Source organism: Pseudomonas sp. SWRI68 (genome assembly GCF_014269165.1).
GTDB lineage: Bacteria > Pseudomonadota > Gammaproteobacteria > Pseudomonadales > Pseudomonadaceae > Aquipseudomonas > Aquipseudomonas capeferrum.
Genome location: NZ_JABWRU010000005.1, coordinates 1 through 57243, shown reverse-complemented (window position 1 = coordinate 57243; position 57243 = coordinate 1). Strand labels below are relative to the sequence as shown.

Genomic DNA, 57243 nt, shown 5'->3' with positions numbered 1-57243 from the left:
TGTCAGCACCTGGCTGACCAGCAGCCCGCCCACCATCACCAGGCCCAGCGGCTGGCGCAGTTCGGCACCGGAGCCGGTTGCGAGCATCAGCGGCACCGCACCGAACAACGCGGCCAGGGTGGTCATCAGGATCGGCCGGAAGCGCAGCAACGCGGCCTGGTAGATGGCGTCCTGCGGGGTCATGCCCTGATGGCGTTCGGCTTCAAGGGCAAAGTCGATCATCATGATCGCGTTCTTCTTGACGATGCCGATCAGCAGGATGATGCCGATGATGGCGATCATGCCCAGGTCGTTGCCACTGATGAGCAATGCCAGCAACGCGCCGACCGCCGCCGAGGGCAAGGTCGAAAGGATGGTGACCGGGTGGACGTAGCTCTCGTAGAGCACACCCAGCACGATGTACATGGTCACCACGGCGGCGAGAATCAGCAGCAAGGTGCTCGACAGCGAGGCCTGGAAGGCTTCTGCGGCGCCCTGGAAGCGGGTTTGCACGCCAATCGGCATGCCGATCTCCTGCTGCACCTGCTCGATGACCTTCACCGCCTCGCCCAGCGACGCGCCATGTGCCAGGTTGAACGACATCATCACCGCCGGGAACTGGCCGATGTGCGAAATCGCCAACTGCGCCTGGCGCTGCTCGATACGCGCCAGCGCCGACAACCGCACCTGGCCGCCATCGGTGGCCTTGACGTGGATCGACTCCAGCGCCTGCGGGCCGATGCTGGCGGCGGCTTGCGACTGCAGCACCACGCGGTACTGGCTGGCCTGGGTGTAGATGGTCGAGATCTGCCGCTGGCCGAAGGCGTCGTACAAGGCGTTGGTGATCTGCGCAACCGTGATGCCAAGGCGGCTGGCCATGTCGCGGTCGATCACCAGGTACACCTGCAGGCCCTTGTCCTGCAGGTCGCTGGCCACGTCGGCAAGCTCCGGGCGCTGTTGCAGCGCCTGCACCAGCTTGCCGCTCCACTGCGCCAGCAGGTCGGCGTCAGGCGAGGACAGGCTGAACTGGTACTGGGTGCGGCTGACCCGATCCTCGATGCTCAAGTCCTGCACCGGCTGCATGAACAGGCGGATGCCCACCAGCTTGTCGAGCTGCGGCTGCAGGCGGCTGATGACTTCGCCGGCGGTGACGTCACGTTCACCGTGCGGCTTGAGGTTGATCAGCAAACGCCCACTGTTGAGCGTGGCGTTGTCGCCATCCACGCCAATGTAGGACGACAGGCTCTGCACGGCCGGGTCCTGCAGGATTACCTTGCTCAGCGATTGCTGGCGCTCGCTCATGGCGGCGAACGAGGTCGATTGCGGCGCTTCGGAAATACCCTGGATCACGCCGGTGTCCTGCACCGGGAAGAAGCCCTTGGGCACCGCCATGTAGAGCACCACGGTAAGTGCAAGGCTGGCCACCGCCACCAGCAGGGTCAGCGGCTGATGCCTGAGCACCCACTGCAGGCCGCGGCCGTAGTGCTCGATGAGCCAGTCGATCCAGGCGCCACTGGCGCGGTAGAAACGGCCCTGCTCTTCTTCCTTGGGCTCGCGCTTGAGCAAGCGCGCGCACATCATCGGCGTGAGGGTCAGCGACACGACCAGGGAAATCAGGATCGCCACCGCCAGGGTGATCGCGAACTCGCGGAACAGCCGGCCGACCACATCGGCCATGAACAGCAGCGGGATCAGTACCGCGATCAGCGAGAAGGTCAGCGATATCAGGGTGAAGCCGATCTGCCGGGCGCCCTTGAGCGCGGCCTGCATGGGGGTTTCGCCCTCCTCGATGTGCCGGGAGATGTTCTCCAGCATGACGATGGCATCGTCCACCACGAAACCGGTGGCGATGGTCAGGGCCATGAGGGTCAGGTTGTTCACCGAAAAACCGGCCAGGTACATCACGCCAAAGGTGCCGATCAGCGACAGCGGTACGGCAATCGACGGGATCAGGGTGGCACTGAAACGGCGCAGGAACACGAAGGTGACCATGACCACCAGGACGATGGCGATCAGCAACTCGTGCTGCACGTCCTTGACCGCAGCGCGGATGGTCTGGGTACGGTCGGTGAGCACCGACACGTCGAGGCCGGCCGGCAGGTTGTCGGTGATCGAAGGCAGCAGTTCCTTGATCCGGTCGACCACTTCGATGACGTTGGCCCCCGGCTGGCGCTGAATGTTCAGCAACACGGCCTGGTTTTCGTTGGCCCAGGCGGCGAGGCGCTCGTTTTCGGCACCGTCGACGATCTCGGCCACATCCTTCAGGCGCAGCGGCGCACCGTTGTTGTAGGCCAGGATCAGGTTGGCGTATTCCGCCGGGGAACGCAGCTGGTCGTTGGCATCGAGCATCGACACCCGGGTCGGGCCGTCGAAGTTGCCTTTGGGCTGGTTGACGTTGGAGGCGCCGATCAACGTACGCACGTCATCGAGGTTGAGGCCATTGGCAGCCAGGGCATCGACGTTGACCTTGATGCGCACCGCCTGGCGTTGGCCACCGGCGATACTGACCATGCCCACGCCACTGATCTGGGCGAGCTTTTGCGCCACCCGGGTATCGACCAGGTCGTTGAGCTTGGGCAGCGGCATGGTCTTGGAGGAAATGGCCAAGGTCAGCACCGGGGTGTCGGCCGGGTTGACCTTGTTGTACACCGGCGGTGCGGGCAGGTCGCTGGGCAGCAGGTTGCTGGCCGCATTAATCGCTGCCTGCACCTGTTGCTCGGCGACATCCATGTTCATGTCGAGGCTGAAGCGCAGGGTCAGCACCGAAGCACCGCCGGAGCTGGTCGAGGCCATCTGGGTCAGGCCCGGCATCTGCCCGAACTGGCGTTCAAGCGGCGCGGTGACCGCACTGGTCATGACTTGCGGGCTGGCGCCGGGGTACAGGGTCATGACCCGGATGGTCGGGTAATCGACCTGAGGCAGGGCCGAAACCGGCAACAACGTGTAGGCAATCAGGCCGGCCAGGACGATGGCCAGCATGCTCAGCGTGGTGGCGACCGGCCGCAGGATGAACAGGCGCGAGAGGTTCATGCGCCCGCCTTGCCTGCTTCAGCAGCCTGGGCGGCGCCCTTGGCGTCCTGGCCTTGCAGGTGCTGACCGGGGGCGGTCGGCACTTGCGAGCTGTCTTCGACCACGTCCACCTTGGTGCCCTCTCGCAGCCGGTCGGTGCCTTCCAGCACCAGGCGGTCGCCGGCAGCCAGGCCTTCGAGAATCACGCTGTTTTCACCATCGCTGGCACCGACCTTGAGCTTGCGCACGTTGACGGTGTTCTCGGCGTTGATCACATAGGCGAAGGTGCCGTCGTTACCGAACTGGATGGCCGCCGCAGGGGCCATTACCACCTGCTTGAGGGTGTCGGCCAGCAGGCGCACGTTGACGAACTGGTTGGGGAACAGGGCCAGGTCCTTGTTCTCGAACCGGCCCTTGAACTTGAGGGTGCCGGTGGTGGTGTCGATCTGGTTATCGATACTGCCCAGTACACCGCTGGACTGCAGCTTGCTGTCGCTGCGGTCCCAGGCTTCGACCGGCAGGCTGGCGCCGCTGCGATAACGTTCCAGTACGGTGCTCAGCTCAGTTTCCGGCAGGGTGAACACGACGTTGATCGGCTCGGTCTGGGTGATGACGACCAGCGCCGTGGTGTCGTTGGCGGCTACCAGGTTGCCCAGGTCGAGCTGACGCAGCCCTACACGGCCATTGATCGGCGCACGGATCTGGGTGAAATCGAGGTTCAGGCGCGCGTCGTTGACCTGCGCCTGGTTGGTCTTGACCAGGCCCTGGAACTGCGCGACCTGGGCTTCGGCGGTGTCGAGGGTCTGTTTGGCGATGCTGTCTTCGGCATACAGGCCTCGGTAGCGCGCGACGTCTACCTGGGCGTTCTTCAACTGAGCCTGGTTCTGCGCCAGGGTGCCTTCGGCCTGCTGCAAGGCGATGCGGTAGCTGCGCGGGTCGATCTCGGCGAGCAGGTCGCCGGCCTTGACCTGCTGGCCTTCCTTGAAGTGGATCTTGACCAGCTCACCGCCCACCCGGCTGCGCACGTTGACGGTGTTGGTCGCGGTGACCGTGCCCAAGGCTTTGTAATAGAGCGGGAAGTCGCCAACCCGTGCCGGCTCGACGCGTACCGGCACCGGGTCGCTGGATGCGCCGAACCCTGGGCGCCCGCCCTTGCCCATGCGCCCGCTGCCGGCCTCTGTGTGGGCCGGTGTTGCGGGCCACAGCCACCAGGCCAGCAAGGCCACCAGCAGCAGGATCAGCAGGCCGACGAGCCAGCGACGGGAGGAAAGGGATTTGGACGCTTGCATGGGTTGAACGAACCTTGTTCGGAATAACGATGTGGGGAGGGTGAACGATAAGCACTGGCATCGTTTTAGCAAAGGCCCTTTACCAGAGGTTTACCTTTGGCTGACGTTGCCAAAACGCTGAACTTTAAACGAAAACGGCCCGGAAATCGTTCCGGGCCGTTACAGGGTGTTGCTTGGAGCGGTGGGCGTGGCAGGAGTTCCGTTACCGGTACCGGCCCCGCCAGAAGCCCTTACTTCAGGACAGCCAGCGCTGCCTCGTAGTTAGGCTCTTCAGCGATTTCAGCTACCAGCTCGCTGTGCAGCACCTTGTCGTTCTCGTCCAGTACCACTACCGCACGCGCAGCCAGGCCGGCCAGCGGGCCGTCAGCAATCGCCACACCGTAGTTCTCGAGGAACTCGGCGCCGCGCAGGGTCGACAGGTTTTTCACGTTCTCCAGGCCTTCGGCACCGCAGAAGCGCGCCTGGGCGAACGGCAGGTCGGCGGAAATGCACAGCACCACGGTGTTGGCCACGTCATTGGCCTGGGCATTGAACTTGCGCACAGAGGTGGCGCAGGTTGGGGTATCGACGCTCGGGAAGATGTTCAGCACCTTGCGCTTGCCGGCGTAGTTCTGCAGCGACTGGTCGGCCAGGCCTTCACCCACCAGCGAGAAGGCTGGGGCCTGAGCACCGGCCTGCGGCAGGTTGCCCTTGACCTGAACCGGGTTGCCTTTGAGAGTCACTTGAGCCATGAACGAAATCCTTATGCGGGGTTTGAAAAGGACACTGAGTTAAGCATGAAGGCGGCCGGGTGCCTATGGGTGAAGTTAAAATTGTTCTATTGCCAGACAATTATTGTGGACAAAAAAAATGCCCAGATCACGACAAGCGACCTGGGCACTGCTTGCAGCGGTGGTGAATCAGCTCAGCAAGCCGTAAACCACCGAAGTCAGCGCAACCACGCCGATTGTCACGACGAACACATTGGACATCGCGCCGCTGTACTTGCGCATCGACGGTACACGGCGAATGGCGTACATCGGCATCAGGAACAGCAACACCGCGATGATCGGGCCGCCCAGCGATTCGATCATGCCCAGAATGCTCGGGTTGAGGGTGGCGACAATCCAGCAGACCACCAGCATCAGCGCAGCGACCACGCGGTCCAGGGTTTTTGCACCCGGGCGCGCACCGGCCTTGACGATGATGCCCTTGAGGCCTTCGCTGGCGCCGATGTAGTGGCCCAGGAACGACTTGGCGATGGCAATGAAGGCGATCAGTGGTGCGGCAAAGGCGATGGTCGGGTTGCTGAAGTGGTTGGCCAGGTACGACAGGATCGACAGGTTCTGCGCCTTGGCCTCAGCCAGTTGGGCACTGCTGAGGGTCAGCACGCAACTGAAGACGAAGAACAGCACCATGGCCACCATCAGCAGGTGGGCGCGGGCGAGGATCTGGCCGCTGCGCTCATCGGCATGCTCGCCGTAGCGGCGCTTCTGGTCGACGGCGAAGGCCGAGATGATCGGTGAGTGGTTGAACGAGAACACCATCACCGGAATCGCCAGCCACACGGTGTGCAGGAAGGCGGAGCCCGAGGGCAGTTGCGTGGCGCTGTCGAGGATACCCCCGGTCCAGTGCGGGACCAGGTACAGGCCCAGCAACGCCAAGGCAACGATGAACGGGTAGACCAGCAGGCTCATGACCTTGACCGTAGCCTGCTCACCGCAACGCACAATGGCCAGCAGGCCGAGGATCAGCACGAACGACAGCAGCGCCCGTGGCGGCGGCGTCATGTGCAACTGGTGCTCCATGAAGCTGGTAACGGTGTTGGTCAGCGCCACGCTATAGATAAGCAGGATCGGGAAGATGGCGAAGAAGTACAGCACGGTGATCAGCGCACCGGCCTTGATGCCGAAATGTTCCTCGACCACTTGCGTGATATCGCCGCCCGTGCGCCCGGAAAGGACAAAACGGGTCAGCCCGCGGTGGGCGAAGTAGGTCATCGGGAAGGCCAGTACGGCCAGGATCAGCAACGGCCAGAAGCCGCCCAAGCCGGCATTGATGGGCAGGAACAAGGTGCCTGCACCGATGGCGGTGCCAAACAGGCCCAGCATCCAGGTGGTGTCTTGACGTGCCCAGCTGCCCAAGGCTGCCGGGGTCGATTCTTCATAGCGCCGTTCGACGCTTGGGGCCTGCTCATTCATTCCGGGTGTAGCTCCACTCGCAAGACTGCAACAGGCTGAGAGTGGCGAAACAGACGTATCGCACCCCTCAACCGAAAAAGAGGGCGCGATTGTGCACTGAAAGGTTGCACTTGCGAAGCCCCGTCCGAGGGACGGTTGCACTTGTCATGACAACAAGGTGAAACCAAGGGGGCCGCTTTGCGGCCCCCCTGTCACATTACTGCTGAACGGCGGCGAACGCCTCGGCCACCCGTTGCAGGTTGGCCGGCCGCAGGCCAGACATGCACACCCGGCCACTGTCGATCAGGTACACGCCGAACTCGTCACGCAGGCGACGCACCTGCTCGACGCTGAAACCGGTGTAGCTGAACATGCCGCGCTGGCGCAGGAAGAACTGGAAGTCCTGCCCCGGCAGCAGCGTGCCCAGGGCATCGACCAGTGCCTGACGCATGTCGAGGATACGCTTGCGCATCACTTCGACCTCCGCCGCCCACTGGGCATTGAGCGCGGCATCGCCGAGCACACCGGCAACCAGCTGAGCACCGAAGTTGGGTGGGCTGGAGTAGTTGCGGCGCACGGTAGCCTTCAACTGGCCGAGTACGCTCTGGGCAGTGGCGTCGTCGTCGCAGACCACCGACAGGCCCCCTACTCGCTCGCCGTACAGCGAGAAGATTTTCGAGAACGAGTTGCTGACCAGGCACGGCACGCCGGCACGGGCCATTTCGCGGATGGCGAAGGCATCTTCGACCAGCCCCTCACCGAAGCCCTGGTAGGCGATATCGAGGAACGGGATCAGCTGACGCGCCTTGACCACTTCCACCACTTGCTGCCACTGGTTCTGGTCCAGGTCGGCACCAGTCGGGTTGTGGCAGCACGGGTGCAGCAGCACGACGCTGTTGGCCGGCAAGGTCTGCAGCGCTTGCAGCATGCCAGCGAAGTCGACGCCACGGCTGGTCTGGTCGAAGTACGGGTAGCTATTCACCTTGAAACCGGCGCCTTCGAAGATGGCGCGGTGGTTATCCCAGGTCGGGTTGCTGACCCAGACTTCGGACTGCGGGAAATAACGCTTGAGGAAGTCGGCACCGACTTTCAGTGCGCCAGAACCGCCCACGGTCTGCACGGTGGCCACTCGGCCGCCGGTCACCGCCGGGTGATCGGCACCGAACAGCAGGGCCTGAATGGCCTGGCGGTAGCTGGCCAGGCCTTCCATCGGCAGGTAGAGCGAGGCTTCGTGAGCCTGGCCGGCGATGCGTTTCTCGACCGCATCCACCGCTGCCAACTGCGGCACCACGCCGGCTTCATCGTAGTACAGGCCGATACTCAGGTTGACCTTGTCGGCACGGGGATCGGCCTTGAAGGTTTCCATCAGCGAGAGGATCGGGTCGCCGGCATAGGCATCGACATGTTTGAACACAGCGTGCAGCTCCTTGGATCAGGACAGTTCGGAAAGGCTGCCCTGAGGATACCCGGAGTCGCTGCTGAGTAACATCACCTATTGTGCAGGTTGTCTATGCAAGATTGCACAGCCGCCGATCTGCGCCGACAGCCTGGCTCAGCCCAGCAGCGCCTTGAGGCCATGCAGCTCCTGCTCGGTCAGCGCCACGCCCTCCTCCTCGGCCACTTCACGCTCGCGGTAGCGGCGCTCGCCCGGCATGCGCGTCAACCCCACCGCCTGCATCTGCTCCACCAGTTCGCGGCTGCGCTGGGCAAAACGCTCGCCTTCGGCCTTGCTCGGGTCGATGACGATGATCAACTGCCCGGTCCATGGCGTTTTCGCCCCTGGGTGCCCGGACCAGTCGAACTCCCAGGAAAAGTGCCCGCCGGTCAGCGCTGCGGCCAACAACTCGACCATCATCGACAGCGCCGAACCCTTGTGCTCGCCAAACGGCAACAAGGCGCCGCCTTCGAGAATGGCCTTGGGGTCGGTGGTCGGCTGGCCATTGGCGTCCACGCCCATGCCCTCGGGCAACTGCTGGCCAGCCCTGGCGGCGATCTGCACATCACCGTGGGCCATGGCGCTGGTGGCCATGTCGAAGACGATCGGGTCGTGTTCGGCACAGGGCGCGGCAAAAGCGATGGGGTTGGTGCCGAACAGCGGCTTGCGGGCGCCATGCGGCACCACGCAGGTCATGCTGTTGACCACGCTGAGCGCCACCAGGCCCTCGTCGGCGAACGGCTCGACATCCGGCCACAGTGCGGCGAAATGGTGCGAGTTGTGGATGGCCAGCACGGCGATACCGGCGCTGCGGGCCTTTTCCAGTAACAGCGCACGGGCCGCTGCCAGTGCCGGCTGGGCGAAGCCGCCGGCGGCATCGACACGCACATAACCGGAGGCCACGTCGGTCACCTTCGGGGTGGCACGGCCATTGACCCAGCCGCTGGCCAGGGTCGAAACATAGCCCGGAATACGGAACACCCCGTGGCTGTGGGCGCCATCGCGCTGGGCGCTGGCGCAGTTGTGGGCAAGCACCTGGGCCACTGTCTCGCTGCAGCCATGACGCTGAAAAATCGCCTGCAAGAGGGTCTGCAGCTCGGTAAAAGGCACGCGTACGACAGTGCCGGTGGAAGGTGCGGACATCTGAAGCTCCTTGTTGGAATTGGAATGGCTACAGCGTTGCAACGACAAAAACTTTCCTGCATGTGACAGCTATCTGTCAAATGTTGACTTGATGACAGAAAACATTCATTTTCTATCGCAAGCCTCACCCCGGAGATGCAGCATGAGCCAACCGATCAAGCAACGCCTGGAAAACAGCCTGCAAGGGGCCGCCGCCTCAGGCCGCACGATCGCCAGCTACATGCTCGCCAACCTGCACGAACTGCCGTTCCAGACCTCGGCAAGCATTGCTGCCAAGCTCGGCGTCAGCGAATCCAGTGTCGGCCGTTTCTGCCGCTCGTTAGGTTATGCCCACCTCAAGGCGCTCAAGCAAGACCTGCAGAACGACCTGGGCGATGGCCCATGGCTGGTGGGTGACCGCCTGCAAGACTACCGCCAGAACCACGATGCCAGCGACACCGCCGGCAGCCTGGAGCTGGAAATCGCCGCCCTGGTCCGAGTGCACGAGTACCGCCAGAGCGAGCCCTGGCACCGCGCCGCGCAACGTCTGGCGAGCAAGCAGCGGGTATTCGTCGCGGGCTTTCAGACCGAGCGCGGCGTCGCCATGTGCATGAGCCACCTGCTGCAGTACCTGCGCGATGGCGTGCAACTGGTCGACCTCAGCGCCGGGCATTTCGGCGACGTGCTGCTGGGCCGCGCCGAAGACAGCGCACTGGTGGTGTTCGAGGCCCGCCGCTATTCACGTCACGCCCTGCAGCTGTGCCAGAAGGCGCGCGCAGCCGGCATTGCGGTCACCCTGGTGACCGACACCTTCTGTGACTGGGCCGATGCCAACGCCGACGAGGTGTTCCGCATCCCCACCGAGTTCAATCTGTTCTGGGAATCCACCGCGACCATGCTGTCGTGGGTGCACCTGATGGTCAACGAGGTCTGCAAGAAGCTCGGGCCGGATGTTGAAAAACGCTTGGAAGCGACTGCCGCTCTACATAACGAATTCGTCGGCTACACCTCGTGGCCGTCGGCAAAACAACAATAGCAAGAGTGCAAGAGGTGCGAGATGAACAAGACCATGGCTATGGTGGGTGCGTGTGCCCTGCTGCTGACGGGCGCCGCCAGTGCCGAAACCCTGCGCTTCGCCACCGAGGGCGCGTACCCGCCCTTCAACTATGTCGACGCCGATAACCAACTGCACGGCTTCGACATCGACATCACCCACGCCCTGTGCGAACAGATGAAAGTCGAGTGCACGCTGGTGGCCCAGGATTGGGAAGGCATCATCCCGGCCCTGATGGCACGTAAGTACGACGCCGTGGTCGCGTCGATGATCGACACCGAAGAGCGCCGCAAGAAAATCGCCTTCACCGATCATTACTACCGCACCCCGCTGACCGTGGCCGTGGCCAAGGACAGCGAGATCAGCGACGCTCAGAACAATTTCGTCGGCTACACCGTCGGCGCGCAGTCCTCTTCGACCCAGGCCATCTATGCCGAAGACGTCTATGGCAAGGCCGGTGCCGATGTGAAGCTGTACCCGACCATGGACGAAGCCAACGCCGACCTGGCCGCGGGCCGCCTGGACGGGGTGATCGCCGACAAGTTCCCCCTGCACGAGTGGATGAACAAGAACGGCCAGGACTGCTGCAAGATCCTCGGCGACGTAGCCGACACCAAGGCCGACGCCGCCATTGCCGTGCGCAAGGATGACGAGGCGCTGCGCCAGCGCCTGAACACCGCGCTGCAACAGATCGTGGCCAACGGCACCTACCAGAAGATCGCCAGCAAGTACTTCGCTTTCGATATCTACAACTGATCTGTAGGAGCGGCCTTGCGTCGCGAAAGGGCTGCGTAGCGGCCCCGGGATTTATGCAACGGCACAGATTGCCGGGGACGTTTTGCGGCCCCGGGATTTATGCAACGGCACAGATTGCCGGGGACGTTATGCGACCCCGGGATTTATGCAACGGCACAGATTGCCGGGGCCGCTACGCGGCCCTTTCGCGACGCAAGGCCGCTCCTACAGCGACCGCATTACCCGTCCAAGGGGTTTGTCATGCTCGATCAATTGTCCTTGCTGTCTTTCGCCAGCGGAGGCTGGGGCCAGGCGTTGCTGGCCGGTGCCCTGGTAACCGTCTCGCTGGCCCTCGCCTGCCTGCCCATCGGCCTGCCCCTGGGGCTGGCCGTGGCCCTCGCGGCGCGCTCGCGCAAGCGCCTGCCCCGGGCCTGGGCCACGACCTTCTCGACCGTGTTCCGCGGCCTGCCCGAACTGCTGACCTTGCTGATCATCTATTACGGCTGCCAGATCGCAGCGCAAAAGCTGCTGGCCGCCATGGGCTACCAGGGCGAGTTCCAAATCAACACCTTCCTGGCCGCGATGATCGCGTTCAGCCTGGTGTTTGCCGCGTTCTCCAGCGAGATCTGGCTGGCCGCCTTCAAGACCCTGCCCAAAGGGCAGCTTGAGGCCTGCTCGGCATTGGGCCTGAGCAAACGCACAGGCTTCTTCAAGGTGGTGCTGCCGCAACTGACACGCATCGCCCTGCCCGGCCTGTCCAACAACTGGCTGTCGTTGCTCAAGGACACCTCACTGGTGTCGACCATCTCGCTGGTCGACCTGATGCGCCAGACCAACCTGGCGGTGAGCGTGACCAAGGAACCGATGTTCTTCTATGGCGTTGCCTGCCTGGGCTACCTGCTGTTTTCGGCAGTCTCGGGCCGGGTCTTTGCCTTCATCGAGCGGCGTAGCAGCCGCCACCTGCAAGGAGCCCGGGCATGAACGTCGAACAATGGCTGGCGGTAGTCCTCGACCCCGACCTGCTGGAACGCTACGGCCCCCGCTTCGTCGATGGCCTGCTGGTAACGGCCAAGCTGGTGGCGATTTCGTTCACCCTGGGTGCTGTGCTCGGCCTGTTGCTGGCACTGGCACGCCTGTCGCGCAGCCAACTGCTGCAACGCATGGCCGCCGGTTACGTGTACTTCTTCCGCGGCTCGCCGCTGCTGGCTCAGTTGTTCCTGCTTTATTACGGCCTCGGTTCGCTCAAGGGGTTCTGGCAAGACGTCGGCCTGTGGTGGTTCTTCCGCGAGGCCTGGTTCTGCACCTTGCTGGCGTTCACCCTGAACACCGCCGCCTACCAGGCCGAGATCTTCCGCGGCAGCCTGATGGCCGTCGCCCCTGGGCAGTACGAAGCTGCGCGGGCGCTGAACCTGAAACGCTCGACCACCTTCTTCAAGGTGATCCTGCCGCAGTCGTTGCTGGTGGCCATCGGCCCACTGGGCAATGAATTGATACTGATGATCAAGGCCAGCGCCATTGCCTCGCTGGTAACCATCTACGACCTGATGGGCGTGACCAAACTGGCGTTCTCGCGCAGCTTCGACTTCCAGATCTACCTGTGGGCTGCTGTGCTCTACCTGGTGATCGTCGAGCTGGTGCGGCGCCTCCTGAAACACCTGGAAGCCCGCCTGGGCCGCCACCTGAACTGACCGAAGGATACCTACCATGCATTGCCAGACCCTCGTCCTCGGCGCCGGCATTGTCGGCGTCAGCACCGCGCTGCACCTGCAGGCGCGTGGGCGCCAGGTGATTCTGATCGACCGTGACGAACCCGGCAGCGGTACCAGCCATGGCAACGCCGGGCTGATCGAGCGCTCCAGCGTCATCCCGTATGCCTTCCCGCGCCAAGCCGGTGCGCTGCTGCGCTACGGCCTGAACCGCCAGCCTGACGTGCGCTACAGCCTCCTGCACTTGCCCAAGGCCGCGCCCTGGCTGTTGCGCTACTGGCGCCAATCGGCGCCGGGGCGCCTGGCGGGCGCCGCTGCCGACATGCTGCCGCTGGTGCAACGCTGCGTCGAGGAGCATGACGCCCTGATCAAAGCCGCCGGCCTTGAAGGGCTGGTACAGGCCAAAGGCTGGATCGAAGTGTTCCGTGACCCGGCCCTGTTCGAGCAGGCCAAGGCCGAGGTCAAAGGCCTGAGCCGCTACGGCCTGCAGTATGAAATCCTCGAATGCGGGCAGCTCCAGGCCCGCGAGCACCAACTGGACAGCACCGTGGTCGGTGGCATTCACTGGCTCGACCCGAAGACGGTGAACAATCCCGGTGGCCTCACCCGGGGCTATGCCGCGTTGTTCGTGCAGCGTGGTGGGCAGTTCCTGCATGGCGATGCGCGCAGCCTGCGCCAAGTGGAAGGGCAATGGCAGGTCGACAGCCGTCGTGGCCCTGTCACCGCAAACGAAGTGGTGGTCTGCCTCGGTCCACAGTCGGCAGACTTGTACGAAGGCCTGGGCTACAAGATCCCGTTGGCGATCAAACGCGGTTACCACATGCACTACAGCACCCGCGACGGTGCGCAACTCGAACACTCGGTCTGCGATACCCAAGGCGGCTACGTGCTGGCGCCCATGGCCCGGGGCGTGCGCCTGACCACCGGCATCGAGTTTGCCGCCAGTAATGCGCCCGGCAACGAGATCCAGCTGCGCCGCTGCGAGGCCTTGGCCAGGCGCTTGTTCCCGGCGCTCGGCGAGCGCCTCGACGACACCCCTTGGCTGGGCCGTCGCCCGTGCCTGCCAGACATGCGCCCGGTAATTGGCCCTGCCCCTCGGCACCAAGGCCTGTGGTTCAACTTCGGCCATGCCCACCATGGCCTCACCCTTGGCCCGGTCAGTGGCCGGCTGCTGGCAGAGCTTCTGACCGGCGAGCGCCCCTTTACCGACCCTGCGCCCTACAGCGCGACGCGTTTCGACTGAACCTTGCGGAGAACAACAATATGACCGCCCCTCTAAGCCTTGCCAGCCTTGCCCCAGAACCCGACCCGCGCCCGGTACTCATCCGCATCGAGGGCCTGAACAAGCACTATGGCGCGTACCATGTGCTGCGCGACATCAACCTGCAGGTACGCGAAGGCGAACGCATCGTCCTCTGTGGCCCGTCCGGTTCGGGCAAGTCGACCCTGATCCGCTGCATCAACCGCCTGGAAGTGGCCCAACAGGGCAGCATCCAGGTTGATGGCACCGACCTGGCTGCCACCACACGCCAGGCGGCGCAGATCCGCAGCGAAATCGGCATGGTGTTCCAGCACTTCAACCTGTTCCCGCACATGACTGTGCTCGACAATTGCCTGCTGGCCCCTACCAGCGTGCGCGGGCTGTCGCGTAAGGACGCCGAAGAACGGGCACGGATGTACCTGTGCAAGGTCGGCATCGAGTCCCAGGCGCACAAATACCCCAGCCAGCTTTCCGGCGGCCAGCAGCAACGCGTGGCCATTGCCCGCGCCTTGTGCATGAAACCCCGGATCATGCTGTTCGATGAGCCGACCTCGGCACTGGACCCGGAAATGGTCGCCGAAGTGCTGGATGTCCTGGTGCAACTGGCCGGCACGGGCATGACCATGCTCTGCGTTACCCATGAGATGGGCTTTGCCCGGCAGGTGGCCGAACGGGTGCTGTTCCTTGAGGGCGGGCAGATCATCGAGGACAGCCCGCCACAGGTGTTCTTCAACCAGCCCAAGACAGAACGGGCCAAGGGTTTCCTGGCGCAGATTCTGCACTGAGCCCGTTCCTCCCTGTACCGGCTTCCTTTGTCAGCGGGCTTGCCCACTAAGAAGCCGGTACAGGCCCCCTTCATTGCAGCGGTGCAATGAACCAACTGCGTCGTTAAATATAATTGACCTAACCCCCTGCCAAACCCTTGCCGCTACAGGGCTGCAACGGTTTAACCCCCCTGAATTCGGCGTATCCCTCCCGCTAAAGCCTCTACCAGTCGTTTGACATATCGAACGGCTCTGGCAAGCTATCAACAAGTCCCGACCGGAATCGTCGCCTCTGACGAGCCGGCAGTGCTCGGGGCTTCAGGTCGCACACAAGGCCCCGGCCGTGCGCCTGCACAACAACGACAGGTCGAACCTGTCCCAAGGTGACATATGTCCAACAGCAACATTGGCAACAAGCAACCTTCCCTGCGCAAACCCGTCGTCCTGATGACCATGGGCAGCCAAGAGCGCAAAGGCCATGACTATCAGGTCATGACCCATAAATACATCACGCCGCTGGTCGACTTCGCCGATTGCGTCCCGGTCCTGGTACCCACTTGCTGTGGCACCGAAGACCTCGAGACCTATCTGAACATGGCCGACGGCGTCTACCTGACCGGTGCCGGCAGCAACATCGACCCGGCCCTGTACGGCCAGGACAACGAAACCCCGGGCAAGGGCCAGGACAAGGCACGCGACCTGTTCGACATCCCGCTGGTCAAGGCAGCCATCAAGCGTGGCCTGCCGATTTTCGGCATCTGCCGCGGCATGCAGGAAATCAACGTGGCCCTGGGTGGCGACATCTATCAGAAGGTGTATGCCGAGCCAGGCTTCAACGACCACCGTGAAAACCCCGAAGACCCGGTCGAAGTACAGTACGCCCAGGTCCACAGTGTGAAGGTCAAGCCAGGCAGCTGGCTGCGCGACATCCTGGGCTGCGACGAGATCCGCGTGAACTCGCTGCATGGCCAAGGCCTGCGCAACCTGGGTAAAGGCATCGAGCCAATTGCCCTGGCCGAAGACGGCCTGGTCGAGGCCATCCATGCCCCAAGCATTTCGCCCTTCCTGTTCGCGGTGCAGTGGCACCCCGAGTGGCAAGCCGCGAAGAACCCTGATTCGATCAAGATCTTCCAGGCGTTCGGCGATGCGTGCCGTGCCCAGGTCCGCAAGTCCCAGGTCAAGCACCATCAGGCTGCCTGACACAAAGCTTCGTTAGCTTTGATCGCGGGGCGGCGCAAGGCCGCCCCCGCTTCCCCGGTCACCCTCTGCTGGTCCCAGAACACTTCCCGTGGAAGCGGGCGGCGGGCTTGTGCCTGTCTCCGCGATCGTTTTTTTAGCCATCCCCCGCTTAAGAGATACGATGACTGTTCAGGTGGTTGTCGTGGGATTTTCTGTGCCTAGAAGATCGATCGCCCCCCCCCCAACACCCCAGCCAAGCACCCAACTCATAAAAATTTCTCCCAAGGCACTAGCCATTCCCCTAGTTGTACGATAACTTACCTCTATCGCAGCACATCACTCCCTTCACCCCAAGCGCCTCAGGATGCCAACAACAATGAATCCACAAGAACTGAAATCCATCCTCTCCCACGGCCTGCTGTCTTTCCCGGTCACCGACTTCAATGCCCAAGGCGACTTCAACCAGGCTGGCTACATCAAGCGCCTGGAATGGCTCGCCCCCTACGGCGCCAGCGCCCTGTTCGCGGCCGGTGGTACCGGTGAGTTCTTCTCCCTGGCGGCCAGCGAGTACAGCCAGGTGGTGAAGACCGCCGTCGATACCTGCGCCACCTCGGTACCGATCCTTGCCGGCGTCGGCGGCTCGACCCGCCAGGCCATCGAATACGCGCAAGAAGCCGAGCGCCTGGGTGCCAAGGGCCTGCTGCTGCTGCCCCACTACCTGACCGAAGCCAGCCAGGATGGCGTCGCCGCCCACGTCGAAGCCGTGTGCAAATCGGTGAAGATCGGGGTGGTGGTCTACAACCGCAATGTCTGCCGTTTGAATGCCGACCTGCTGGAAAAGCTCGCCGAGCGCTGCCCGAACCTGATCGGCTACAAGGACGGCCTGGGTGACATCGAGTTGATGGTGTCGATCCGTCGCCGCCTGGGCGATCGCTTCAGCTACCTGGGTGGCCTGCCGACCGCCGAGGTGTATGCTGCGGCCTACAAGGCGCTGGGCGTGCCGGTGTACTCCTCGGCCGTGTTCAACTTCGTGCCGAAGACCGCGATGGACTTCTACCACGCCATCGCCCGCGAAGACCACGCCACCGTCGGCAAGCTGATCGATGACTTCTTCCTGCCGTACCTGGACATCCGTAACCGCAAGGCCGGCTACGCCGTGAGCATCGTCAAGGCGGGCGCGAAGATTGCCGGTTACGACGCAGGCCCGGTACGCACGCCGCTGACCGACCTGACCGGCGAAGAATACGAAATGCTCGCAGCGCTGATGGACAAGATGGGTCCGCAATAAGCGAACCCCTGCGGCCTGAACTGCCGCCGCCGGAGTGGGAGCCCCCCACCCCGGCTACAACTCGTGAGCCCGCACAAAAATAACTAGTGGGAGTATTACCAGCATGCAAGCGACTAAAAAGACGCATGTGCGCTACCTGATCCTGTTCATGCTGTTTCTGGTGACCACGATCAACTATGCCGACCGCGCCACCATTGCAATCGCAGGCTCCAGCCTGCAGAAAGACCTCGGCATTGACGCCGTTACCCTCGGTTATATCTTCTCCGCCTTTGGATGGGCTTACGTGGCTGGCCAGATTCCTGGTGGCTGGCTGCTCGACCGTTTCGGCTCCAAGAACGTCTACGCGTTCAGCATCTTCACCTGGTCGCTGTTCACCCTGCTGCAAGGGTTTGTCGGTGGCATGCCGGTGGCCTGGGCGGTGGTAACCTTGTTCACCCTGCGCTTTCTGGTCGGTTTCGCCGAAGCCCCGTCGTTCCCGGGCAACGCCCGCATCGTCGCGGCCTGGTTCCCCACCGCAGAGCGCGGTACGGCGTCGGCCATCTTCAACTCGGCGCAGTATTTTGCCACCGCACTGTTTGCCCCGATCATGGGCTGGATCGTGTTCAGCTTCGGTTGGGAACACGTGTTCGTGGTGATGGGCGTGCTCGGTATCCTGTTCTCGTTCGTGTGGCTGAGAACCATCTACAACCCCAAGCAACACCCGCGCATCAGCCAAAGCGAGCTCGAACACATCGAGCAGAACGGCGGCCTGGTAGACATGGACCAGAAACGCGGCAACGACGGCCCGAAATGGGGCTACATCAAGCAGCTGCTGACCAGCCGCATGCTGCTTGGGGTGTACCTGGGCCAGTACTGCATCAACGCCATCACCTACTTCTTCCTGACCTGGTTCCCGGTGTACCTGGTGCAGGAGCGCGGCATGACCATCCTCAAGGCGGGTGTCATCGCCTCGCTGCCCGCCATCTGTGGTTTCATCGGTGGCGTGCTGGGCGGTGTGCTGTCGGACTGGCTGCTGCGCCGCGGCAACTCGCTGACCTTCTCGCGCAAGCTGCCCATCGTCTGCGGCCTGTTACTGTCGACCACCATGGTCTTCTGCAACTACGTCGATGCTGAGTGGATGGTGGTCGGTTTCATGACCTTGGCCTTCTTCGGCAAGGGCATTGGCGCACTGGGCTGGGCGGTGGTCGCCGACACTTCGCCGAAGCAGATCGCTGGCCTGTCGGGCGGGTTGTTCAACACCTTCGGCAACATCGCCTCGATCACCACGCCCATCGTCATCGGCTACATCATCAGCGCCACCGGCTCGTTCAAGTGGGCCCTGGTATATGTGGGCGCCAACGCGCTGGTCGCGGTGTTCAGCTACCTGGTGATCGTCGGCCCGATCAAGCGCATCGAGCTGCGTGAAACCCCAAAGGCTGAAGCCGAGCCCGGCGCCAATGGCGAACTGGCAAGCTCTCGTCACTGAGTGAACACGCCCGCCGCCGGCACCTGCCGGCGGCGGGCGGATGTATAAAGCCTGAGCAATCACTAGAAGGGCCCGAACATGCAGTTGATCGAACATTCCGACTCGCCCCGCTACGTCCGCCTGCACGATGACGACAATGTCGTGGTAGTGGTCAACGACGGTGGCCTGGGTGAAGGCGCCCGCTTCCCCGACGGCCTGACCCTGGTCGAAGGCGTGCCACAGAGCCACAAGGTGGCCACCGTGCTGATCGCCAAGGGCGAGCCGGTGCGCCGCTATGGGCAGGTCATCGGCTACGCCCTGGAAGACTTGCGCCAGGGCACCTGGGTGCAGGAACGCCAGCTGGCCATGCCAGAGGCGCCGGCGCTGGACAGCCTACCGCGTTGCGATGCCGTGCCCGAGGCCCTGCCGCCGCTCGAAGGCTTCACCTTCGAGGGCTACCGCAATGCCGACGGCACCGTGGGCACCCGCAACATCCTTGGCATCACCACCACCGTGCAATGCGTGACCGGCGTGCTGGAGCATGCGGTCAAGCGCATTCGCCAAGAACTGCTGCCCAAGTACCCCCACGTCGATGACGTGGTCGCCATCACCCACAGCTACGGCTGCGGCGTGGCGATCAATGCCCGCGATGCCTACATCCCGATCCGCACCGTGCGCAACCTGGCGCGCAACCCCAACCTTGGTGGCGAAGCGCTGGTCATCAGCCTGGGCTGCGAAAAACTGCAGGCCGGCCAGGTCATGCATGACAACGATCCGTCGGTAGACCTCAGCGACCCGTGGCTGTACCGCCTGCAGGATGCCAGCCTGGGCTTCGGCGAAATGATCGAACAGATCATGGCGCTGGCTGAAACCCGCCTGAAAAAGCTCGACCAGCGCCGCCGCGAAACGGTGCCCGCCAGCGAGCTGATCCTGGGCATGCAGTGTGGCGGCAGCGATGCGTTCTCCGGCATCACCGCCAACCCGGCACTGGGCTACGCCTCGGACCTGCTGGTACGTGCGGGTGCGACCGTGCTGTTTTCGGAAGTGACCGAAGTGCGCGACGCCATCTACATGCTGACCTCCCGCGCCGAGAACCAGGACGTGGCCGAGGCGCTGGTGCGTGAGATGGACTGGTACGACCGCTACCTGCAACAAGGCGCGGCCGACCGCAGCGCCAACACCACGCCGGGCAACAAGAAGGGTGGGTTGTCCAACATCGTCGAAAAGTCCCTGGGCTCGATCGTGAAGTCCGGCAGCGGCGCCATTCAGGGCGTGCTTGGCCCTGGCGAGCGGGTGGCGCGCAAAGGCCTGATCTTCTGCGCCACCCCGGCCAGCGACTTCGTCTGCGGCACCTTGCAACTGGCGGCCGGGATGAACCTGCATGTGTTCACCACGGGCCGCGGCACACCGTACGGCCTGGCCATGGCCCCGGTGGTCAAGGTCTGCACCCGCACCGAACTGGCCGAACGCTGGCCCGACTTGATCGACATCGACGCAGGGCGCATCGCCACAGGCCGCTCGAGCATCGAGGAACTGGGTTGGGAGCTGTTCCACTACTACCTGGACGTGGCCAGCGGCCGCAAGCAGACCTGGGCCGAGCAGCACAGGCTGCATAACGACATCACCCTGTTCAACCCGGCGCCGATTACCTGAGGGCCTTGGGGCTGCTTTGCAGCCCTTCTTGAGCGCCTAACCCCTACATTCACCTACAGGAGTGCCAAAATGCCTGAGATCCTAGGCCACAACTTCATCGCCGGTCAGCGCAGTGCCGCTGGCGCGCAACGCCTGCAGAGCCTGGACGCCACCACCGGCGAGGCCCTGCCTTACAGCTTCGTGCAAGCCACTGAAAGCGAAGTCGACCAAGCCGCCCAGGCCGCCGCTGCCGCCTTTGCCGAGTTCCGCCAACTGGCCCCGGCGCGCCGCGCCGAGTTCCTCGATGCCATCGCCGCCGAGCTGGATGAACTGGACGACGCCTTCGTCGCCATCGTCTGCCGCGAAACCGCCCTGCCTGCAGCGCGGATCCAGGGCGAGCGCGGCCGTACCAGTGGCCAGATGCGCCTGTTCGCGCACGTGCTGCGGCGCGGTGACTACCTCGGTGCACGCATCGACCTGGCCCTGCCCGAGCGCCAACCACTGCCTCGCGTCGACCTGCGCCAGATGCGCATCGGCGTAGGCCCGGTCGCCGTGTTCGGTGCCAGCAACTTCCCGCTGGCCTTCTCGACGGCCGGAGGCGACACGGCTGCCGCCCTCGCCGCTGGCTGCCCGGTGGTGTTCAAGGCACACAGCGGCCACATGGCCACAGCAGACCTGGTCGGCTGTGCAATCCAGCGCGCCGCCGAGCGCACCGGCATGCCCAAGGGCGTGTTCAACATGGTCTTCGGCGGCGGTGTCGGCGAATGGCTGGTCAAGCACCCGGCCATCCAGGCGGTCGGTTTCACCGGCTCGCTCAAGGGTGGTGACGCCTTGTGCCGCATGGCCGCCGAGCGCCCACAGCCAATCCCGGTATTCGCTGAGATGTCCAGCATCAACCCGGTGATCATCCTGCCTGGTGCCCTGGCCAAGCGCGGCGAAGCCATCGCCCGCGAACTGGCGGGCTCGGTGTGCCTGGGTGCCGGCCAGTTCTGCACCAACCCGGGCCTGGTGATCGGCCTGCAATCGCCGCAATACAGCCAACTGCTCGCCGAGCTCGGTCAGCACCTCGAGCAACAGGCCGGCCAGACCCTGCTCAACGCTGGCGGCCTGCGCAGCTATGTGGGCGGCCTGGAACACCTGCACGCCCATGCGGGCATCGAACACTTGGCTGGCCAACCGCAAGCAGGCAGCCAGGCGCGGGCCCAGCTGTTCAAGGCACAGGCGCGCCTGCTGGTCGACGCCGACCCCTTGCTGCAAGAAGAAGTGTTTGGCCCGACCACCGTGGCCGTCGAAGCCCAGGACAACGCACAGCTGCGCGCCGCCCTGCTTGGCCTGCGTGGCCAGTTGACCGCGACCCTGATCGGCGAGCCTGAAGATTTCGAAGCCTTCGCCTGGCTGGTGCCTCTGCTGGAAGAAAAGGTCGGTCGGATTCTGGTCAATGGCTACCCCACCGGCGTCGAAGTGTGCGATGCCATGGTCCACGGCGGGCCGTACCCGGCTACGTCGGATGCGCGCGGCACCTCGGTCGGCACCTTGGCCATCGACCGCTTCCTACGCCCGGTGTGCTACCAGAACTACCCGCAGGCGTTGCTGCCTGAGGCACTTCGCGATGAGAACCCGCTGGGGTTGCGCCGGTTGGTGAATGGGCAGTGGAGTGACGGGGGGATCTGATCGCCCTGAAACGTAAAAGCCCCGCACACGTCGGGGCTTTTTCTTTTGTCGGTACCGGCCTCTTCGCGGGTGAGAGAGGTCTCAGGCCCCTTGCGCCTCAGCTTCCTCATGCGCCTGGCGCAGGCGCTCGCGGCTGTTGCTCAGGTGCATGCGCATGGCCATCTTCGCCCCTTCGCTGTCTTGCCGGGCAATGGCTTCGTAGATCGCCTCGTGTTCATGCATCAGCCGGCTCATGTAGTGCGCCTGGTCGTCATGGGCCAGGCGCGCCGAGTTGAGCCGGGTACGCGGGATGATACTGGTACCCAGGTGGTTGATGATGTCGGCGAAGTAGTGGTTGCCACTGGCCTGGGCAATGCGCAGGTGGAACTGGAAATCCGCCGATACGGCATCGTTGGCATGGGCCGCGCCTTCGTTGAGCTCATCCAGCGCCGCGCGCATGCCGACCAGCTGTTCATCGCTGCGCCGCTGCGCCGCCAGGCCCGCCGACTCGATCTCCAGGGCAATGCGCAACTCCAGCACCGCCAGCACTTCACGCAGGGTCACCACGGTCGCCGGGTCGATACGGAAACCGCCCGTGGACGGTGCATCCAGCACAAACGTACCGATGCCGTGCCGGGTCTCCACCTGCCCTGCGGCCTGCAGCCGCGAGATGGCCTCGCGCACCACCGTGCGGCTGACGCCCTCTTCGGCCATGATCTGCGATTCGGTCGGCAGCTTGTCGCCGCGCTTGAGCTGGCCGCTGCGAATCCGCTCGGTCAGCACTGTGACCAGTTCCTGGGCCAGACTGCGCGGCTTGCGCCGGGTCCTTGCCTGTACCTGCTGCTCTGTCATGCCCTGTATTTCACCTTGAAAGACAATGCCCATGATAGCGCAAGCAGTTGTACGATCACATACACCGTATGCGGTATTTCTGTATGGGTCTGCGCCACGCACTACGCAAAGAATCTGCTTCACGCGCTGGTCTATCCCCGCTGCAAGGCTGTACTGTGCGCCTTCGCGCTCACTCATCCATGGAAGGAAACAACAGCATGAAACCCCTCGACCGTCTTCTGCTCGCCACTGGCCTGCTGATCCCCCTCTGGCTGCTGGCCGGCGTCTGGCTGACCGCCCAGGCTTACCCAGGTTACGACCACCTGCAACAGGCCATGAGCCAACTCGGCGCCGAGGGTTCACCCACCCAGCTCTGGTCGCCACGGGTCAGCAACTTCCCCCTGGCCGTGCTGTTCGCCCTGTTCGCCTGGGGCCTGGCCCGTCGCTGGCAGGGGTCGACCCTGGCACGGGTCAGCGCCGTTCTGGTGCTGCTGCATGGCCTGGGCAGCCTGGGCACTGGCTGGTTCCCCTGCGACCAGGGCTGCGCACCGGCGCAGCCCTCGCTGTCACAGCAACTGCACAACCTCTCGGGCCTGCTGATGTTTCTTTCATTGACCCTGGCCAGTGCCCTGTGGGCATGGCTGGGCAAGCGGCTTGCCGGTTCGCGAACGTTGGCGCTGTTCTCCCTGGCGTGCGTGGTGCTGGCGATCGCCACCGTCGTGCTGATGGGGCAGGCGGCGCAGAGCGGCCATCTGTTCGGCCTGTACCAGCGCCTGAACTACGGCATATCGGTGATCTGGGTGGCTGGCCTGGCCTGGGCCAGCTTGCGCCCGCCAGCCAACGCGCTGCGCATGGCCGCAATCTGACGGCAAATTGCTGGCCCCCAGTGGCTTGAAGCGAAGGCAAACTCCCTTCTCCTTCAGATGCTTAGGACAGCAACATGCGAGTACTTCTAGCAACGATGGCCGGCTGCCTGCTGGCCACGGCCGCCTTCGGCGCCCAGGCCAAGGCGCTGAGCCAGAATGATCGCCACACCTGTGGCTGGGGCGCGCAGATTGCCGCAGAAGCTCAGCAGGCCAAGTTAGCGGGGGTAACCCTGTATGCCACGCGCAAGAAGCTGCAGGTGCGCAGGTTCGCCAAACCGTGGATGCGCATGACCGCCTTCGGCATTACCGAGCAGACCTACAACAGCCGATCGCGGTTGAAGCCGGCGGCGATCAAGCAGACCTACTACGAGCAATGCGTGCAGCATGCTGTGGCAAGAAGATAAAATATTATTTTTCATAAACTTAGAGTAGATACTTTAAGTAAAACATTGAATACGGATCCTGTCCGAACTATCAAGCCGCGCCGTCGGCCGCAGCCGCTAGACGCTGTGACCGGCGTCCAGCGCCTGGACATCTGTTAGGCTGATCAAACCCCTCTCGGCCAGCCTCGACTATTCGCCCCATGGATGAACTGCGCAAGATCGACCTCAACCTGCTCCTGGCCTTGCATGCGCTGCTGACCGAGAAGCACGTGACCCGCGCCGCCCTTCGTCTGCATCGCAGCCAGCCGGCAGTGAGTCATGCATTGGCACAACTACGCAGGCATTTCGACGACCCGTTGCTAATCCGCCAGAACGGCCACATGGCGCTGACCGCACGTGCGCAGTCGCTGGCCAAGCCGCTGCAAGACGCCTTGGGCAACCTCAATGCGCTGCTGGCCGCCCCCCTGTTCGACCCGGCCCAGGCCCAGCGCCGCTTCCGCTTGTCACTGTCCGACTATTCGTCGCGCATCATCCTGCCCGCGCTGGTTCGCCACGTGCGCCAGGTCGCCCCAGGCGTAGACCTGGCGATCAGCCAGGCCAGCCGTGAAACCATGTTGGCTCAGCTGCTCGATGGCGAACTCGACCTGGCCTTGGGCATATTCCCCGACCTGCCGCAGGACATCACCGCACAGCCACTGTTCGAGGAAAGCTTCACCAGCGTCGCTGACTGCCAGGTGTTGCCCGCCAGCGGGGGCCTGACGTTGGCCGAGTGGCTTGCGCGGCCCCATGTGTTGATAGCTATGCGCCCGGATGCCCACGATGAAATCGAACGCGCGCTGGCCGCCCGAGGCCTGCAACGGCGCATTGCCCTGGCGCTGCCGCACTGGAGCGCGGCGCTGGAGGTACTTGCCGGCACCGACCTGATTCTCACAGTGGCCAGCCGTGCGGTCGGTTCATTGCGCCAGCACACAGCGTTGCGCCGGTTTGAACCGCCACTGGCCATTCCCTCATTTGCCTATCAACAGGCCTGGCATCAGCGCAAAGACAGCGACCCCGGGCACCGCTGGCTGCGCGAAGCCGTGTGGGCTTGCAGTCAGCCGCTTGATCAGCCTTCTGACTGATTGAGCGCTGGCGGCTTGGCCGCAGCGCTTGTCGCCCAGTTGCCCTGCACCATGAATACCCCGCACAAAATCAGCACCACCCCGGCCAGCCTGACCAGGCTGATCGGCTTGCCACCCAACCCCATCACCCCGAAATGGTCAGCAATTACCGCCATCAGGATCTGCCCTGCCACCACCAGCGCAAGAAAACCCGCTGCGCCCAGTTTCGGCGTAAGTGCGGCCGCGCCGGCCACGTAAATGGCACCCAGCACGCCGCCGATCCATAACCACCAGGGCCCTTGCAGGGCCTTGCTTACGTCTGGTGCGGGTACCCGGAGGATCAGCAGCGCTGCGATCACCACCAGCGAACTCACCGCAAGTGAGGTGAATGCCCCCCACAACCAATGCCCCAAGGCCCGGCCAACCGCCGCGTTGCCAGCCGCCTGAAACGGCAGCAGCGCACCCGCGAGAAAGGCCATGGCAACCGGGACAACGATGAAAAGCAGGGTTTTGCTGTACATGACGCCCTCAATATCGGTAGTTAGAGGGTCATGATCCGGACATTTGCCAGGACCATGGAAATCGAAAATATGCACGCGAATTATTCGCGCGATGGATGGCGGGAGACCGGACCGTGATACAGGGCAGCCCCAGAACCAACCCGTTGAGCTAGGATGCTGGCCTTGCGCGCCCACACGCTGTGGGCCGCAGGTGTATTTCCCCTTTTGTGATGGAACACATTCGATGAGCGATGAACGCAAGACGCAACTGGACCACGGCCTGATACCGACCCGCAACCTTGCAGAATGCCTGGCAGTCGACCAACTTGCCCTGGCAACGGCCGTCGCACAGCAACTGCCGCCTGCCGTAGGTGAATGCCTGGTTCAGGCAACCAAGGAAAAACAGCCCTTGGGGCTGTCGAAAAAAATCGCGGGCATCGGCCTGGCCCTTGGCCAATGGTTGCAACAAGCCCCCGTTGCGATTAGCCAGCAGGTGTTCGAACACTGCGGTGCCCACCCTTCGGATACGGTGCGCAGCTGGGCGGCCTTCGCGCAGGCGCACCTCACCGTCAGCCTTGACCTGCAGGCGGCCCTGGCGGCCCAACTGCGCTTCGCCAGAGACCCGCACTTCGGTGTGCGCGAATGGGCCTGGATCGCCTTGCGACCGCGCCTCAGCGAGGACCTCCCTGCGGCCCTCGCATTGCTCGGCAGGCAGGCCAGTAGCGAAGACCCGCTGGAACGTCGGTTCTGCATCGAAGTGCTGCGCCCCCGCGGCGTCTGGTGCGAACACATAACGGCCCTCAAGCAGGCGCCGGAGGCCGCCGAAGCGCTGCTGGTGCCGCACCTGGCGGAAAGCGAGAAATACCCCCAGGACTCGGTAGCCAACTGGCTCAATGACGCCAGCAAAACCCGACCAGACTGGGTACTCGACCTGTTCGAGCGCCATCCACCGGCCTGCAAGGCCTCGCGACGCATCCAGCAACGGGCCACACGCAGCCTGACGCGCTGAATCCCCCTAAGCGGCCGCCGTCAACGCGACGTCTCGACCCTCAGCACTTCGGTGTAGATGGCATCGACCGTCTGGCCCACCTTGAGGTTTTTCATCCGCGCCTGCAGGTCGGGGTTCTCGACCTTGACCACCTGCAGCTTGCCCTCTGGCGGCAGCAGGCTCACTTCATGCTGCTTGAGGTCGATCTTCTTGATCTGCGAGGTGACCCTGACCTGGCGGAACGCCTCGCCGCCCGGGTTCGGGTTGTTTTCGGTGGCGCGAATGGTGCCGGACTCATCACTGACCTTCGGCGCACCGCCCACATCGGTGTTGAGCACATAGGCCACCGCGCGGGTCACGTAGATGTCGACCGTGTCACCGACTTTGAGGTTGGGCAGCGCCTTGGCCTTTTCCGTCAACTGGAAGGTCACAGGCTTGTCGTTGGCCCCCTGCACCGTGACCAGGCGCTTCTCCAGGTCGATGGCCTGGACCTGGGTGGTGACATGGCTTTCAAGCGCTTCACTGCCAATCGGCACGTCGGCGGCCTGGGCTGTGAAGCTGCCAGCGAAGACCAGCGAGGCGATTGCCACAGCGCGAGCGAGTGAACTGATAGGTTTCATAGGCATGCTTCCCTGTAATCGTTTCCGGGTTGGTGCGTGAAATACTCACGCGCCAACAAGCATAGACACTGTCGGGCGCCCGTGCGGCGATGCAAGGGCGCCCGTTGCGCTTAGCGGTTGCGAGTCACCCGCCAGACGGTGTTGGCCAGGTCGTCGGCGATGATCAAGGCGCCACGCGGGTCGACCGTGACCCCCACTGGCCGCCCACGGGTCTTGCCATCCTCACCGCGAAAGCCTGTGGCGAAGTCGACCGGCTCGCCTGCCGGCTTGCCATTGCTGAACGGCACGAACACCACCTTGTAGCCCACCGGGTTCGGCCGGTTCCAGCTGCCGTGCTGCCCCACGAACACACCGTCGGCGAAGCGCTCGCCCATGGCCGGAATAGAGAAGTCGACACCTAAGGCGGCCACATGCGAACCCAGGCTGTAATCCGGCTTGATCGCCGCCGCTACCTTGTCCGGGTTCTGCGGCCTGACCCGCTCATCGACGTTCTGCCCCCAGTAGCTGTAGGGCCAGCCATAGAAGCCGCCTTCGCGCACTGACGTGAGGTAGTCCGGCACCAGGTCGGGGCCGAGTTCGTCGCGCTCGTTGACCACCGCCCACACCTGCCCGGTCTGTGGCTGGACAGCCAAGGCCGTCGGGTTGCGCAGGCCGGTCGCGTAGGGCCGGTGCGCGCCGGTCTGGGCATCGACCTGCCAGACCATGGCCCGATCGATCTCCACTTCAAGGCCGCGCTCGGTGATGTTGCTGTTCGAACCAATGCCGACATACAGGAAACGACCATCAGGGCTTGCGGTCAGCGCCTTGGTCCAGTGGTGGTTGATCTCGGCCGGCAGGTCGGTGACCTTGGTCGGCGCAGCACTGGCCTTGGTCTGGCCGTCCTGGTAGTCGAAACGCACCAGCGCATCCTGGTTGGCCACGTACAGCTTGCCGTCGGCAAACGCCAGGCCATAGGGTGCATTGAGGTTTTCCGCGAACACCGTCTGCAGCTCGTAGGTGCCATCGCCGTCGGCGTCCCGCAGCAGGGTCAGGCGATTGCCGCCTTTGACCTGGGTATTGCCCTTGGCCTTGATCTGGCTGGCGATCACATCCTTGGGCTTGAGTTTCGCTGCGCTGCCACCGCGGCCCTCGGCCACGAGGATATCGCCATTGGGCAGCACCAGGCTCTGGCGGGGGATCTTCAGGCCGGTGGCGATCGCCGTGACGCTGAAGCCTTCGGGCACGGTGGGTTTCTGTTCACCCCAGGCCACCGGCTCGGCGATTTTCATGCTCGGCAGCAGCCCGCGCTGTGGCTCCGGCAACTTCGGGTCGGGGCCATGGGCCTGGGTAGGCTCCCCTTCCCCGCCACACGCGCTCAGCAATACCGCCACGCTCAACAGGCTCAATGCATGCAAAGGCTTCATGCCACACCTCCCGAACGCAGGTTGCTCAGCCCGGTCCACGCGGCCACAGCTGCAAGCGCGGTCACGATCACCGACAACACCAAGCCCGAGGGCATTACCGCCCAGGCGTCCTTGGCATGTTCGAAGGCATTGACCAGCCCCAGCACCCAGGTGGCCAGCAACAGTACGAAGTACAGGGTTGCACGCCCACCCTTGTGCTCGGCGCGGACCAGGTTGACCAACGCGAACAGCAGCGCCAGCCCACAGCACAGCAGGCCACCGGCGATCAGCCAGGCAGCGAAGTTGCTCCACTGGATCTGGAAGCTGTTGAAGTAGGCGATATCGCTCAGCAGCGCGCCAAAAAACAACGGAACACTGCCGGCCAGCAGCATGGCGTGCAACGGGCCTGGCGTGCAGCGGTAGAGGGTTTGCTCTGATGCGGTCACGGCGCCTCCTTATCGTTCAGTGACCCTTGGCTGATGGCTGAAGCCATCAGGCGTGCGCGGGGTGCGCTTAGCAAAGGAGCGTCTCTACAGCGCGATAGTTCACCGTTTCGCTTGAATGAAATATCCTGACAAGAACCGCCACGGTGTTTCTGTGCGGCATTTTTCAACGAGGAGATCGGCATGAGCAACAACTGGGGGCGCACGGGTGCGCTCTGGGCACTGAACACGCTGCTCATCCTCGGCCTGGGCCTGGCCTCGGGCTGCTCCAGCAAAAACAGCAAGGCCCGCTACGCAGCCACCACCGTCGGCTCCAACTGCTTCGCCAAGGCCGTGCCCAGCACCGGCGAAGGCGGCCTGGCCTGGGGCAATACCTTGAGTATTGCCCGGCAGAAGTCGCTGAATAACTGCGTTCGCTACGCGGGGCGATCGGGGGGCACACCCAGGACTTGCCAGGTGGTGATGGCGAAGTGCAAGAACTGAGGCGTGTGGTTTGAGGCTTGCGGCGCCTGGTAGATCGAGCGCCGCCCGCGCGGCGCTCGATCTACCAGGCGCTGAAACACTCAAGAGCTAAACCGCCTCAGGCAAACTTCGCCCGAGCGGCATGCAGCTTCTTGTAGCTCTCGATCAAACGCAAATGCCGATCCAGGCCTTCCAGCTTCATGCTGGTCGGCGTCAGGCCATGGAACCGCACGCTACCGTCTACCGAGCCCAGCACCGCGTCCATTCGCGGGTTGCCGAACATGCGGCGGAAGTTGGTTTCGTAGTCTTCCATCTCCAGTTCATCGTCCAGCACCACTTCCAGCACCACATTCAAGGCCTGGTAGAACAGGCCGCGCTCGACGGTGTTGTCGTTGAACTGCAGGAACGCCTCGACCAGCTCCTTGGCCTCTTCAAAGCGCTGCACAGCCAGGCAGATCAGCAGTTTCAGCTCAAGAATGGTCAACTGGCCCCACACCGTGTTGTCGTCGAACTCGACACCGATCAGCGTGGTGATGGTCGTGTAGTCATCCACATCGCAGTTGTCCAGGCGCTTGAGCAGCAATTTGAGCGAGCGGTTGTCCAGGCTGTGCAGGTTGAGGATGTCGGCGCGGAACGACAAGGCCCGGTTGGTGTTGTCCCAGATCAGGTCCTCTACCGGGTAGATCTCCGAGTAGCCCGGCACCAGGATGCGGCACGCAGTGGCACCCAGGTTGTCGTACACCGCCATGTACGCCTCTTTGCCCAGGTCTTCAAGAATGCCGAACAGGGTCGCGGCTTCCTGCACGTTGGAGTCTTCGCCGTGGCCGGAGAAGTCCCACTCGACGAACTCGAAATCGGCCTTGGCACTGAAGAAACGCCATGACACCACGCCGCTTGAGTCGATGAAGTGTTCGACGAAGTTGTTCGGCTCGGTCAGCGCGTGGCTTTCGAAGGTTGGCTGCGGCAGGTCGTTCAGGCCCTCGAAGCTGCGGCCCTGGAGCAACTCGGTGAGGCTGCGTTCCAGCGCCACTTCAAGGCTCGGGTGCGCGCCGAACGAGGCGAACACGCCACCGGTACGCGGGTTCATCAAGGTCACGCACATCACCGGGAACTCACCGCCCAGCGACGCATCCTTGACCAGCACCGGGAAGCCTTGCTCTTCCAGCCCCTGGATGCCGGCAACGATGCCCGGGTACTTGGCCAGCACCTCCTGCGGTACATCCGGCAGGCACAGCTCGCCTTCGAGGATTTCGCGCTTCACTGCCCGCTCGAAGATTTCCGACAGGCACTGCACTTGCGCTTCGGCCAGGGTATTGCCAGCGCTCATGCCATTGCTGAGGAACAGGTTCTCGATCAGGTTGGACGGGAAATACACCACCTCTTGGTCCGACTGGCGCACGAACGGCAACGAGCAGATGCCCCGCGCGGTATTGCCCGAGTTGGTGTCGTACAGGTGCGAGCCGCGCAGTTCGCCGTCGGGGTTGTAGATGTCCAGGCAGTTCGCGTCGAGGATCTCGCTGGGCAGCGCATCCTTTGGCCCAGGCTTGAACCACTGCTCGTTCGGGTAGTGCACGAACGCAGCGTTGGCGATCTCTTCGCCCCAGAATTGGTCATTGTAGAAGAAGTTGCAGTTCAAACGCTCGATGAACTCACCCAGCGCCGAGGCCAGCGCGGCCTCCTTGGTCGAGCCCTTGCCATTGGTGAAGCACATCGGCGACTGCGCATCGCGCACATGCAGCGACCATACGTTGGGCACGATATTGCGCCACGAAGCGATCTCGATCTTCATCCCCAACCCGGCCAGGATCGCCGACATGTTGGCGATGGTCTGCTCCAGCGGCAGGTCCTTGCCCGGGATGTAGGTGGTGGTGTCCGACACCGGCATCAACAGCCCTTGGGCATCAGCATCCAGGTTGTCGACCACTTCGATGACGAATTCAGGCCCAGTCTGCACCACCTTCTTCACCGTGCAACGGTCGATGGAGCGCAGGATGCCCTGGCGGTCCTTCTCGGAGATGTCTTCGGGCAACTCGACCTGGATCTTGAAGATCTGGTTGTAGCGGTTTTCCGGGTCGACGATGTTGTTCTGCGACAGGCGAATGTTTTCGGTGGGGATATCGCGGGTCTGGCAGTACAGCTTCACGAAGTAAGCCGCGCACAACGCCGAAGACGCCAGGAAATAGTCGAACGGCCCTGGGGCCGAACCGTCGCCTTTGTAACGGATCGGTTGGTCGGCGATCACCGTGAAGTCGTCGAATTTGGCTTCGAGGCGGAGATTGTCGAGAAAATTGACCTTGATTTCCATGCGGGATTACCGTGATTTAAGCGTGCAAAACGAAATTGGCCGGCATTATCAGGGTTTTTCGCCTGGAAGTCCTGTTTGCCTGGCGCAACGCCGGCCTTGCGCATTTCGCCGGATTACTTGCCTGATCCTCCTGACCTCCCGGCAGCGCCGGCTCACCGGCCGCCGCGCTGTGCTAGCGTTTCTGCACTGGGGGCAACGTACCCCCCGCTCAAGACAACGACGCGACAGCAAACCGATGACGGGCAGGTGAACCATGGAACTACGCATCAACCAGAAGACCTATGAGGTCGAAGCCGACGCTGACACGCCGCTGCTGTGGGTGATCCGTGACGACCTCGGGCTGACCGGCACCAAGTATGGCTGCGGCCTGGCCCAGTGCGGCGCCTGCTCGGTGCTGGTGGACGGCAGCGTGGTGCGCGCCTGCGTGACCCCGGTGGCAGGCGTGGTCGGGCGTGAGGTGACCACCATCGAGGCGATCGAGGCCGACAGCATCGGCAAGCGCGTGGTCGCAGCCTGGGTCGAACACCAGGTGGCGCAGTGCGGCTACTGCCAGTCGGGCCAGGTGATGGCGGCCACCGCGCTGCTCAAGCACACGCCCAACCCCAGCGACGCGCAGATCGATGCGGCCATGGTCAACCTGTGCCGCTGTGGCACCTACAACGCCATCCATGCGGCCGTGCACGACCTTGCCGCGCAGCAGGAGGGTGCCTGATGAACACGCCTGTCGATAGCCCGCTTGGGCCCTTGGGCGCGCCGGTCAACCTGTCGCGCCGCCGCTTCCTGCTGGCTTCGGCCGGTGCCGCCGCCGGTGCCCTGGTGCTCGGCTTTGGCCTGCCGCTGGGTTCGGCCAGGGCCCAGGCCGCCACCGCTGCTGCCCAGGAGCGCGGCACCCAGGTCCCGGCTTTCCTCGAAATCCGCCCGGACAGCACCGTACGCCTGCTCTGCCCGTTCATGGAAGGCGGCCAGGGCACCTACACCGCCATGGCGCAGATCGTTGGCGAAGAGCTGGATGCCGACCCTGCCACGTTCCTGGTCGACAGCGCGCCGCCCGGCGAGGCCTATGTGGTGATGGAAAACGGCATGCGCATCACCGGCGGCAGCATGTCGGTGCGCATGAGCTACCCGACCATGCGCCGCCTCGGCGCGCTGGCCCGGGCCATGTTGCTGCAGGCCGCTGCCGAACAACTGGGGGTGCCGCTCGGCGAACTGTCCACCGAGCCTGGCAAGGTGGTGCACGCCGCATCTGGCCGTTCACTGCCCTACGGTGAACTGGCCGAACGCGCCCTTGATCTGCCCGTGCCAGATCCGGCCAGCGTACAGCTGCGCGACCCCGGCCAGTTTCGCTGGATCGGCAAGCCGGTACGCCGGGTCGACGCCTATGACAAATCCACCGGCAAAGCCTTGTACACCATCGACATCAAGCTCGACGGCATGCTGCACGCCGCCGTGCAGCATGCCCCCCGCCTGGGCATGACGGTGGGCAGCCTGCGCAACGAAGCGCAGGTAAAGGCCATGAAAGGCGTGCACTCGGTGCATCAATTGCCGGGCGCGGTGGCGGTGGTCGCCGAGCGCTGGTGGCATGCCAAGCGCGCGGTCGAGGCCATCCAGGTGGACTGGCAAGAACCCGGCAGTGATTCCCCGCTACGGCCGATGCCGGCGGATTTTTCCAGCGACGCCTACCGGGAGCGCTTGGCCAGCGAGCAAGGCCCGGCCCGCGACGAAGAGAACGAAGGCGATGTGGCTGGGGTGCTGGCCAACGCCAAAACAAAGGTCGAGGCCACCTACCACAACCAGTACCTCAACCACGCCCAGCTTGAACCACCTTCGGCCCTGGCCCGCTTCAACCCCGACGGCTCGCTGGAGGTCTGGCTACCCAACCAGGCTCCGGACATGTTCCGCGACGACATCGCCAAGCGCACCGGCCTGGACGCTGCGCGCATCACCCTGCACTCGCCCTTGCTCGGCGGCTTTTTTGGCCGGCACTTTCTCTACGACTCGGCAAACCCTTACCCTCAGGCCATCGCCCTGGCCAAAGCGGTCGGCCGCCCGGTCAAGCTGATCTGGAGCCGTGAGGAAGAGTTTCTGCGCGACGTGTTGCGCCCACTGGCGGTGGTCAAGTTCCGCGCCGCGCTGAACGCCGATGGGCTGCCCGTGGCCATAGAAGCGGTGAGCGCCACCGAAGGCCCGACCGAGGCACTGGCCGGCAAGCAAGGGGACAAGATAGACCCCACCGCCCTCGAAGGGCTGTCGGGTAAAGCGTACGCCATCGCCAACAAACGCATCGCCCAGATCTACGTCAAAGGCCCGGTCATGCTCGGCTACTGGCGCTCGGTGGGCAATTCGCTGAACGACTTCTTCTACGAAGCGTTCCTCGACGAGCTGGCCGACAAGGGTGGCAAGGACCCCTATGAGCTGCGCCTGCACCTGCTGCGTGACAATCAGCGCCTGACCAACCTGCTGCACGCGGTAGGTGAACTGTCTGGCGGCTGGAAGCGCGGGCCGTTCACTGCCGAGGACGGCAGCAAGCGGGCGCGCGGCGTGGCGATGGCCTCGCCGTTCGGCTCGGAAGCGGCGGTGATCGCCGAAGTCTCGATCGAAAATGGCCAGGTCAAGGTGCACGACATCTGGCAGGCGATCGACCCGGGCAGCATCGTCAACCCGGCGATCATCGAGGCCCAGGTCAACGGCGCCGTGGCCTTGGGCCTGTCGCAGACGCTGCTGGAAGAGGCGGTGTACATCGACGGCCAGCCCCGCGGGCGCAACTACGACCTGTACCCCATCCTGCCGCCTTCGCGCATGGCACGGGTGCATGTGCGCATCGTCGAAAGCGGCGCGAAGATGGGCGGCATCGGCGAACCGCCGCTACCTGCCGTTGCGCCAGCGGTGGCCAACGCGGTGGCGCGGCTTACCGGCCAGCGCATCCGCAGCATTCCGCTAAGCCGCTACACCTTCACCTGACAGCACAAGGAACGCCCATGACCCACAGCCGATTCGCAAGAACCGCCGGCTGGCTGGCGCTGCCGTGCCTGGTCGCGGCAGGCCTGCTGGCCTGGTACGTCACCCGTGACCCCGCGTCACCTTTCGAGGCCGAGCAGGCTGCCCGTTTCGACCCTGCACTGGTCAGCCGCGGCGAGTATGTGGCCCGGCTGAGTGACTGCGTGGCCTGCCACAGCCTGCCCGGCAGCAAACCGTTCGCCGGCGGGTTGGAGATGGCCACGCCACTGGGGGCGATACACGCCACCAACGTCACCCCCGACCGCGACACCGGCATCGGTCACTACAGCCTTGCCGACTTCGACCGCGCCGTACGCCACGGCGTGGCCCCCGGTGGCCGGCGGCTGTACCCGGCGATGCCGTACCCTTCCTACGCCAAGCTCAGCGATGACGATGTGCGGGCCCTGTACGCGTTCTTCATGAAGGGCGTGCAACCTGCCCAGCAGGCGAACCTCGCCAGTGACATTCCCTGGCCGCTGAACATGCGCTGGCCCATCGCCCTGTGGAATGGGCTGTTCGCCGCCAACACACCGTATGCCGCCAAGCCTGATCAGGACGCCCTGTGGAACCGCGGCGCCTACATCGTTCAAGGCCCAGGGCACTGTGGCAGCTGCCATACCCCACGTGGCCTGGCCTTCAACGAGAAAGCCCTGGATGAAAGTGGCAAACCCTTCCTGGCCGGTGCGCTGCTCGATGGCTGGTACGCACCAAGCCTGCGCGCCGACCACAACACCGGCCTTGGCCGCTGGAGCGAAGCGGAAATCGTGCAGTTCCTCAAGACCGGGCGCAACCAGCATGCCGTGGTCTATGGCTCGATGACCGAGGCGTTCAACAACTCAACGCAATTCATGAGTGACGATGACCTGGCGGCGATCGGCCGCTATCTGAAATCGCTGCCCGGCGATCCACAGCGTGACGGCACGCCGTGGCAGTACCAGGCTGAATCGGTAGCCGCGAAGCTCGATAACCCTGGGGCGCATACTTACGTGACCCGTTGCGCGTCATGCCACGGCCTGGACGGCAAGGGCCAGGCCGAGTGGATGCCGCCGTTGGCCGGGGCCACGTCGGCCTTGGCCAAGGAAAGCGCGTCGGCGATCAACATCACCCTCAATGGCTCGCAGCGCATCGTCGCTGCCGGGCTGCCCGATGCCTACCGCATGCCGGCCTTCCGTGAACAGCTGAGCGACCGGGAAATTGCCGAAGTATTGAGCTTCGTGCGCGGCGCCTGGGGTAACCACGGTGGTGCAGTGGGTGTGCAGGCCGTGGGCACGTTGCGCGGGCACACAGACCCGGCCAGCAGCAGCCCGATTGTGTTGCACATGCGATGAAACCGGCACAAGCATTACGCTTTGGAGAAAGATGATGGAAAGCATCGACCTGCTGGTCCTGCGCACCGCCCGCGACTGGCTTGCCAGCGGCGAGCGCGTCTTGCTGGCCACTGTGGCCCGCACCTGGGGCTCGTCCCCTCGCCCGGTCGGTTCGATGATGGCGCTGCGCAGCGACGGTCGCGTGGTCGGTAGCGTGTCCGGTGGCTGCATCGAGGATGACCTCATCCACCGCTACACCACTGCCTACGGTGGCCCAGGTATGCAGACCGGGCTGCCCGAGGTGGTGCGCTACGGTGTCAGCGCCGAGGACGCTCACCGGTTCGGCTTGCCCTGTGGCGGCACCCTGCAACTGGTCCTCGAGTTCGAACCTTCGGCAGAACACCTCGAACAACTGCTGGCCTGCCTCGACAGCGGCAGCCTGGTGCGCCGTGAACTGGACTTGCACAGCGGCGAAGCCGCGCTCATGGCCAGCAACACGCCCGAGCAGTTCAGCTTCGATGGCCAGCGCATGCTCAGCACCCTCGGCCCTGGCTACCGCGTGCTGCTGATCGGCGCCGGCGCGCTGGCCGAGTACCTGGCGACCATGGCGCTGTTCAATGGCTTCAACGTTTCGGTGTGCGACCCCCGGCCTGAATACATGGCCGGCTGGGGCGTCGCGGGCGTCTCGAAACTGGCCGGCATGCCGGACGATGTGGTGCGTGCCTTCGCCCCCGACCTGCGTAGCGCCATCGTTGCCGTCAGCCACGACCCCAAACTGGACGACCTGGCCTTGCTCGAGGCGCTGCACAGCCCGGCGTTCTACATCGGCGCGATCGGGTCCAGGCGCAACAGCCAGTTGCGACGCGAGCGCCTGATCGAACACTTTGGCGAAACCGAAGCCACCCTCAAGCGCCTGCACGGCCCTATCGGCATCTACATCGGCAGCAAGACCCCGGCCGAAATCGCCGTCAGCGTCATGGCCGAGATGCTCGCGGCCAAGAATGACGTGAGCCTGCCTGGGGCAGTCAACGTGACCAAGGCCAAGCTTGCCCGGGAGGCCGAGGCGTGCCAGCACAACCTGTGATCTGCACCGCGCTGGTGCTGGCGGCCGGGCGTGCGCAGCGCTTTGGCAGCGACAAACGCCTGGCACGCCTGCCCTCCGGGCACACCCTGCTGGCGACGGCATTGGCGCGCGCATTCGATCATTTCGCAGAAGTGCACGTCGTGCTACGGCCGGGTGACGATGCGCAGCACCTGGGTATCGACCCGCGGGCCCATATCGTGCGGGCCGAGCAGGCAGCGCTTGGCATGGGCGCCAGCCTCGCGGCCGGGGTGACGGCGCTGCTGCAGACACAGGCCCAGGCGGTGGCGGTGCTGTTGGCGGATATGCCATGGATCGCACCTGGCAGCTTGCAAACACTTTGCCGGCAAGCAAGCGCAGCACACATCGTGTTGCCGCAGTACCAGGGTCAGCGCGGGCATCCGGTGATTTTCGGCCGTGCGTTCTGGCCGGCGCTGGCGCACCTGCAAGGTGATCAGGGCGGCCGGCAGGTCATTCTGGACAACCCGCACGCCTGTATCACGGTCGCCGTTGACGATGCCGGGGTGGTGCTGGACGTGGATGTCCCTCAGGCCCTCGGTTTACCGATGGGTCATTGAACAATGGCTGCTGTGTGCTGTTGATGCCAGCGCTCCAGGTTCTGGCGCAACAACTGTTCTGGCAATGCGCCGGAAACGATCGCTTTCATCTCCCGTGCCAGGTCTTCGCGCAACTGCGGCTGGTTGCACGGTGATTGATGCGACAGCGCCAGGTACAAGCCTTCGCTGGACACCGGCGGGTCCAGCACCTGCAGGCTGTCTTGCATGCCCAGCGTCTGCGCTAACGCCATGCCTGGATAGTGCTCGAACACCACGTAGTCGCTGCGCTTGAGCAGCAGCTTCTCGAAAGCCTGCTTGGCACTGGGCACCGCTTCGAGCGTGAGGTTGGCCTTGGCATAGTCATCGAACTGCTGGCCGTGGCTGTTATTGACCAGGGTCCCGCCTTTGCGGCCTTGCAGGTCAGCCCATTGATGGTAGGCAAAGGCCCCTTGCTGGCGTACCCAGACCACGCTGGGCGTGTGCAGGAAGGCCGGGCTTATGAAGTCCATCAGCTGCTGCCGTGCCTGGGTCAGAAAATACCCGGCAAGCAGGTCGATACGGCCGGTGCGCACTTGCTCCTGGGCACGAGACCACGGCCCCCCGTAAACCACTTCGATCTCCAGCCCAAGTTGCTTGCCCAAGTATTTGAGCAGGTCGGCATTGGCACCGATCAACTGGTGAGGATCATGGGGGTCGCGCCACAAATAAGGGGGGTATTCGGGGTTACCGGTGGCCGTCAGGCGCTGGCAGGCCTCCTGCGCGCCTGTAACCGCGGGCAGCAGCGCGCACAGCAACGACAGCAAGGCGTGGCGAAAGCAACGCTCGATCATCTACAACCCTCGGCACATGGGGCATCTGGCTTCGCGTGGTGTAGACAGTCTGGCCCATCGGTAGCCAGCCGCCAGGGTTTTCATCGACCGGGGAGTTGCCAGGGCCGCTGCGCGTCGTCAGGCGGCCCGAAGACCTACGCCGACTGTCGACGGATTGTGAGAATCGCCGCACCAAAGCCGATGAAGGTCGTGCCCACGACCCGGCTCACCCAGCGCGAAAGCGCCGGCCGGGTCAACACGCCCTTGGCTCGCGAGGCCAGCGCGGCGTACAGGGTCAGTGAAATGAGCGACAAGGCGACGAAGATCCCGGTAAGGATCAGGAACTGCGGCAGCAACGCGGCGCCCTGGTCGATGAACTGCGGGAACAACGCGGTGAAGAACATGGTCGCCTTGGGGTTGGTCACCGCCGTCAGGAATGCTGACTTGTACAGCTTGAGCGGTGTCGGCCGCTCCTTGGCCACCCCGGCGGTGGCGCCCTCCTCCAGCATCGGGCTCTTCTTCAACAACTGCCGTGCGCCGAGGTAGAACAGGTAACCCGCGCCGATGATCTTGACGGCGTTGAACAGCACTTCGGAGCTTGCCAGCAACGCCCCCAACCCGAGCATGGCCGCTGCCGACAGGCAGAACAGGCCCGAGCCATTGCCCAGTGAAGACCAGACCGCGCTGCGTTGCCCATGGGCCAGGCTGTTGTTGATCGCCATCAAGGTCGCAGGGCCAGGGCTGGCGATGGCGATCGCGGCAACCAGGGTAAAGGCAAGAAGCGAGTGAGAATCCATTTTCCAGGCTCGATAAAGGTTCAGGGGACGCGGTTATAACAGCATGCGAAGGTCAGTCGGCATTCTGCCGCTTCGCGCTCTTCTTGACGATGGCTTTCATCCGCGTGGCCGCCCGCTGCACGGTGGCCATCTTCTCCGGGCGCTTCATGCCACGCCACTTGCGGATTTCTTCACGGCTGCGGCCACAGCTGACGCACAGCTCGCTGTTGAGCTGGCATAGCGAAACGCAGGGGTTGTCTATGTCCTTGGCCATTGCACCCTTCAGGCCGGCATTTCAGCGCGCACACGCTCGGCGGCATTTTCAAACACGTTGCACAGCTCTTCGGACTTCACCTTGGTGATCGACTTGGCGGCCAACAGGTCATGCACGACGCGGATGCCCTGCTCCATGGCCGTGGCCAGCTGCTCACGGTCGGAGGCGTCGGCGATATCACCCAGATAAGGAGCAACGAGGTACACGTAACGGTCCTGCAGCTTGAGCGCTTCCAGCGCGTCGAGGGCTGTCTGGAACCGATCGGCAGCAGCCGGGCTCATGCTCAATTTATCGAAATGAATCAGGCTCACACGGTCAGTGGCCATTGACGAATCTCCGTTTCCTGGTAAGGCCAGGCCCGCAGGCAACGCCGCTTCTACGGTGCTCGGGAATGCAGGCCAGGTTAATGCCCATCAGGGTACCAGAACGCGGCGCAGAAAGGGCCATCGCCCCCGGAACTAAAAGTATTAAACAGGTCGTTCAGTGGACGCCCCAGGGCGTTATCGGGACAGGAGCTGCTGTTTGCCAAGCAGGATAATTCGGCCAGCTGCACTTCCCGCCGAGACCGTCACCGACCCCGGCAGCCCACAACAACAAGCCTGCATACGCAGGTAAGCCACAAAGGGGCATCACTATTCATGGCAAAGGAACACATCACCGAAACGCTCGACCTTGGCGTTACGGACCCCTCGAAAACCGCCGAGGCACGCCAGGACAGGCACTTGGAGGGCAAGATCGACTGGATCGTCTTCGGCATCACCAGCATTCTGGCCATTGCCTTCGTCATCTGGGGCTTCGTCAGCCAGGCCAGCCTTGCCGCCAGCGCGTCGTCGGCACAGTCCTGGGTCATTCTCAACTTTGGCTGGTTCTTCGTACTCACCTCGACCGTGTTCGTCATCTTCGTGCTGTGGCTAGCCGCCAGCCGCTATGGCAGGATCCCGCTGGGGCGTGATGGCGAAGCGCCAGAATTCCGTACCGTCTCCTGGGTGGCCATGATGTTCAGCGCCGGCATGGGCATCGGCCTGATGTTCTTCGGCGTTGCCGAGCCCTTGTCGCACTATGTGACGCCACCTCCCGGGACGACGACCGGGCAATCGAGCGAGGCGATGCAGGTGGCCATGGCCACCACGCTGTTCCACTGGACCCTGCACCCCTGGGCCATGTACGCCATCGTCGGCCTGGTGATTGCTTACGGCACGTTCCGCCGCGGGCGTTCGCAATTGATTTCCACGGCCTTTCGGCCGCTGATCGGCAAGCACGCCAACGGCCCCGTCGGCCGCGTGATCGACATGATGGCGATTTTCGCCACGCTGTTCGGCTCTGCCGCCTCGCTCGGCCTGGGCGCCCTGCAAATCGCCGGCGGCCTGGAATACAACGGCTGGATCGAGAGCCCCGGCAAGCTGTTCTACATCTCGATCATCACCTTGCTGACCATTGCCTTCGTCACCTCCGCAGTGTCCGGCATCGGCAAGGGTATCCAGTGGTTGTCCAACACCAACATGGTGCTGGCACTGGTGCTGGCGGCCTTCGTCTTCCTGGTCGGCCCGACGCTGTTGATGCTCAACCTGCTGCCCACCTCGATCGGCATCTACATCAAGCTGCTGCCAGAAATGATGGCACGCACCAACGCCAGCGGCGGTGAGCAGATGGACAGCTGGCTGGCCGGCTGGACCGTGTTCTATTGGGCCTGGTGGATTTCCTGGACGCCTTTCGTCGGCATGTTCATTGCCCGCATCAGCCGCGGCCGCACCATTCGCCAGTTCGTCACCGGGGTGCTGCTGGTACCGAGCCTGGTCAGCCTGGTGTGGTTCACCATTTTCGGCGGTGCGGCGATCGATGCCCTGCGCGAGGGCAGCTTCGCGCTGGTCAATGGCGCCGTCAACAGCAACCACGCGCTCTATCAGTTGCTGGACAGCTACCCGCTGGCCTCGTTGACCTCGGTGCTGGTGATGATCCTGGTGGGCATCTTCTTCGTCTCCGGCGCCGATGCCGCCTCACTGGTCATGGGCACCCTGTCGGAACACGGCACCACCGCGCCGTCGCGGCGCACCGTGATCTTCTGGGGGGCGCTGACCGGCACGGTGGCGGCGGTCATGTTGGCGATCGGCGACCCCAGCAACCCCGGCGAGGCATTGACGGGGTTGCAGAACCTGACGATCGTGGTGGCGCTGCCGTTTGTCGTAGTGATGGTGCTGTTGTGCCTGGCGCTGTACCGCGACCTGCGCAAGGACCCGATGATGCTGCGGCATCTGCGGGGTACCGAGCTGATCGAAAAGGCCGTGCTGTATGGCGCGGTGAAACATGGCGAGGAGTTCTACATCGTGGTGCAGGAGAAGAAGTCTGCGACCAAGCAGACACAACCCCAGGCCGACGTGGAGTTGAACGACTAAGCAGCAACCCAGGGGCCGCCTGTCGGCCCCTGGGTTGCTCGCCGTCAGCCCTTCAAGGCCGCCTCGATCCCGGCGACATCGATCTTGCCCATTTCCATCATGGCCTCGAAGGCCCGCTTGGCCGCCGCCCGGTCAGGGTTGCCGAGGGCCTCGATCAGGATGCGCGGGCAGATCTGCCACGATACCCCCCATCGGTCCTTGCACCAGCCGCAGACGCTCTCTTCGCCGCCATTGCTGACGATGGCGTTCCACAGGCGGTCAGTCTCGGCCTGGTCTTCGGTGCTGACCTGGAACGAGAACGCTTCGCTGTGCTTGAACGCCGTGCCGCCGTTAAGCCCTACGCAGGGCACGCCCATCACGGTGAAGTCGACGGTGATCACATCACCCGCCTTGCCCGACGGGTAATCACTGGGGGCCTGGTGAACCGCCACCACGCGGCTGTCGGGGAAGGTCGCGGCGTAGAAGTTCGCCGCCTCCTCGGCATCATTGTTGTACCAGAGGCAAACCGTATTCTTGGCAGTCATGGTGTAGCTCCATGAACAGGTGTGAACCCTTCAGTCTAGATCGTGAGCGTGGCGCGGCAAAAAAACGAAACCCTTGCCACCCTGCCCCGGTCACACCCTATGAGCATGCAACATGGACTGTAATCCAAAGGAGACTGGACATGCCCTACCCTTACAACCCGATCGCCCTCCGCATCCGTAACCTGGCCTTGGCTGGCGCACTACTGACCTGCGCGTCGCTGGTTCAGGCGCAGGATGTGCTGCTGGTGGGCAACAAGGCCGATGCCAGTGTCTCGGCACTGGACATCAGCAACGGCAAGGAACTGGTCCGCCTGCCCGTGGGCACCGGCCCGCACGAGGTGGTAGTTGCCAGCAATGGCCGCTTGGCCGTGGTGGGCAACTATGGCGCCCACGGCACCGCCAACAACAGCCTGAGCGTGATCGACTGGCCGTCACGCAGCGTGGTGCGCACTATCGACCTGGGCAAGGACTCGCGCCCCCACGGCATCCGCTTCCTGCCAGACAGCCAGCGGGTGGTGGTTACCACCGAGGACAGCGAGCACTTGCTGATTGTCGACCTGGCCCAGGGCCAGGTCCTCGACCGCATCGACGTCGGCGGCGGCAAGCCGCACATGGTCGCCCTGTCGCCCGGTGCGGACCGCGCCTACGTGACCCATGTAGACTCCGGCACGTTGTCGGTCATCGACTTGCTGCACAAGAAGAAGATCGCCGACATCCCCACCGGCAACGGCAGCGAGGGCGTTGCGGTGACCCAGACGGGCGCACAGGTGTGGGTCAGCAATCGCGAAGGCAATGAAGTGGTGATCGTCGATGCCGAACGCCTGGAGGTCACCGACCGCCTCCGTACCGGCCTGTTTCCGATACGCGTCGTCATGACCCCGGACGGCAAGCATGCTCTGGTCACCTGCGCCAAGTCGGCGGAGCTGGCCGTGTTCGACGTCGCGGCCAAGCGCGAGATCAAGCGCATCAGCCTGGCTCAGGAAGGCGCCGAGTACCGCAAGACACTGTTGGGTGCCGAAGCCCTGCCCATCGGCGCGGTGGTCTCGCCGGATGGCAAACGGGTCTACGTGGCCATCAGCGGCGGTGACCAGGTAGCCGTCATCGATACCGTTGACTGGCGCGAGAAGGCACGCTGGCAAACCGGGCCGGAGCCTGATGCCCTGGCCATCGTGCCGCAGCCAGAGAGCTGATCGCCACGCGCCTGTCGCGGTGTTTCAACCACCATCGCGACAGGCCGTGCACCTCGGCTTTTGCAACATTCTGCAGACATTTCCGATGTCAGGTAGTGAACCTGCTTACATAAAAACGGTCTTTCGCTGACGGTCAACTCACCGACCGGTTCATCGGCCCAGTCATCGGGCCTACTTTTGTCCTGTTTCAGCGAAGACTCAACATGCCCGACTCCCGTCCAACATTTTCCGCCCTCCCAGCCCTGCGCGGCGGCTTGATCGCAGCCCTGGTGGCTCTAGCCGCCCCGGTGCATGCCGAAACGCCTGCCAGTGATGCGCGCTGGGTCAGTGACAGCCTGAGTACCTATGTGCGCAGCGGGCCGACCGATGGCCACCGCATTGTCGGCACGCTCAAGTCTGGGCAAAAGCTGACTCTGGTCGGCAGCCAAGGCAGCTACAGCCAGGTACGCGGGCAGAATGGTGACCTGGTGTGGATCCTCAGCAGCGACCTGCAGGACGTGCCGGGCCAGGGCGAGCGGCTGCCGCAGCTCGATGCCCAAGTGGCGGACCTGTCCGGGCAGCTCAAGAGCATCGATGACAGTTGGAAGAACCGCGTGCAGGGCATGCAGGAAACGCTGGATTCGCGCAAGCAATTGATCGATGAGCTGGAGGCGCGCAACCAGGCGCTGAATGAGCAGCTGGACCAGAGCCAGTCGACCCTGCGCGACACCCAGGCGCGCCTGGGGGACGAGAACAAGCAGGTGATGATGCGCTATATGGTGTATGGCGGCAGCATTGCGGGCGCGGGTTTGTTGGTGGGGTTGATCATGCCGGCGCTGAAAGCATCAAGGCATGCACCCGCCAGCCCTGATGCTTTCCCAAGTCCTACTGCCAGGACCCTTGTTACAGCAGGTGCCCTACAACAACCGCTTCAGCGCCTCCAGCACATACCCCGTGGCCCGCTCGACCTGCCCCTCTCGGCAGGCAATCCCCAACTGCCGCCACAACCCCGGACGCAACGGCCGGCGGGTAATACGCCGGTCCAGCTCCGCTGCGTCGCCCTCCTGCGGCAGCAACGTCGCACCGTACCCCGCCCCCACCAGGCTCTTGATCGCATCGTTGTAGTTCAGCTCGATGCGCGGTGCGGGGAACAACCCCGCCGCCGCGAACCACTCCCCTGTCACCCGCGACAACTGCGTGCTGCTGTCATTCAGAATCAACGCCCGCCGCGCCAACCATGCCGGCGTTACCTTGGCCGGTGGCTGCCAGTCGGCCGGCACGTAGGCCAAGATCGGGTCGCGCCGCCAAGGGGTGACCTTCAGCCCTTTGCCCGCAACTTGCGGCAAGGCCACCAGGCCAATGTCCAGAGCCCCCTCGCGCAGTCGCGCCAGTGACGCCTGGGAGGTCAGCACCTGGACCTGCACGTCGATCCCCGGGTGAGCCACACGCAAGTGTTCCAGCGCCTTGGGCAACAGGTGGGCGATGGCGCCGGTCGAGGCGCCCAGGCGTACCCGGCCGGTCAGGCCCTCGACCTGACGGCGAACCTCTTCCAGGGCCAGGTCGGCGTCGGCCAGCAGGCGTCGGGCGCGGGCCAGTAACGTCTCACCAATGGCCGTAGGGCGCACCTGGCCACGGTTACGGGTGAGCAAGGGGGCACCCACCCGCGCCTCCAGCTCGGCCACGTGCAGGCTGATGGTGGGCGGGGCCAGGTTGAGCCGGCGTGCGGCCTCGGCAAAAGAACCCAGGTCGGAGATTTCGACCAGGGTGCGGAGGCGGTCAAGGCTGATTTCGCGCATGGCTAGCTTCAGTAAAAATGAACATCAGCATCATGATATTCAAATTTCCTTTAGTCCAGCCGCAGGCGAGCATAGGCCATCTCTCCCCCGACCGGACCCCGACCATGCACACCCCTGTTGTCTTCATCGACGGTGACCAAGGCACCACTGGCCTGCAGATTCACGCCCGCCTGCACGGGCGTAGCGACTTGCGCCTGCTGACCCTGCCCGAAGCCGAGCGCAAGCACCCACAACGCCGCGCCGAAGCGATCAATAGCGCCGACATCGCCGTGCTCTGCCTGCCCGATGACGCAGCGCGCGAAGCCGTGGCGGCGATCCATAACCCGCAGGTACGGGTTATCGACGCCAGTTCCGCCCACCGCACCAGCCCAGGTTGGGTCTATGGCCTGCCAGAACTGGATGAACAGCAAGCCGAACGTATCGCCCACAGCAAACGTGTCAGCAACCCTGGCTGCTACCCCACCGGTGCAATCGCCTTGCTGCGCCCGTTGGTCAGCGCCGGGCTGCTGCCAACCGATTACCCACTGAGCATTCATGCCATCTCGGGTTACTCCGGCGGCGGCCGCGCGGCGGTCGAGCGCCATGAGCAGCCAGGTACCGAGAAAACCCCGACCTTGCAACTGTATGGCCTGGAGCTGGCGCACAAGCATGTGCCGGAGATCCAGCAGCACGCCGGGCTGTCGGCGCGGCCGGTGTTCATGCCTGGCTACGGCGCCTATCGCCAGGGCATCGTCCTCAGCATCCCGCTGCAACTGCGCTTGCTGCCCGGCCAGGCCAGCGCCGAACAGCTGCATGCCTGCCTGCAACAGCACTATGAAGGGGCTCGCCACGTGCAACTGATGCCCCTGCATCAGCAAGGCCCGGCGGCGGCGCTCGACCCCGAAGCACTGAACGACAGCAATGACCTGCGCCTGGCGCTGTACGCCAACCCGGAGCATGGCCAGGTACTGCTGACTGCGGTGTTCGACAACCTTGGCAAGGGCGCCTCTGGTGCGGCGGTACAAAACCTCGAGCTGATGCTCGCGGCGCTACACGCGCAAGGCTGATTCGGCAAAACCGGTTAGACTGTAGTACCCGCGTCAGCCAGGCGCGGGTTGTATTCCTACCCGCCGGAGCCTGCCCCCCGATGTTCATCCTGAGCCGCCTCGACAGCGTGCCGCCCGAGTCTTTCCAGAACCAGATCCGTGAGCTGGTGATCAACCACGTCGGCGAATTGAGCAGCGTTGCCATTCTTGCCGACAACCCGCTGTATCCGCTGTACCAGTACGGTGTCGGGATGGAGGTGCACCAGTACCTGCAGGCCATGGACGGTACCGGTGGCCTGTCGGTGACGCTGACCTTGGCGCTGGATGCCGAGGCCCCTGACCAATTGCTCGGCTTTGCCCTGGCGTTGCCGGCCGATGACGACCCGGACACCTGCGCGCTGGCATTTCTCGCCGTGCGCGCCAGCCATCGCCGCCAAGGTATCGCCCGCGCCCTGCTGGGTGATTTGCAGGCCCGCCATGCCTGCGTCGAATTGAACACCTTTGCCGGCCAGGTACCGTGGTTCGAAGCGATGGGCATGCAGGTGGTGGAGGCCAACGGGCCGCAGGTGCTGATGAGCAGCACCGGGCAAGCCAGCGGGGCGTTGATTGGCCGGCTGGATATCGGGCCGATCTACCAGACCACCGAGGTACATCAGATCCATACCTACCTGCTCAACCAGCAGGGCGAGGATGCGATGATCGAGGCCGAGCAGATGCGCGACGAGCGGCTGGACGAGCTGGCTGTTCAGGCGCAGGCCTGTGTAAGGCAGCGCAAGACCGTGCATTGATACGGGGGGCCGCACAGCGGCCCCTCCTCTTTTCAGCCATGCACCCAGCGCCGATGCACGCCACGCGCCAGGGCATCGAGCATGAAGCCCAGCACGCCGATCAGCAGCACCATCGCCATCAGCTCCGAATACGCCAGCCGGTCGCGGGTGTCGAGAATGAAATACCCCAACCCCGCACTGACCCCCAGCATCTCGCACGGCACTAGCACGATCCACAGGATGCCGATGGCCAGGCGCACACCGGTCAGCACATGGCCGATCACCCCCGGCACGATCACCTTGCACAACGTCTCCCAGCGCGTGGCACTCAAGCTGCGGCTCAGTTGCAACCAGCGCGGGTCGAGTTGGCGCACGCCCGCAGCGGTGTTGAGCAGAATCGGCCACAGCGCGGCGAAGGCCAGCAGGAAATAGATCGGCTGGTCGCCCACCCCCATCAGCATCACCACCACCGGCATCCACGACAGCGGCGAAATCATCCGCAAAAACTGGAAGGCCGGCGTGGTCGCCGCCTCCAGGTGCCGGTAGCTGCCTACCAGCAAACCGAGGGGTACGCCGATCAACAGCGCCAGCAGCAGCCCGATCAAAATACGTTTGAGGCTGACCCACACGTGGCCGTAGACCTCGCCCTGCCCCAACAGCTCGACCAGGCTGGCCAGGGTGGCCTCGGGCGAGAAGCGCGCCGACAGGCCGTCGGCCTCGCCAAACAGCGCCACACCCGCCCACCACGCCAGCAGCAACAGCAACAGCCCGGCCAAGCCCAGGCCGGTATGAACCACATGCTTGCCCATCAGACCGCGAACTCCTCGCTACGCTCGAAACTGTCGGCAATACCGAACACCGATGGCCCGCCAACGGCCGCGATGGCGTTGCGCACGAAGCGGTCGTCGACCAGGTCGCGGGCGGTTTGCGCCGGGTCCAGGCCTGCGAGAAAACCACTGTCGCCTTCGATCAACGTGCGCTGCAGGCGCTTGACCAGCTCCTCGGTGTAGCTGGGGAACGGGTAAGGCTGGAAGTCGATACGCCGCTCGTCCCATTGCTGGTGCTGGATCGCACCACTGGCGATATAGGCTGCGCGGTCCTCGGCGGCTGGGGCCAGGACTTTGCTCAGCACCGCAGGCTCGTGCGGGGTGTACTTGTTGGGGCCGGCCTTGGACAACAACGCGGCGGCTTCGGCGCGGTGCTCGCGGGTCCATTGCTGGGCCTTGACGATGGCGTTGACCACCTTCTGCGACCACTCCGGGCGGTTGTTGAGGTCGTGCTCGTGCATGAACACCACGCAGCAGGCGTGGTTGCGCCAGACATCGCCGGTAAACCGCTGCACACGGCCAACCTTGAGGTTTTCGGCCAGGGCGTTGAACGGTTCGGCGACGATATAACCAGCGATACGCTTGCTGGCCAGTGCCGGTGGCATGTCGGACGGCGGCAGCACCAGCAGGTTGACTTCGTTGGCCGCAAGCTGCGTATTGACCGGTTTGGACACCGGGGTCAGGCCGTTGTCGTTGAGCATCTGCTGCAGCACGACGTTGTGGATCGAGTACCAGAACGGGATGGCGACGGTCTTGCCGCCCAGTTGCTTCATGTCGGTGATGTCGGGCGCCACGGTCAGGCCCGAACCGCCGACATGGTTCCAGGCCACGACCTTGGCCGGCACCTTGCTGGCGTAGCGCGCCCACACGGTCATTGGCGACAACAGGTGGATCACGTTGACCTGGCCGGAGATGAACGCCTCGATCACCTGCGCCCAACTGCGCAGCAGCACCGGGCGCTCGGCCTTGATGCCTTCGGCCTCGAACAGGCCATTGTTGTGCGCCACCAGCAACGGCGTGGCGTCGGTGATCGGCAAGTAGCCGATGCGCACCGGCGCGTCCGGTTCGGCGGCGGCGCGGGCTTGCAAGCTCGACAGCAACGGCAAGGCACCGGCGGCAGTGAGCATGGCGCCAAGCTTGAGAAAGTCGCGACGCGACGAAGCAGAACAGCAGTCATCCATGCACATGGACAGCCTCCGAGGGCAAGGGGGTGGGGGAAGGTTCGACTGTGCGGCTTGCCCGCCGAAGGGTTTTGACGATCTCGATGCGCAGGGCGCCCAGTTCCTCGACCCGGTGCGTGCGCGGCTGCGGCAGGTCGATACACCACTGGCCGAGGATATGCGCTGGGTGGTTGCCCAGTAGCAGGACCCGGTCGGACAGCAGCAGGGCTTCGTCGATATCGTGGGTGATCAGCACCGCCGCAGTATTGTGGGTGGCGATCAGTTGCAGCAGCAGTTGCTGCATGTCGGCCCGGGTCACCTCGTCGAGGGCGCCAAACGGCTCGTCAAGCAACAGCACTTCAGGTTGGCGTGCCAGGCAGCGGGCCAGCGCGGTGCGTTGGGCCATGCCACCGGACAACTGTGCCGGGTACTGGTTGCGCGCATGGGCCAGGCCCACGGCGGCAATCGCATGGTCGATGCGCGCACGCCGCTCGCTGGCCGCCAATTTGGGCTGGCGGGCGAAGTCCAGGCCAAAGGCGACGTTCTTCTCAAGGCTCAACCAGGGCAGCAGGCTGGGGTCCTGGAAGGCCACCGCCAGGCGCGGATGCGGCCCTTGCAGCGGCTCGCCGCGCAGCGTCACGCTACCGCCACGCGGCGCCTGCAAGCCCGCCAGCACCCGCAACAGGCTGGACTTGCCGACACCACTGGGGCCCAGGATGGTCACCACCTCGCCCGGCGCCAGCTGCAGGTCGAACTGTGCCAGCACCTCTTGCCAGCCCCCTTCGCGGGGGTAGCCCAGGCTGATGGCGCGGGCGTCGAGCAGTACCTCGCTCATGCGGCGCCCGCCTGGCGTTGCAGTTCGGCGCGCAGTTGCACCAGGCTCGGCGTCACGATCGGCACGAACGCCGACTCGCGCCAACGGCGGGCGAAGCCTTCGCCATACTCGCTCAGGTAGGCCTTGCCACCACTGGCCTGCAGCTCCAGCTGCACCGCGTCGGCAGCGCATTCGGCGAGGGTGATGCGCAGTTTGAACAGCGCCCCCGGCTGCTGCAGGAAGCGCTCGTCGAGCAGGCCCTGCTTGAGTTCGCTCACGGTGTTTTCCAGGCGCGTCTTCAGCACCTGGCCGGCCTCGTCGAGGAACGAGCCACGGCCTTGCAGGTGTTCCGCCACCTCATCCAGTGCCCGCCGGGCCAAGCCGATGGCCATGCCGCATTGCAGTGCCAGGAAGGCCGGGCGCACCTTGGGCAGGAACGCGCGGGCATTCTCGTGCAGCAGCCACTCGCGGCCCAGCTCAACCTGGTGGAACGCCAGCGCAGCAGTATTGCTCGATTGCAGCCCCATCAGTTGCAGGTCGTCCGAGCGCTCCAACCCTTGCGCCTCGGACGGAATGGCCACCACGAACGGTGCCCCTTCGGCCTCACCTTCGATGGCTGCCGCCACCACAAAACCACTCTTGCGCAGGTTGGTCACCCAATGCAGCCGGCCTTCAAGCTGCCACCCGTCGCGGCTCTGGCGGCCTCGCACCTGCAGGCTCTCGATGCCGGAGAGAAACTTCATGGCATTGGACAGCCCGGTTGCACCGGCCAGCTCACCCGTCAACAGGCGTGGCAACAGGCGCTCGCGCAGCGGCTGGTTGGGGCTTTGCAGCAGGTATTCGATGAAGGCGCGCTGGCCCCAGCAGACGAACGCCGCCGCCAATGAACGGCTGGCAATGGCCGCGATCGCTTCGACCGCGTCGGTCACCTGCCCGCCCGTGCCACCCAGCGCCGCATCGACGCCGATGCGCAGCACTTGCGCTTCGGCGATGTGCGCCAGGACCAGGTGCGGGTCGCACACGCCCTGGTCGATTGCCTCGGCGTTGGCATCCAGCCATTGCCGAAATGCGGGATCAAGCATGTCTCTACTCCTTTGAAAACGCCGGCGTGGCCGGCACCACACTTGGCTTACGCAGACGGCTGCCAGCGGTACTTGCTGAGTTCGTCGTTGAGCGGTGTCTGGGCGAAGACATTAGCAAAGTTGCACAAGGTTGCGAGGCTCACGCCAAGAATCACCTCCAGGGCGTTGCCTTCGCTGAAGCCGGCATCGCGAAATGCCTGGTAGGTGGGCTCGCTGACGTTGCCACGGGTGGCGATCACTTCACGGGCAAATGCGGCCAGGGTTTCGTAGCGGGCATCGGGCAGTTCGCCACGGGCGCGCAGCGCGTCGACCACGGCCTGGGGCAGCTTGGCCTTGTTCAGGGCCACCGCAGTGTGGCCGGCGACGCAGAAATCACAGCCATGCTGGGTAGCGGCAATCAGCTGCACCACCTCTCGCTCGGCCAGGGTCAGCTCGGACTTGCCATTGAGCGCCGACACGGTCACGTACGTTTCCAGGGCGGCCGGGGCGTTGGCCAGCACGCCCAGCAGGTTGGGGATGAAGCCAGAATTCTTCTGAGCGTTCTCAAGGAATGGACGGGCCGCTTCCGGGGCGCTCTGCAGCGTGTGTAAAGTAATGCGCGAGGACATGGAGTGGTCTCCTGTGGTGGGTGTCCTTACAGTCTGTTGGTTATAAGAATTCGCCTCCATATTCATCAGTCGCCTTTCCTTGCTCCTGAGTCTTTGCATTAGATGATTTCGTCCAGCCACCTTGTCGATTGGTTATTAGAAGGCCTGGAGCTCGATGCCAGCCTGTTTCATGTCGGCCGCTATTGCGGTGGCTGGCACGCCAGCACCCAGGGCATGGGGCGGGCCAGCTTCCACCTGGTGGTGCAGGGCCATTGCTGGCTGCACATTGATGGCGAGGCCGAGGCGCTGCGGCTGGAGGCCGGCGATGCGGTGTTTTTGCTGCGCGACCTGGCTTATCGGTTGTCCAGCGACCACGACCCGGCAAGCGCCTGCAACCAGCCGCGCCAGGCCATGCAGGCCCTGGATGCCCATGCCGGCGATGGCGTGGGCTTGGTGTGCGGGTTCTTTCACTTCCGCCCGGGGCTGTCGTCACTGATCGTCGAGGGCTTGGCCGACTGGATTCTGTTGCGCGCCGACGAGCCTGCCGGGCATGCGGCGCGAGCGCTGTTCGGGCTGATCCTGGAAGAATGCGAGCGCCCGCCAGCCCCATCGCAGACCTTGCTGGAGCGGCTGACGCACTTGTTGTTCCTGTACGTTTTGCGCCAGCAAGTGCATGCCGGACAGCCCCTTGGCGGGCTTGTGGCCCTGGCCCGGCAGCCCGCGTTTGCCGCGTTGCTGGCGCAACTGATCGAACAGCCTGGGCAGGCGTGGACGCTGGAGAGCATGGCGGCGTACACGGGGTTGTCGCGCTCGGCGTTTTTCAAGCGTTTCAACGAACTGGCCGGGCAGTCACCGGGGCAGGTGCTGCTGGCCTTGCGCATGCGCCATGCGTGCCAGCTGCTGCAGGCAGGGAACACCGTTGAGCAGGTAGGTGCGCAGGTGGGGTATCAGTCTGTGGCGGCGTTTACCCGGGCGTTTGCCAAGGCGGTGGGGGTGCAGCCGGGGGCTTATCGGCGGCAACATGAAGCACGCGCAGGGTTGTAGTGTCCCCCATGGGCCTCGAGATTACTCCCGTGCGTGGGGCCTGAAAACTAGCATTTTTGTCAGTTGTTGGCTGACTGCAGGCCATGTCCAAATTGTGCCAGGCCCTCACTCGATGGAGTCGCACTATGGAATGGCGCCGCTGCAACACTGGCTTGACGGTGGGGGACATGTCCGCGTCCGCCGATCGCTACCTCTGCGTGCATGACGATGATACCGGTCTGCCGGTAGGCCCACGGTTAGGTTTCAAATTCGGCGAGAACAACACACGGGACAAATGGCCTGCCTTTTTCCGCGAACAGCTGCGCGCGTCACCTCCAGTAACTTCGTGCACCTGGGTACCCACACGGCAGTCGATGGCGATATCCAGGCCGAGGGAACCGTCGACCTCTGGCAGCGCGATCTTAAAATTCCGCCTGGCCACACAGCCCATCAGCACGACGGTAACCACTGAAGAACTGAACGTCAGGGCGCAGCCCGCTGCGCCCGTGAACAGTACTGCCGAAAACTCATTGGAGGAAAGCCGCTCATGAATACCGATGCCAAGGCAACTATCAGTACTGATCCATTTACACCGGTCAGAACGGTAAGTGAAACCTCGCACTTCACTTACGATGCGGATTCAGGGCTGCTTTCCCAGATCGGCGCTGACGATGGGCAAACCACTCACCTGTGCTACTACCCGGTAACGGCCAGCACGGCAAAACCTGATCGTAGCGACAAGGTGCCTACGCTGACGGCGCTGAGGGCGCAGTTGAGAGGGCTCAAACTGGAAAAGGATGGGGCTGCTATCCGCACCCAGTCGCTGTCCTGCCCGACGATCCCCGATACCAGCACCCCGCCCTTGCTTGCGCAATGCAGCTATTTGAAGTTCCCCGACGGCAGCACGTCGGAAATGAACGTGACCCTGTTCGGTTATGCAAACGCCAGCACCGACAGCCACGGCGTCTTGATGCCCGACATGGTGCTGAGCCTGGAAGGCGTTACGGTCGACTTTTCGACTACACCGTGGACCCTCACCACTGCGACGGGGCGCCAAGGGCTGGTGGTCGACTTGCAGCAGGTGACCCACACCAAGACCGGCGCAGAAACGCAGACCGAAACGACTTCGACCCGTTGGTACAAGAACAATACTGCCCGGCAGACGCGCACCCTGACTGAAACCACCACAACCGCAAGTGGCAAATTGCGGGTAAAGAGCGAGTCGCCCTTCAAGCACGGCGAGCTGAACCTCACAGCTACCGTGGCCCAGCACATTCGCTCCGCGCGCAGCGACCGCGTGCTAGCCGAGACGGATCAAGACGAGCTGGGCAGGCCAACATCGATGGCTTACCACACCTATGACGCACGAGACCGTTTGCTGACCAGCACTACCTATGCCTGGAATTCCGATAAGTACACCTCGCAAGAGGCAAATGGCGAGGCCCTGGCGAAAACCGAACAGCAATGGGTAGAGACAGGCAACGGCACCTGGATCGTCACCTTCGGCCCGGATGGCCGCAAAGGGCGCACCTTGCTCGATGGCCTGCAACGCCCCGTTCGGCGTGAACTGCAGCGCCAAGCAGGCGATGACGATTCGGCACAGAACTACGTATGCCTTGAAGAAATCGCCTACGGCGCAGACGGTGAGCCGCAGCACCAGTGCATTTACGACTACCACCCTGGGGGCTTGTGCGTTCGCAACGACGGCGTGAGCTTGCCAGGCACCTTGCGGGACTGGTTCTGGGAAGCCGAGGCGCAGGGCGACAAGGTGGAGGCAAACGGCACGCAGAGTAAGCGTACAGAAACTATCGTTGGCACCCTGCTGCGAGGCCCTCTGCACAGCGTCGAAGACACACAGAGTAACCACACCGACGGCAAGGTCACACTCGCCCTCAGCCATAAAGTCTGGAACGCGACGAGCAAACAACTGGAGGCCATAGGCCTGAGTAGAAAGCAGCAAATCAATGCTCGCGGCCTATGCGACAAGGTCACTGAAAAAGTAGGCACCGTTAGCCGGGAATGGACATTTGCCTATGACGAGCTTGGGCGGCGAACCCAGACTACCGGCCCCGATGACACGGTGGTCAAATGGGCTTACGAAGGGCTCAGCACCATTGCCACCCAGGTCACCATCAAAGCCAAATCAGGCCAAGAGCAGCAACTGGCTGAACAAACTTTGCACGGCGGCGATATCGTTTCCAGGACGGTGGGCGCCGGCGACTCGGCGCCGACGATCACGTTCAAGAGAAGCAGCTATCAACGCCCTGATGGCACTGAAGTAACGAATGAAGGCAATGCCAGCAGCTCACCGCAGATGTTCACATTCAAGGTAGGTGGCTATCAACGCCCTGATGGCACTGAAGTAACGAATAAAAGCAGCGCCGACGGCACCAGTGTGTCTTGGTTCGTCAAGGGTAAGAACGCCGCAGCCAAAGTGCTGATTAAAACATTCACTTACAACGAAATCACGCAGGGCATCAAGGCCGAGCGCCTCGCAACCGAACCCAACCAGCAAAGTCTGATCAGCACCGAAAGCGTTTCGCCTCTTCTGCTAGGGCAGATACTGACAACCCGAACGCTTCGAGGCATGCGGCAGCAGGAACGTGTTCAGCATTCGCTGCGTGGCACTATCGACCGAACTGCCTTGAACAACGGTATCGTCAGCCGCGCTTGGCACGATGGGCAGAACCGACGTACGCGGGTACGCCGCTCGGGCCTGGACTATTGCTATCGCTATGCCGGGCAAGGCGAGCTTGAACAATTGCTCGTAAGCGACCGGCGCAATGGTACAAACCTGCTGGTTGACCTTGCTTACGATAGCTTTGGCCGGGAAACCCAGCGGACTTACCGCCTGGATGGCGTGATCAAAAGCCGCTATGACCAAACGTGGTCGCGAACCGGGCAGCTCTTGAGCAAAACGTGGTACCGCAACGGTGAAAGCTCGGCCACGCGTACCGAAACCTTCACCTACGAAACCTACCGCAACGAACTCAAAAGCTGGAGCGTGACGGCAGTCACAGGCTACGAGATTCAAGACAGGGACAAGAACAGCATCAAGAATCAGGCCTACACCTATGATGCGCTTGGCAACCTGCTGACCTGCACCACGGCCTATAACGACGGCGCAAGCGAGAAGCGCACCTACGCGTACGACAATAAGCTGCAACCCACCCTACGCACGAAGGTCACGGTGGCGAGGACGCCGAAGGGGGCAACACAAAGCACCTCAACCATCCTCGAACTTGTCAGTGACACCAATGGCAACCTCACGACTGACGTCTCAGGACAGCAATTCGCCTACACGCCTGAAGGGCAACTGCAGTCGGTGACTGGAGGCAGTGATGGTAAGCTCCTCGCAAGCTATGAATATGATCACATCGGTCGCCTGGCCTCTCAATGGGATGAAGCCAATAAACAACGCCGGGTCATGCAATACAAAGGCGACCTGCTGTGTGGGGAAATGTGGCTGGATGCGCAGAGCAAACCTGTGCGGCACCGGGTGCTCGATGAAGAGGCCGGGCTGGTGGTGCAGTGTCGAGAAATGGGCCAGGCGACCCCCGCAGCGCACACCCTTTACCTATTGCCAGACCCACAAAACGGTGGCGCTGAAGAGTATTCGGTCGATGCCAGCGGCAACTGGCAAAGCCAGTCGGTAGGCTTCACGCCTTGGGGCGAAGCGCCACTGGATCAGCTTAATGCGCTCAATTGCGGTTTGGGCTATAACGGTCAGCGCGTCGACCCGGTAACCGGCGCCTACCACCTGGGTAACGGCTACCGCGTGTACGACCCCAAGTTCCAGGCCTTTTTTCAGGGCGACAACCTGAGCCCATTTGACGAAGGTGGTCTGAACGATCGGGCGTATTGCGCAGGGCGTGACCCTGTCAACTGGCATGATCCCAGTGGGCACATCATGGTGAGCCGCCGAGAACAAGCGACGCAGCTAGCCTCACTGGATGAGATGATCCGAGAAACGACCCCGCCCCATCATGAACCTGCAGCGTTGTGGGAATGGCTGCTGCTGGCTGGCTTTTTTGTGCTGGCTGTCATCGGCTCAGTCATGACAGGCGGCTTGCTTGGGGGTCTGTTATTTGCCGTTGCCGCTGTGGCGTTCTCCCTGGGAGCAGCGGAACTTTCGTTGCGACAGCGCAACCCCAGCTTATCGTCGAAACTGGGCTGGGCAAGCGCGGCGGCTACTGTGTTCGACGGCTCCGGCAGAGGCCTGGCGAAACTTGGCAATTTACTGATGAAAGGGGCCAGCAAAGGCCTTAAGGGACTACAGCTATTACGTACTTCTGCGTTCAAGAAGTTGTCAAGACTGTCCACCTCACTCTCACAGCGCATGGGCAGTGGTTTCGAGAGCCTTAGCAGTTGTATCAAATACCGTATTGTTACAGTGTCGAAAATGCCGGTAAATACAATACCTGGACGTGTAACGAAAAAACAAAGAGACTTGCTCAACGCCAGCCGGCCCGCTACTCCACCTGCCAATGTCGCTGCACCCCGCACGTTGCATGTGCCTCACGTAGTGACGGTAGATAGTCTAGGCGACTATGACTTGTACCGCAGGACCTATCATCCATCAGAGAGTGCGATCCATGAACCCCACCTACCGCCAGATGGAGCTTCGATTTACCGTTGCATCTCCGGTGAGCAGTTCCACGGCAGCAGCGCTTCGTAGTCCTCTACCGACGAGGC

The 57243-nt window shown here is 63.6% G+C and carries 50 protein-coding genes and 1 pseudogene (1 of these 51 only partly in view); 28 read left to right on the top strand and 23 right to left on the bottom strand.

Annotated elements, in window-relative coordinates:
* The 6 genes from HU770_RS09885 to HU770_RS09860 all read right to left on the bottom strand — a co-directional run.
* Window positions 1–3009, bottom strand: the 5' portion of a protein-coding gene (locus tag HU770_RS09885) for an MdtB/MuxB family multidrug efflux RND transporter permease subunit (RefSeq protein ID WP_186663562.1). It extends 87 nt beyond the left edge of the window; 3009 of the gene's 3096 nt are visible here — the first part of the coding sequence; the start codon lies at window positions 3007–3009; the stop codon falls past the left edge of the window.
* On the bottom strand, window positions 3006–4277 hold the full coding sequence (locus HU770_RS09880; RefSeq protein WP_186663561.1) for an MdtA/MuxA family multidrug efflux RND transporter periplasmic adaptor subunit: 1272 nt from the start codon (window positions 4275–4277) through the stop codon (window positions 3006–3008). Before HU770_RS09880 ends, HU770_RS09885 begins: the two co-directional genes overlap by 4 nt.
* 230 nt (window positions 4278–4507) lie before the next feature.
* Entirely contained in the window at window positions 4508–5008 is a 501-nt protein-coding gene (gene tpx / locus HU770_RS09875; RefSeq protein WP_033697401.1) for a thiol peroxidase, read from the bottom strand.
* 168 nt (window positions 5009–5176) lie between these two features.
* On the bottom strand, window positions 5177–6457 hold the full coding sequence (locus HU770_RS09870) for a serine/threonine transporter (RefSeq protein ID WP_047583738.1): 1281 nt from the start codon (window positions 6455–6457) through the stop codon (window positions 5177–5179).
* A gap of 196 nt (window positions 6458–6653) precedes the next feature.
* Window positions 6654–7850, bottom strand: coding sequence for an amino acid aminotransferase (locus tag HU770_RS09865; RefSeq protein ID WP_033697399.1), 1197 nt, complete (start codon window positions 7848–7850; stop codon window positions 6654–6656).
* Between the two features lie 138 nt (window positions 7851–7988).
* Window positions 7989–9014 carry an Ldh family oxidoreductase gene (locus tag HU770_RS09860; protein ID WP_033697397.1) on the bottom strand — a complete coding sequence of 342 codons (1026 nt, stop codon included), beginning with the start codon at window positions 9012–9014 and terminating at the stop codon, window positions 7989–7991.
* 142 nt (window positions 9015–9156) lie between these two features.
* Here HU770_RS09860 and HU770_RS09855 point away from each other — a divergent pair, with 142 nt between their 5' ends.
* The 11 genes from HU770_RS09855 to HU770_RS09805 all read left to right on the top strand — a co-directional run bounded on the left by HU770_RS09855 (window position 9157) and on the right by HU770_RS09805 (window position 21727).
* A complete protein-coding gene (locus tag HU770_RS09855; RefSeq protein WP_033697396.1) occupies window positions 9157–10029 on the top strand; it encodes a MurR/RpiR family transcriptional regulator in 873 nt (290 codons plus the stop codon).
* Window positions 10030–10050: 21 nt separating this feature from the next.
* The gene (locus tag HU770_RS09850; protein ID WP_186663560.1) at window positions 10051–10803 is read left to right on the top strand and encodes a transporter substrate-binding domain-containing protein; all 753 of its coding nucleotides are present in this window, start codon (window positions 10051–10053) and stop codon (window positions 10801–10803) included.
* Between the two features lie 240 nt (window positions 10804–11043).
* On the top strand, window positions 11044–11763 hold the full coding sequence (locus tag HU770_RS09845; RefSeq protein WP_186659543.1) for an ABC transporter permease subunit: 720 nt from the start codon (window positions 11044–11046) through the stop codon (window positions 11761–11763).
* A complete protein-coding gene (locus tag HU770_RS09840) occupies window positions 11760–12470 on the top strand; it encodes an ABC transporter permease subunit (RefSeq protein WP_033697392.1) in 711 nt (236 codons plus the stop codon). Before HU770_RS09845 ends, HU770_RS09840 begins: the two co-directional genes overlap by 4 nt.
* A 16-nt stretch (window positions 12471–12486) precedes the next feature.
* Window positions 12487–13731 (top strand): FAD-binding oxidoreductase, encoded by a 1245-nt coding sequence (locus HU770_RS09835; RefSeq protein ID WP_186663559.1) that lies wholly within the window; start codon window positions 12487–12489, stop codon window positions 13729–13731.
* Window positions 13732–13751: 20 nt separating this feature from the next.
* Window positions 13752–14534: an amino acid ABC transporter ATP-binding protein gene (locus HU770_RS09830; protein ID WP_186659542.1), complete on the top strand. Its 783-nt coding sequence runs from the start codon at window positions 13752–13754 to the stop codon at window positions 14532–14534.
* Between the two features lie 369 nt (window positions 14535–14903).
* Window positions 14904–15713 (top strand): type 1 glutamine amidotransferase, encoded by an 810-nt coding sequence (locus HU770_RS09825; RefSeq protein ID WP_186659540.1) that lies wholly within the window; start codon window positions 14904–14906, stop codon window positions 15711–15713.
* A gap of 355 nt (window positions 15714–16068) precedes the next feature.
* A complete protein-coding gene (gene kdgD / locus HU770_RS09820; RefSeq protein ID WP_033697388.1) occupies window positions 16069–16980 on the top strand; it encodes a 5-dehydro-4-deoxyglucarate dehydratase in 912 nt (303 codons plus the stop codon).
* Window positions 16981–17083: 103 nt separating this feature from the next.
* Window positions 17084–18445, top strand: coding sequence for an MFS transporter (locus HU770_RS09815; protein WP_033697387.1), 1362 nt, complete (start codon window positions 17084–17086; stop codon window positions 18443–18445).
* A gap of 78 nt (window positions 18446–18523) precedes the next feature.
* Complete coding sequence (gene garD / locus HU770_RS09810; RefSeq protein WP_186663558.1) at window positions 18524–20077, top strand: galactarate dehydratase; 1554 nt, start codon at window positions 18524–18526, stop codon at window positions 20075–20077.
* 69 nt (window positions 20078–20146) lie between these two features.
* Window positions 20147–21727 carry an aldehyde dehydrogenase (NADP(+)) gene (locus HU770_RS09805; protein ID WP_186663557.1) on the top strand — a complete coding sequence of 527 codons (1581 nt, stop codon included), beginning with the start codon at window positions 20147–20149 and terminating at the stop codon, window positions 21725–21727.
* 81 nt (window positions 21728–21808) lie between these two features.
* Here the strand turns inward: HU770_RS09805 and HU770_RS09800 are convergent, their stop codons facing one another.
* Window positions 21809–22558: a FadR/GntR family transcriptional regulator gene (locus tag HU770_RS09800; protein ID WP_033697384.1), complete on the bottom strand. Its 750-nt coding sequence runs from the start codon at window positions 22556–22558 to the stop codon at window positions 21809–21811.
* Between the two features lie 197 nt (window positions 22559–22755).
* Here HU770_RS09800 and HU770_RS09795 point away from each other — a divergent pair, with 197 nt between their 5' ends.
* The 3 genes from HU770_RS09795 to HU770_RS09785 all read left to right on the top strand — a co-directional run bounded on the left by HU770_RS09795 (window position 22756) and on the right by HU770_RS09785 (window position 24907).
* Window positions 22756–23403, top strand: a complete 648-nt coding sequence (locus HU770_RS09795; RefSeq protein WP_186659534.1) for a DUF998 domain-containing protein — start codon at window positions 22756–22758, stop codon at window positions 23401–23403.
* A gap of 74 nt (window positions 23404–23477) precedes the next feature.
* Window positions 23478–23807, top strand: coding sequence for a hypothetical protein (locus tag HU770_RS09790; RefSeq protein WP_186659532.1), 330 nt, complete (start codon window positions 23478–23480; stop codon window positions 23805–23807).
* Window positions 23808–23986: 179 nt separating this feature from the next.
* Complete coding sequence (locus HU770_RS09785) at window positions 23987–24907, top strand: LysR family transcriptional regulator (protein ID WP_186663556.1); 921 nt, start codon at window positions 23987–23989, stop codon at window positions 24905–24907.
* Here the strand turns inward: HU770_RS09785 and HU770_RS09780 are convergent.
* Window positions 24892–25407, bottom strand: coding sequence for a DMT family transporter (locus HU770_RS09780; protein WP_186659527.1), 516 nt, complete (start codon window positions 25405–25407; stop codon window positions 24892–24894). The genes HU770_RS09785 and HU770_RS09780 overlap by 16 nt on opposite strands.
* Window positions 25408–25630: 223 nt before the next feature.
* Between HU770_RS09780 and HU770_RS09775 the strand changes: the two genes are divergently transcribed.
* Window positions 25631–26395, top strand: a complete 765-nt coding sequence (locus HU770_RS09775) for a DNA alkylation repair protein (protein WP_186659525.1) — start codon at window positions 25631–25633, stop codon at window positions 26393–26395.
* A 20-nt stretch (window positions 26396–26415) separates the two neighbouring features.
* On the opposite strand, the gene HU770_RS09770 is transcribed toward HU770_RS09775, so the two are convergent.
* The 3 genes from HU770_RS09770 to HU770_RS09760 all read right to left on the bottom strand — a co-directional run bounded on the left by HU770_RS09770 (window position 26416) and on the right by HU770_RS09760 (window position 28768).
* Window positions 26416–26994 (bottom strand): hypothetical protein, encoded by a 579-nt coding sequence (locus HU770_RS09770; RefSeq protein WP_033697378.1) that lies wholly within the window; start codon window positions 26992–26994, stop codon window positions 26416–26418.
* A 110-nt stretch (window positions 26995–27104) separates the two neighbouring features.
* Complete coding sequence (locus tag HU770_RS09765) at window positions 27105–28397, bottom strand: sorbosone dehydrogenase family protein (protein ID WP_186659521.1); 1293 nt, start codon at window positions 28395–28397, stop codon at window positions 27105–27107.
* Window positions 28394–28768: a DUF2231 domain-containing protein gene (locus HU770_RS09760; protein WP_186663663.1), complete on the bottom strand. Its 375-nt coding sequence runs from the start codon at window positions 28766–28768 to the stop codon at window positions 28394–28396. Before HU770_RS09760 ends, HU770_RS09765 begins: the two co-directional genes overlap by 4 nt.
* Window positions 28769–29002: 234 nt before the next feature.
* Between HU770_RS09760 and HU770_RS09755 the strand changes: the two genes are divergently transcribed.
* Window positions 29003–29302: a hypothetical protein gene (locus HU770_RS09755; protein WP_186659518.1), complete on the top strand. Its 300-nt coding sequence runs from the start codon at window positions 29003–29005 to the stop codon at window positions 29300–29302.
* A gap of 97 nt (window positions 29303–29399) precedes the next feature.
* Here HU770_RS09755 and HU770_RS09750 read toward each other — a convergent pair whose 3' ends face one another.
* Window positions 29400–31586 (bottom strand): OsmC domain/YcaO domain-containing protein, encoded by a 2187-nt coding sequence (locus HU770_RS09750; protein WP_033697372.1) that lies wholly within the window; start codon window positions 31584–31586, stop codon window positions 29400–29402.
* 253 nt (window positions 31587–31839) lie between these two features.
* Here HU770_RS09750 and HU770_RS09745 point away from each other — a divergent pair, with 253 nt between their 5' ends.
* From HU770_RS09745 to HU770_RS09725, 5 genes are read left to right on the top strand one after another with little or no spacing between them, the layout of a single operon-like run.
* Window positions 31840–32298: a (2Fe-2S)-binding protein gene (locus HU770_RS09745; RefSeq protein WP_186663555.1), complete on the top strand. Its 459-nt coding sequence runs from the start codon at window positions 31840–31842 to the stop codon at window positions 32296–32298.
* Entirely contained in the window at window positions 32298–34544 is a 2247-nt protein-coding gene (locus HU770_RS09740) for a xanthine dehydrogenase family protein molybdopterin-binding subunit (protein WP_186663554.1), read from the top strand. Before HU770_RS09745 ends, HU770_RS09740 begins: the two co-directional genes overlap by 1 nt.
* Window positions 34545–34561: 17 nt before the next feature.
* A complete protein-coding gene (locus tag HU770_RS09735) occupies window positions 34562–35908 on the top strand; it encodes a cytochrome c (protein ID WP_186663553.1) in 1347 nt (448 codons plus the stop codon).
* 34 nt (window positions 35909–35942) lie between these two features.
* Window positions 35943–36971 (top strand): XdhC family protein, encoded by a 1029-nt coding sequence (locus tag HU770_RS09730; protein WP_186663552.1) that lies wholly within the window; start codon window positions 35943–35945, stop codon window positions 36969–36971.
* Entirely contained in the window at window positions 36953–37546 is a 594-nt protein-coding gene (locus tag HU770_RS09725) for a nucleotidyltransferase family protein (RefSeq protein ID WP_258714744.1), read from the top strand. The genes HU770_RS09730 and HU770_RS09725 overlap by 19 nt, the downstream gene beginning before the upstream one ends.
* On the opposite strand, the gene HU770_RS09720 is transcribed toward HU770_RS09725, so the two are convergent.
* The 4 genes from HU770_RS09720 to HU770_RS09705 form a co-directional block, all read right to left on the bottom strand.
* Window positions 37540–38355 carry a transporter substrate-binding domain-containing protein gene (locus tag HU770_RS09720; protein ID WP_186663551.1) on the bottom strand — a complete coding sequence of 272 codons (816 nt, stop codon included), beginning with the start codon at window positions 38353–38355 and terminating at the stop codon, window positions 37540–37542. The two genes, HU770_RS09725 and HU770_RS09720, sit on opposite strands and share 7 nt — an antisense overlap.
* Before the next feature lie 134 nt (window positions 38356–38489).
* Window positions 38490–39131 carry a LysE family translocator gene (locus tag HU770_RS09715; protein WP_033697360.1) on the bottom strand — a complete coding sequence of 214 codons (642 nt, stop codon included), beginning with the start codon at window positions 39129–39131 and terminating at the stop codon, window positions 38490–38492.
* A 52-nt stretch (window positions 39132–39183) separates the two neighbouring features.
* Window positions 39184–39384: a DUF1289 domain-containing protein gene (locus HU770_RS09710; protein ID WP_186659508.1), complete on the bottom strand. Its 201-nt coding sequence runs from the start codon at window positions 39382–39384 to the stop codon at window positions 39184–39186.
* A gap of 8 nt (window positions 39385–39392) precedes the next feature.
* Window positions 39393–39710, bottom strand: coding sequence for a hypothetical protein (locus HU770_RS09705; protein WP_033697356.1), 318 nt, complete (start codon window positions 39708–39710; stop codon window positions 39393–39395).
* Window positions 39711–40022: 312 nt separating this feature from the next.
* Between HU770_RS09705 and HU770_RS09700 the strand changes: the two genes are divergently transcribed.
* On the top strand, window positions 40023–41774 hold the full coding sequence (locus HU770_RS09700; protein WP_095065095.1) for a BCCT family transporter: 1752 nt from the start codon (window positions 40023–40025) through the stop codon (window positions 41772–41774).
* 44 nt (window positions 41775–41818) lie between these two features.
* Here the strand turns inward: HU770_RS09700 and HU770_RS09695 are convergent, their stop codons facing one another.
* Complete coding sequence (locus HU770_RS09695; RefSeq protein WP_156311067.1) at window positions 41819–42298, bottom strand: VOC family protein; 480 nt, start codon at window positions 42296–42298, stop codon at window positions 41819–41821.
* Between the two features lie 140 nt (window positions 42299–42438).
* Here HU770_RS09695 and HU770_RS09690 point away from each other — a divergent pair, with 140 nt between their 5' ends.
* Both HU770_RS09690 and HU770_RS09685 read left to right on the top strand, forming a co-directional pair.
* A complete protein-coding gene (locus tag HU770_RS09690; RefSeq protein WP_186663550.1) occupies window positions 42439–43488 on the top strand; it encodes a cytochrome D1 domain-containing protein in 1050 nt (349 codons plus the stop codon).
* Window positions 43489–43691: 203 nt separating this feature from the next.
* Window positions 43692–44306 (top strand): annotated as a pseudogene (locus HU770_RS09685) (TIGR04211 family SH3 domain-containing protein); the annotation flags it as partial.
* 78 nt (window positions 44307–44384) lie between these two features.
* Here the strand turns inward: HU770_RS09685 and HU770_RS09680 are convergent.
* A complete protein-coding gene (locus HU770_RS09680) occupies window positions 44385–45263 on the bottom strand; it encodes a LysR family transcriptional regulator (protein ID WP_186663549.1) in 879 nt (292 codons plus the stop codon).
* 104 nt (window positions 45264–45367) lie between these two features.
* Here HU770_RS09680 and argC point away from each other — a divergent pair, with 104 nt between their 5' ends.
* Together argC and HU770_RS09670 are read left to right on the top strand one after the other, a co-directional pair.
* On the top strand, window positions 45368–46309 hold the full coding sequence (gene argC, locus HU770_RS09675; RefSeq protein ID WP_186659492.1) for an N-acetyl-gamma-glutamyl-phosphate reductase: 942 nt from the start codon (window positions 45368–45370) through the stop codon (window positions 46307–46309).
* An 80-nt stretch (window positions 46310–46389) separates the two neighbouring features.
* Window positions 46390–47076: a GNAT family N-acetyltransferase gene (locus HU770_RS09670; protein WP_186663548.1), complete on the top strand. Its 687-nt coding sequence runs from the start codon at window positions 46390–46392 to the stop codon at window positions 47074–47076.
* A gap of 32 nt (window positions 47077–47108) precedes the next feature.
* Here the strand turns inward: HU770_RS09670 and HU770_RS09665 are convergent, their stop codons facing one another.
* From HU770_RS09665 to HU770_RS09645, 5 genes are read right to left on the bottom strand one after another with little or no spacing between them, the layout of a single operon-like run.
* Complete coding sequence (locus HU770_RS09665) at window positions 47109–47864, bottom strand: ABC transporter permease (protein ID WP_186663547.1); 756 nt, start codon at window positions 47862–47864, stop codon at window positions 47109–47111.
* Window positions 47864–49069, bottom strand: a complete 1206-nt coding sequence (locus tag HU770_RS09660; RefSeq protein ID WP_033697347.1) for an ABC transporter substrate-binding protein — start codon at window positions 49067–49069, stop codon at window positions 47864–47866. The genes HU770_RS09665 and HU770_RS09660 overlap by 1 nt, the downstream gene beginning before the upstream one ends.
* A complete protein-coding gene (locus tag HU770_RS09655; protein WP_186663546.1) occupies window positions 49056–49877 on the bottom strand; it encodes an ABC transporter ATP-binding protein in 822 nt (273 codons plus the stop codon). The genes HU770_RS09660 and HU770_RS09655 overlap by 14 nt, the downstream gene beginning before the upstream one ends.
* A complete protein-coding gene (locus HU770_RS09650) occupies window positions 49874–50938 on the bottom strand; it encodes an acyl-CoA dehydrogenase family protein (RefSeq protein WP_186659480.1) in 1065 nt (354 codons plus the stop codon). Before HU770_RS09650 ends, HU770_RS09655 begins: the two co-directional genes overlap by 4 nt.
* Window positions 50939–50985: 47 nt before the next feature.
* Entirely contained in the window at window positions 50986–51546 is a 561-nt protein-coding gene (locus HU770_RS09645) for a carboxymuconolactone decarboxylase family protein (protein WP_033697343.1), read from the bottom strand.
* A gap of 102 nt (window positions 51547–51648) precedes the next feature.
* Between HU770_RS09645 and HU770_RS09640 the strand changes: the two genes are divergently transcribed.
* Entirely contained in the window at window positions 51649–52569 is a 921-nt protein-coding gene (locus HU770_RS09640; RefSeq protein ID WP_186663545.1) for an AraC family transcriptional regulator, read from the top strand.
* A 526-nt stretch (window positions 52570–53095) separates the two neighbouring features.
* On the top strand, window positions 53096–57226 hold the full coding sequence (locus HU770_RS09635; RefSeq protein WP_186663544.1) for an RHS repeat-associated core domain-containing protein: 4131 nt from the start codon (window positions 53096–53098) through the stop codon (window positions 57224–57226).
* Window positions 57227–57243: the final 17 nt, after the last annotated feature.

What these genes read in the sequence shown, in the direction of transcription:
- tpx (WP_033697401.1), bottom strand. Translation starts at nt 5,008, where the DNA reads ATGGCTCAAGTGACTCTCAAAGGCAACCCGGTTCAGGTCAAGGGCAAC.
- HU770_RS09660 (WP_033697347.1), bottom strand. Translation starts at nt 49,069, where the DNA reads ATGTGCATGGATGACTGCTGTTCTGCTTCGTCGCGTCGCGACTTTCTC.
- HU770_RS09805 (WP_186663557.1), top strand. Translation starts at nt 20,147, where the DNA reads ATGCCTGAGATCCTAGGCCACAACTTCATCGCCGGTCAGCGCAGTGCC.
- HU770_RS09745 (WP_186663555.1), top strand. Translation starts at nt 31,840, where the DNA reads ATGGAACTACGCATCAACCAGAAGACCTATGAGGTCGAAGCCGACGCT.
- HU770_RS09830 (WP_186659542.1), top strand. Translation starts at nt 13,752, where the DNA reads ATGACCGCCCCTCTAAGCCTTGCCAGCCTTGCCCCAGAACCCGACCCG.
- HU770_RS09730 (WP_186663552.1), top strand. Translation starts at nt 35,943, where the DNA reads ATGGAAAGCATCGACCTGCTGGTCCTGCGCACCGCCCGCGACTGGCTT.
- HU770_RS09855 (WP_033697396.1), top strand. Translation starts at nt 9,157, where the DNA reads ATGAGCCAACCGATCAAGCAACGCCTGGAAAACAGCCTGCAAGGGGCC.
- HU770_RS09795 (WP_186659534.1), top strand. Translation starts at nt 22,756, where the DNA reads ATGAAACCCCTCGACCGTCTTCTGCTCGCCACTGGCCTGCTGATCCCC.
- HU770_RS09800 (WP_033697384.1), bottom strand. Translation starts at nt 22,558, where the DNA reads ATGACAGAGCAGCAGGTACAGGCAAGGACCCGGCGCAAGCCGCGCAGT.
- HU770_RS09775 (WP_186659525.1), top strand. Translation starts at nt 25,631, where the DNA reads ATGAGCGATGAACGCAAGACGCAACTGGACCACGGCCTGATACCGACC.
- HU770_RS09705 (WP_033697356.1), bottom strand. Translation starts at nt 39,710, where the DNA reads ATGGCCACTGACCGTGTGAGCCTGATTCATTTCGATAAATTGAGCATG.
- HU770_RS09760 (WP_186663663.1), bottom strand. Translation starts at nt 28,768, where the DNA reads ATGCTGCTGGCCGGCAGTGTTCCGTTGTTTTTTGGCGCGCTGCTGAGC.
- HU770_RS09710 (WP_186659508.1), bottom strand. Translation starts at nt 39,384, where the DNA reads ATGGCCAAGGACATAGACAACCCCTGCGTTTCGCTATGCCAGCTCAAC.
- HU770_RS09780 (WP_186659527.1), bottom strand. Translation starts at nt 25,407, where the DNA reads ATGTACAGCAAAACCCTGCTTTTCATCGTTGTCCCGGTTGCCATGGCC.
- HU770_RS09825 (WP_186659540.1), top strand. Translation starts at nt 14,904, where the DNA reads ATGTCCAACAGCAACATTGGCAACAAGCAACCTTCCCTGCGCAAACCC.
- HU770_RS09695 (WP_156311067.1), bottom strand. Translation starts at nt 42,298, where the DNA reads ATGACTGCCAAGAATACGGTTTGCCTCTGGTACAACAATGATGCCGAG.
- HU770_RS09850 (WP_186663560.1), top strand. Translation starts at nt 10,051, where the DNA reads ATGAACAAGACCATGGCTATGGTGGGTGCGTGTGCCCTGCTGCTGACG.
- garD (WP_186663558.1), top strand. Translation starts at nt 18,524, where the DNA reads ATGCAGTTGATCGAACATTCCGACTCGCCCCGCTACGTCCGCCTGCAC.
- kdgD (WP_033697388.1), top strand. Translation starts at nt 16,069, where the DNA reads ATGAATCCACAAGAACTGAAATCCATCCTCTCCCACGGCCTGCTGTCT.
- HU770_RS09860 (WP_033697397.1), bottom strand. Translation starts at nt 9,014, where the DNA reads ATGTCCGCACCTTCCACCGGCACTGTCGTACGCGTGCCTTTTACCGAG.
- HU770_RS09815 (WP_033697387.1), top strand. Translation starts at nt 17,084, where the DNA reads ATGCAAGCGACTAAAAAGACGCATGTGCGCTACCTGATCCTGTTCATG.
- HU770_RS09665 (WP_186663547.1), bottom strand. Translation starts at nt 47,864, where the DNA reads ATGGGCAAGCATGTGGTTCATACCGGCCTGGGCTTGGCCGGGCTGTTG.
- HU770_RS09870 (WP_047583738.1), bottom strand. Translation starts at nt 6,457, where the DNA reads ATGAATGAGCAGGCCCCAAGCGTCGAACGGCGCTATGAAGAATCGACC.
- HU770_RS09750 (WP_033697372.1), bottom strand. Translation starts at nt 31,586, where the DNA reads ATGGAAATCAAGGTCAATTTTCTCGACAATCTCCGCCTCGAAGCCAAA.
- argC (WP_186659492.1), top strand. Translation starts at nt 45,368, where the DNA reads ATGCACACCCCTGTTGTCTTCATCGACGGTGACCAAGGCACCACTGGC.
- HU770_RS09715 (WP_033697360.1), bottom strand. Translation starts at nt 39,131, where the DNA reads ATGGATTCTCACTCGCTTCTTGCCTTTACCCTGGTTGCCGCGATCGCC.
- HU770_RS09765 (WP_186659521.1), bottom strand. Translation starts at nt 28,397, where the DNA reads ATGAAGCCTTTGCATGCATTGAGCCTGTTGAGCGTGGCGGTATTGCTG.
- HU770_RS09770 (WP_033697378.1), bottom strand. Translation starts at nt 26,994, where the DNA reads ATGAAACCTATCAGTTCACTCGCTCGCGCTGTGGCAATCGCCTCGCTG.
- HU770_RS09690 (WP_186663550.1), top strand. Translation starts at nt 42,439, where the DNA reads ATGCCCTACCCTTACAACCCGATCGCCCTCCGCATCCGTAACCTGGCC.
- HU770_RS09680 (WP_186663549.1), bottom strand. Translation starts at nt 45,263, where the DNA reads ATGCGCGAAATCAGCCTTGACCGCCTCCGCACCCTGGTCGAAATCTCC.
- HU770_RS09755 (WP_186659518.1), top strand. Translation starts at nt 29,003, where the DNA reads ATGAGCAACAACTGGGGGCGCACGGGTGCGCTCTGGGCACTGAACACG.
- HU770_RS09740 (WP_186663554.1), top strand. Translation starts at nt 32,298, where the DNA reads ATGAACACGCCTGTCGATAGCCCGCTTGGGCCCTTGGGCGCGCCGGTC.
- HU770_RS09720 (WP_186663551.1), bottom strand. Translation starts at nt 38,355, where the DNA reads ATGATCGAGCGTTGCTTTCGCCACGCCTTGCTGTCGTTGCTGTGCGCG.
- HU770_RS09835 (WP_186663559.1), top strand. Translation starts at nt 12,487, where the DNA reads ATGCATTGCCAGACCCTCGTCCTCGGCGCCGGCATTGTCGGCGTCAGC.
- HU770_RS09670 (WP_186663548.1), top strand. Translation starts at nt 46,390, where the DNA reads ATGTTCATCCTGAGCCGCCTCGACAGCGTGCCGCCCGAGTCTTTCCAG.
- HU770_RS09735 (WP_186663553.1), top strand. Translation starts at nt 34,562, where the DNA reads ATGACCCACAGCCGATTCGCAAGAACCGCCGGCTGGCTGGCGCTGCCG.
- HU770_RS09880 (WP_186663561.1), bottom strand. Translation starts at nt 4,277, where the DNA reads ATGCAAGCGTCCAAATCCCTTTCCTCCCGTCGCTGGCTCGTCGGCCTG.
- HU770_RS09640 (WP_186663545.1), top strand. Translation starts at nt 51,649, where the DNA reads ATGATTTCGTCCAGCCACCTTGTCGATTGGTTATTAGAAGGCCTGGAG.
- HU770_RS09635 (WP_186663544.1), top strand. Translation starts at nt 53,096, where the DNA reads ATGAATACCGATGCCAAGGCAACTATCAGTACTGATCCATTTACACCG.
- HU770_RS09785 (WP_186663556.1), top strand. Translation starts at nt 23,987, where the DNA reads ATGGATGAACTGCGCAAGATCGACCTCAACCTGCTCCTGGCCTTGCAT.
- HU770_RS09845 (WP_186659543.1), top strand. Translation starts at nt 11,044, where the DNA reads ATGCTCGATCAATTGTCCTTGCTGTCTTTCGCCAGCGGAGGCTGGGGC.
- HU770_RS09645 (WP_033697343.1), bottom strand. Translation starts at nt 51,546, where the DNA reads ATGTCCTCGCGCATTACTTTACACACGCTGCAGAGCGCCCCGGAAGCG.
- HU770_RS09655 (WP_186663546.1), bottom strand. Translation starts at nt 49,877, where the DNA reads ATGAGCGAGGTACTGCTCGACGCCCGCGCCATCAGCCTGGGCTACCCC.
- HU770_RS09700 (WP_095065095.1), top strand. Translation starts at nt 40,023, where the DNA reads ATGGCAAAGGAACACATCACCGAAACGCTCGACCTTGGCGTTACGGAC.
- HU770_RS09650 (WP_186659480.1), bottom strand. Translation starts at nt 50,938, where the DNA reads ATGCTTGATCCCGCATTTCGGCAATGGCTGGATGCCAACGCCGAGGCA.
- HU770_RS09790 (WP_186659532.1), top strand. Translation starts at nt 23,478, where the DNA reads ATGCGAGTACTTCTAGCAACGATGGCCGGCTGCCTGCTGGCCACGGCC.
- HU770_RS09840 (WP_033697392.1), top strand. Translation starts at nt 11,760, where the DNA reads ATGAACGTCGAACAATGGCTGGCGGTAGTCCTCGACCCCGACCTGCTG.